Annotated in this window: 56 protein-coding genes (1 of these 56 only partly in view); 45 read left to right on the top strand and 11 right to left on the bottom strand. The window is 34.8% G+C overall.

Features of this window, described 5'->3' with window-relative positions; genetic code table 11:
• From NKG37_RS23585 to NKG37_RS23475, 23 genes are all read left to right on the top strand, one after another.
• Positions 1-753 carry the 3' portion of an NfeD family protein gene (locus NKG37_RS23585; protein WP_254416435.1) on the top strand. It extends 609 nt beyond the left edge of the window, so the window shows 753 of its 1,362 coding nt (coding positions 610-1,362); its start codon lies off the left edge, out of view; its stop codon occupies positions 751-753.
• The gene (gene floA, locus NKG37_RS23580) at positions 753-1,754 is read left to right on the top strand and encodes a flotillin-like protein FloA (RefSeq protein ID WP_016202971.1); all 1,002 of its coding nucleotides are present in this window, start codon (positions 753-755) and stop codon (positions 1,752-1,754) included. The genes NKG37_RS23585 and floA overlap by 1 nt, the downstream gene beginning before the upstream one ends.
• Positions 1,755-1,779: 25 nt before the next feature.
• The gene (locus tag NKG37_RS23575; RefSeq protein ID WP_254415424.1) at positions 1,780-2,220 is read left to right on the top strand and encodes a hypothetical protein; all 441 of its coding nucleotides are present in this window, start codon (positions 1,780-1,782) and stop codon (positions 2,218-2,220) included.
• 244 nt (positions 2,221-2,464) lie between these two features.
• Positions 2,465-2,749, top strand: a complete 285-nt coding sequence (gene yqfC / locus NKG37_RS23570) for a sporulation protein YqfC (protein WP_016202973.1) — start codon at positions 2,465-2,467, stop codon at positions 2,747-2,749.
• 14 nt (positions 2,750-2,763) lie between these two features.
• Positions 2,764-3,957 carry a sporulation protein YqfD gene (gene yqfD, locus NKG37_RS23565; RefSeq protein WP_016202974.1) on the top strand — a complete coding sequence of 398 codons (1,194 nt, stop codon included), beginning with the start codon at positions 2,764-2,766 and terminating at the stop codon, positions 3,955-3,957.
• Positions 3,954-4,919, top strand: a complete 966-nt coding sequence (locus NKG37_RS23560; RefSeq protein ID WP_016202975.1) for a PhoH family protein — start codon at positions 3,954-3,956, stop codon at positions 4,917-4,919. The genes yqfD and NKG37_RS23560 overlap by 4 nt, the downstream gene beginning before the upstream one ends.
• A gap of 315 nt (positions 4,920-5,234) precedes the next feature.
• Complete coding sequence (locus tag NKG37_RS23555; protein ID WP_101730812.1) at positions 5,235-7,406, top strand: HD family phosphohydrolase; 2,172 nt, start codon at positions 5,235-5,237, stop codon at positions 7,404-7,406.
• Positions 7,407-7,418: 12 nt separating this feature from the next.
• Positions 7,419-7,889, top strand: coding sequence for an rRNA maturation RNase YbeY (ybeY, locus tag NKG37_RS23550; protein WP_016202978.1), 471 nt, complete (start codon positions 7,419-7,421; stop codon positions 7,887-7,889).
• Entirely contained in the window at positions 7,867-8,262 is a 396-nt protein-coding gene (locus NKG37_RS23545) for a diacylglycerol kinase family protein (protein ID WP_016202979.1), read from the top strand. Before ybeY ends, NKG37_RS23545 begins: the two co-directional genes overlap by 23 nt.
• Positions 8,263-8,835: 573 nt before the next feature.
• Positions 8,836-9,240 carry a cytidine deaminase gene (gene cdd / locus NKG37_RS23540; protein WP_016202980.1) on the top strand — a complete coding sequence of 135 codons (405 nt, stop codon included), beginning with the start codon at positions 8,836-8,838 and terminating at the stop codon, positions 9,238-9,240.
• Positions 9,233-10,141 carry a GTPase Era gene (gene era, locus NKG37_RS23535; protein WP_040343265.1) on the top strand — a complete coding sequence of 303 codons (909 nt, stop codon included), beginning with the start codon at positions 9,233-9,235 and terminating at the stop codon, positions 10,139-10,141. Before cdd ends, era begins: the two co-directional genes overlap by 8 nt.
• Before the next feature lie 240 nt (positions 10,142-10,381).
• Complete coding sequence (locus NKG37_RS23530) at positions 10,382-10,525, top strand: YqzL family protein (protein ID WP_016202982.1); 144 nt, start codon at positions 10,382-10,384, stop codon at positions 10,523-10,525.
• Between the two features lie 33 nt (positions 10,526-10,558).
• On the top strand, positions 10,559-11,314 hold the full coding sequence (gene recO, locus NKG37_RS23525; RefSeq protein ID WP_040343267.1) for a DNA repair protein RecO: 756 nt from the start codon (positions 10,559-10,561) through the stop codon (positions 11,312-11,314).
• A gap of 377 nt (positions 11,315-11,691) precedes the next feature.
• A complete protein-coding gene (glyQ, locus tag NKG37_RS23520; RefSeq protein ID WP_254415423.1) occupies positions 11,692-12,582 on the top strand; it encodes a glycine--tRNA ligase subunit alpha in 891 nt (296 codons plus the stop codon).
• The gene (glyS, locus tag NKG37_RS23515; protein WP_169188854.1) at positions 12,575-14,641 is read left to right on the top strand and encodes a glycine--tRNA ligase subunit beta; all 2,067 of its coding nucleotides are present in this window, start codon (positions 12,575-12,577) and stop codon (positions 14,639-14,641) included. Before glyQ ends, glyS begins: the two co-directional genes overlap by 8 nt.
• Before the next feature lie 213 nt (positions 14,642-14,854).
• A complete protein-coding gene (locus NKG37_RS23510) occupies positions 14,855-15,505 on the top strand; it encodes a transcriptional regulator CcpN (protein ID WP_169189702.1) in 651 nt (216 codons plus the stop codon).
• Positions 15,498-16,328, top strand: coding sequence for a pyruvate, water dikinase regulatory protein (locus NKG37_RS23505; RefSeq protein ID WP_016202987.1), 831 nt, complete (start codon positions 15,498-15,500; stop codon positions 16,326-16,328). Before NKG37_RS23510 ends, NKG37_RS23505 begins: the two co-directional genes overlap by 8 nt.
• Before the next feature lie 404 nt (positions 16,329-16,732).
• Positions 16,733-17,194 (top strand): YaiI/YqxD family protein, encoded by a 462-nt coding sequence (locus NKG37_RS23500; protein WP_254415422.1) that lies wholly within the window; start codon positions 16,733-16,735, stop codon positions 17,192-17,194.
• Positions 17,195-17,231: 37 nt separating this feature from the next.
• Positions 17,232-19,046: a DNA primase gene (dnaG, locus tag NKG37_RS23495; protein WP_254415421.1), complete on the top strand. Its 1,815-nt coding sequence runs from the start codon at positions 17,232-17,234 to the stop codon at positions 19,044-19,046.
• A 39-nt stretch (positions 19,047-19,085) separates the two neighbouring features.
• Positions 19,086-20,210 (top strand): RNA polymerase sigma factor RpoD, encoded by a 1,125-nt coding sequence (rpoD, locus tag NKG37_RS23490; RefSeq protein ID WP_016202990.1) that lies wholly within the window; start codon positions 19,086-19,088, stop codon positions 20,208-20,210.
• A gap of 150 nt (positions 20,211-20,360) precedes the next feature.
• Positions 20,361-20,900, top strand: coding sequence for a hypothetical protein (locus tag NKG37_RS23485; protein WP_016202991.1), 540 nt, complete (start codon positions 20,361-20,363; stop codon positions 20,898-20,900).
• A gap of 26 nt (positions 20,901-20,926) precedes the next feature.
• Positions 20,927-21,637 (top strand): tRNA (adenine(22)-N(1))-methyltransferase, encoded by a 711-nt coding sequence (locus NKG37_RS23480; protein WP_016202992.1) that lies wholly within the window; start codon positions 20,927-20,929, stop codon positions 21,635-21,637.
• Positions 21,634-22,749, top strand: a complete 1,116-nt coding sequence (locus NKG37_RS23475) for a Nif3-like dinuclear metal center hexameric protein (protein ID WP_254415420.1) — start codon at positions 21,634-21,636, stop codon at positions 22,747-22,749. Before NKG37_RS23480 ends, NKG37_RS23475 begins: the two co-directional genes overlap by 4 nt.
• A 178-nt stretch (positions 22,750-22,927) precedes the next feature.
• Here NKG37_RS23475 and NKG37_RS23470 read toward each other — a convergent pair whose 3' ends face one another.
• The 3 genes from NKG37_RS23470 to vrrA all read right to left on the bottom strand — a co-directional run bounded on the left by NKG37_RS23470 (position 22,928) and on the right by vrrA (position 26,365).
• Positions 22,928-23,869 (bottom strand): 4-hydroxy-3-methylbut-2-enyl diphosphate reductase, encoded by a 942-nt coding sequence (locus tag NKG37_RS23470; protein ID WP_016202994.1) that lies wholly within the window; start codon positions 23,867-23,869, stop codon positions 22,928-22,930.
• A 247-nt stretch (positions 23,870-24,116) separates the two neighbouring features.
• Positions 24,117-25,433, bottom strand: a complete 1,317-nt coding sequence (locus tag NKG37_RS23465; protein ID WP_254414845.1) for an ISLre2 family transposase — start codon at positions 25,431-25,433, stop codon at positions 24,117-24,119.
• Positions 25,434-25,786: 353 nt separating this feature from the next.
• Positions 25,787-26,365: a VrrA/YqfQ family protein gene (gene vrrA, locus NKG37_RS23460; RefSeq protein WP_169188848.1), complete on the bottom strand. Its 579-nt coding sequence runs from the start codon at positions 26,363-26,365 to the stop codon at positions 25,787-25,789.
• A gap of 286 nt (positions 26,366-26,651) precedes the next feature.
• Between vrrA and NKG37_RS23455 the strand changes: the two genes are divergently transcribed.
• Together NKG37_RS23455 and NKG37_RS23450 are read left to right on the top strand one after the other, a co-directional pair.
• Entirely contained in the window at positions 26,652-27,962 is a 1,311-nt protein-coding gene (locus tag NKG37_RS23455) for a DEAD/DEAH box helicase (protein ID WP_254415419.1), read from the top strand.
• A gap of 20 nt (positions 27,963-27,982) precedes the next feature.
• Positions 27,983-28,876 (top strand): deoxyribonuclease IV, encoded by an 894-nt coding sequence (locus NKG37_RS23450; RefSeq protein ID WP_254415418.1) that lies wholly within the window; start codon positions 27,983-27,985, stop codon positions 28,874-28,876.
• Between the two features lie 53 nt (positions 28,877-28,929).
• Here NKG37_RS23450 and NKG37_RS23445 read toward each other — a convergent pair whose 3' ends face one another.
• Positions 28,930-29,202, bottom strand: coding sequence for a DUF2624 family protein (locus NKG37_RS23445; RefSeq protein ID WP_254415417.1), 273 nt, complete (start codon positions 29,200-29,202; stop codon positions 28,930-28,932).
• A 277-nt stretch (positions 29,203-29,479) separates the two neighbouring features.
• On the opposite strand from NKG37_RS23445, the gene NKG37_RS23440 reads away from it, so the two are divergent.
• Positions 29,480-29,893, top strand: a complete 414-nt coding sequence (locus tag NKG37_RS23440; RefSeq protein WP_016202999.1) for a zinc uptake transcriptional repressor Zur — start codon at positions 29,480-29,482, stop codon at positions 29,891-29,893.
• A 62-nt stretch (positions 29,894-29,955) separates the two neighbouring features.
• On the opposite strand, the gene NKG37_RS23435 is transcribed toward NKG37_RS23440, so the two are convergent.
• On the bottom strand, positions 29,956-30,534 hold the full coding sequence (locus tag NKG37_RS23435; RefSeq protein ID WP_212117051.1) for a 5' nucleotidase, NT5C type: 579 nt from the start codon (positions 30,532-30,534) through the stop codon (positions 29,956-29,958).
• Positions 30,535-30,702: 168 nt separating this feature from the next.
• On the opposite strand from NKG37_RS23435, the gene NKG37_RS23430 reads away from it, so the two are divergent.
• Positions 30,703-31,074 carry a DUF4190 domain-containing protein gene (locus NKG37_RS23430; protein ID WP_254415416.1) on the top strand — a complete coding sequence of 124 codons (372 nt, stop codon included), beginning with the start codon at positions 30,703-30,705 and terminating at the stop codon, positions 31,072-31,074.
• An 89-nt stretch (positions 31,075-31,163) separates the two neighbouring features.
• Here the strand turns inward: NKG37_RS23430 and ispG are convergent, their stop codons facing one another.
• Together ispG and NKG37_RS23420 are read right to left on the bottom strand one after the other, a co-directional pair.
• On the bottom strand, positions 31,164-32,279 hold the full coding sequence (ispG, locus tag NKG37_RS23425; protein ID WP_198013196.1) for a flavodoxin-dependent (E)-4-hydroxy-3-methylbut-2-enyl-diphosphate synthase: 1,116 nt from the start codon (positions 32,277-32,279) through the stop codon (positions 31,164-31,166).
• A gap of 240 nt (positions 32,280-32,519) precedes the next feature.
• A complete protein-coding gene (locus NKG37_RS23420; protein ID WP_016203002.1) occupies positions 32,520-32,840 on the bottom strand; it encodes a LysM peptidoglycan-binding domain-containing protein in 321 nt (106 codons plus the stop codon).
• 180 nt (positions 32,841-33,020) lie between these two features.
• Here NKG37_RS23420 and NKG37_RS23415 point away from each other — a divergent pair, with 180 nt between their 5' ends.
• Positions 33,021-34,700: a methyl-accepting chemotaxis protein gene (locus NKG37_RS23415; RefSeq protein WP_254415415.1), complete on the top strand. Its 1,680-nt coding sequence runs from the start codon at positions 33,021-33,023 to the stop codon at positions 34,698-34,700.
• Positions 34,701-34,885: 185 nt separating this feature from the next.
• Here the strand turns inward: NKG37_RS23415 and NKG37_RS23410 are convergent, their stop codons facing one another.
• Complete coding sequence (locus NKG37_RS23410) at positions 34,886-35,665, bottom strand: DUF1189 domain-containing protein (protein WP_254415414.1); 780 nt, start codon at positions 35,663-35,665, stop codon at positions 34,886-34,888.
• Between the two features lie 144 nt (positions 35,666-35,809).
• On the opposite strand from NKG37_RS23410, the gene NKG37_RS23405 reads away from it, so the two are divergent.
• Complete coding sequence (locus NKG37_RS23405) at positions 35,810-36,289, top strand: DUF456 domain-containing protein (protein ID WP_016203005.1); 480 nt, start codon at positions 35,810-35,812, stop codon at positions 36,287-36,289.
• 404 nt (positions 36,290-36,693) lie between these two features.
• Here the strand turns inward: NKG37_RS23405 and NKG37_RS23400 are convergent, their stop codons facing one another.
• Positions 36,694-37,389, bottom strand: a complete 696-nt coding sequence (locus NKG37_RS23400; RefSeq protein ID WP_254415413.1) for a Crp/Fnr family transcriptional regulator — start codon at positions 37,387-37,389, stop codon at positions 36,694-36,696.
• A gap of 594 nt (positions 37,390-37,983) precedes the next feature.
• Between NKG37_RS23400 and NKG37_RS23395 the strand changes: the two genes are divergently transcribed.
• The 9 genes from NKG37_RS23395 to phoU all read left to right on the top strand — a co-directional run bounded on the left by NKG37_RS23395 (position 37,984) and on the right by phoU (position 49,843).
• Positions 37,984-38,592, top strand: a complete 609-nt coding sequence (locus NKG37_RS23395; protein WP_016203007.1) for a superoxide dismutase — start codon at positions 37,984-37,986, stop codon at positions 38,590-38,592.
• Between the two features lie 708 nt (positions 38,593-39,300).
• Entirely contained in the window at positions 39,301-40,518 is a 1,218-nt protein-coding gene (locus NKG37_RS23390; RefSeq protein ID WP_254415412.1) for an MFS transporter, read from the top strand.
• Positions 40,519-40,737: 219 nt separating this feature from the next.
• The gene (locus tag NKG37_RS23385; RefSeq protein ID WP_254415411.1) at positions 40,738-42,858 is read left to right on the top strand and encodes a peptidoglycan D,D-transpeptidase FtsI family protein; all 2,121 of its coding nucleotides are present in this window, start codon (positions 40,738-40,740) and stop codon (positions 42,856-42,858) included.
• Positions 42,859-43,121: 263 nt separating this feature from the next.
• On the top strand, positions 43,122-45,227 hold the full coding sequence (locus NKG37_RS23380; RefSeq protein WP_254415410.1) for a peptidoglycan D,D-transpeptidase FtsI family protein: 2,106 nt from the start codon (positions 43,122-43,124) through the stop codon (positions 45,225-45,227).
• Positions 45,228-45,446: 219 nt separating this feature from the next.
• Positions 45,447-46,415 (top strand): PstS family phosphate ABC transporter substrate-binding protein, encoded by a 969-nt coding sequence (locus NKG37_RS23375; RefSeq protein WP_016203011.1) that lies wholly within the window; start codon positions 45,447-45,449, stop codon positions 46,413-46,415.
• A gap of 68 nt (positions 46,416-46,483) precedes the next feature.
• The gene (gene pstC, locus NKG37_RS23370) at positions 46,484-47,434 is read left to right on the top strand and encodes a phosphate ABC transporter permease subunit PstC (protein ID WP_169188839.1); all 951 of its coding nucleotides are present in this window, start codon (positions 46,484-46,486) and stop codon (positions 47,432-47,434) included.
• Between the two features lies 1 nt (position 47,435).
• The gene (gene pstA / locus NKG37_RS23365; protein ID WP_254415409.1) at positions 47,436-48,314 is read left to right on the top strand and encodes a phosphate ABC transporter permease PstA; all 879 of its coding nucleotides are present in this window, start codon (positions 47,436-47,438) and stop codon (positions 48,312-48,314) included.
• A gap of 20 nt (positions 48,315-48,334) precedes the next feature.
• The gene (pstB, locus tag NKG37_RS23360; protein WP_016203014.1) at positions 48,335-49,153 is read left to right on the top strand and encodes a phosphate ABC transporter ATP-binding protein PstB; all 819 of its coding nucleotides are present in this window, start codon (positions 48,335-48,337) and stop codon (positions 49,151-49,153) included.
• Positions 49,154-49,189: 36 nt separating this feature from the next.
• Complete coding sequence (gene phoU, locus NKG37_RS23355; RefSeq protein ID WP_016203015.1) at positions 49,190-49,843, top strand: phosphate signaling complex protein PhoU; 654 nt, start codon at positions 49,190-49,192, stop codon at positions 49,841-49,843.
• A gap of 621 nt (positions 49,844-50,464) precedes the next feature.
• On the opposite strand, the gene NKG37_RS23350 is transcribed toward phoU, so the two are convergent.
• Both NKG37_RS23350 and NKG37_RS23345 read right to left on the bottom strand, forming a co-directional pair.
• A complete protein-coding gene (locus tag NKG37_RS23350; RefSeq protein ID WP_016203016.1) occupies positions 50,465-50,638 on the bottom strand; it encodes a YceG-like family protein in 174 nt (57 codons plus the stop codon).
• 315 nt (positions 50,639-50,953) lie between these two features.
• Positions 50,954-51,349 carry a hypothetical protein gene (locus NKG37_RS23345; RefSeq protein WP_254415408.1) on the bottom strand — a complete coding sequence of 132 codons (396 nt, stop codon included), beginning with the start codon at positions 51,347-51,349 and terminating at the stop codon, positions 50,954-50,956.
• 502 nt (positions 51,350-51,851) lie between these two features.
• Between NKG37_RS23345 and NKG37_RS23340 the strand changes: the two genes are divergently transcribed.
• From NKG37_RS23340 to NKG37_RS23310, 7 genes are all read left to right on the top strand, one after another.
• A complete protein-coding gene (locus NKG37_RS23340) occupies positions 51,852-52,550 on the top strand; it encodes a DUF4912 domain-containing protein (RefSeq protein WP_254415407.1) in 699 nt (232 codons plus the stop codon).
• Positions 52,547-55,000 (top strand): glycosyltransferase, encoded by a 2,454-nt coding sequence (locus tag NKG37_RS23335; protein WP_254415406.1) that lies wholly within the window; start codon positions 52,547-52,549, stop codon positions 54,998-55,000. Before NKG37_RS23340 ends, NKG37_RS23335 begins: the two co-directional genes overlap by 4 nt.
• Positions 55,001-55,025: 25 nt before the next feature.
• Positions 55,026-55,652 (top strand): hypothetical protein, encoded by a 627-nt coding sequence (locus NKG37_RS23330; protein ID WP_254415405.1) that lies wholly within the window; start codon positions 55,026-55,028, stop codon positions 55,650-55,652.
• A 67-nt stretch (positions 55,653-55,719) separates the two neighbouring features.
• A complete protein-coding gene (rpmG, locus tag NKG37_RS23325) occupies positions 55,720-55,869 on the top strand; it encodes a 50S ribosomal protein L33 (RefSeq protein WP_016204868.1) in 150 nt (49 codons plus the stop codon).
• Between the two features lie 69 nt (positions 55,870-55,938).
• On the top strand, positions 55,939-56,508 hold the full coding sequence (locus NKG37_RS23320; RefSeq protein WP_254415404.1) for a 5-formyltetrahydrofolate cyclo-ligase: 570 nt from the start codon (positions 55,939-55,941) through the stop codon (positions 56,506-56,508).
• Positions 56,501-57,277, top strand: a complete 777-nt coding sequence (locus NKG37_RS23315; protein ID WP_254415403.1) for a DUF92 domain-containing protein — start codon at positions 56,501-56,503, stop codon at positions 57,275-57,277. Before NKG37_RS23320 ends, NKG37_RS23315 begins: the two co-directional genes overlap by 8 nt.
• A 110-nt stretch (positions 57,278-57,387) precedes the next feature.
• Entirely contained in the window at positions 57,388-57,588 is a 201-nt protein-coding gene (locus NKG37_RS23310; protein ID WP_254415402.1) for a hypothetical protein, read from the top strand.
• Positions 57,589-57,671: the final 83 nt, after the last annotated feature.

The raw sequence follows: 57,671 nt of genomic DNA, 5'->3' as shown, positions 1-57,671 counted from the left end.
GGTACTGTTAAAAGTTTAGATGATGTATTGAATCAGTTAGACTTGCAGGATGCAAAATTAGAAAGGCTAGATGAAAGTTTCGCAGAGAAAATAGCAAGGTTCGTGACAAATCCTATTATCGTTCCTATTTTATTGTCGATTGGAAGTCTAGGATTGATTATTGAGTTATATTCACCTGGATTTGGACTCCCGGGAATTGCGGGAATATCTGCACTGCTGCTCTTTTTCTATGGTCACCTAGTCGCAGGACTTGCAGGATATGAAAGTCTAATTCTCTTTGTGATAGGTATCCTTTTAATTATATTGGAATTCTTTGTCGTCGGAGGAATAGCGGGAGCAATAGGGATTGTTTCAGTCATAGCAAGTATGTTTCTTGCAAGTGGAGATATTGCGGTCATAGGGATAAGCCTTGTAATCGCAATAGGGGTTTCGATTATCGCATCTATCTTATTAGTAAAGGTGTTTGGTAGAAAAATGAAATTCTTTAGAAAAATAATATTAACAGACTCAACTAGTACAGAAAATGGGTATGTCTCTAATCAAAATCGCGAGGATTTGATTGGAAAAACAGGAATTGCCTTGACTGCATTACGTCCTGCTGGCGTAGTTCTCGTGAACGAGGAAAGAGTTGATGTAGTGAGTGAAGGTAGTTTTATTGATAAAGAGAAAAATGTAAAAGTGGTAAAAGTTGAAGGTTCTAGAATTGTGGTAAGGGAAATACTAACGAAAGATATACTAAAGGAGGATGAGTAATGTTAGTTGGAGGATTTGAAATTTTTTGGATTATCGTAGTAGTACTGGCAGTTATTTTATTAGGGGTACTATTAACTTTTGTGCCAGTCATGCTATGGATATCTGCTTTAGCAGCTGGAGTGAAAATTAGTATTTTTACATTGGTGGGGATGCGTTTAAGAAGGGTAATTCCAAGTCGTGTCGTAAATCCGCTAATTAAAGCACATAAAGCTGGGATAAATGCAACGATTAACCAATTAGAAAGTCATTATCTTGCCGGAGGTAATGTAGATAGAGTTGTAAATGCTTTAATTGCTGCCCATCGTGCAAATATTGAGTTATCATTTGAAAGATGTGCTGCTATTGACTTAGCAGGACGGGATGTATTAGAAGCGGTTCAAATGAGTGTCAATCCGAAAGTAATTGAGACACCTTTTATCGCTGGTGTAGCGATGGATGGTATTGAAGTTAAAGCGAAAGCAAGAATTACAGTGCGTGCAAATATTGAGAGACTAGTAGGGGGAGCTGGAGAAGAAACAGTTGTAGCCAGAGTTGGGGAAGGAATTGTTTCGACAATCGGTTCGTCTGATAACCATAAAAAGGTATTAGAAAATCCAGATATGATTTCTCAAACTGTTTTATCTAAAGGCTTAGATGCTGGTACTGCCTTTGAAATTCTATCGATTGATATTGCGGATGTTGATATCGGCAAAAACATCGGAGCGGAATTACAAACAGAGCAAGCAGAAGCAGATAAAAAAATCGCTCAAGCGAAAGCAGAAGAACGTAGAGCAATGGCTGTAGCCCAAGAACAAGAGATGAAGGCAAAAGTACAAGAAATGCGTGCTAAAGTTGTGGAAGCAGAAGCAGAGGTTCCTATGGCTATGTCTGATGCATTGCGTTCTGGCAATATGGGTGTAATGGATTATATGAACTTACAAAATATAACTGCTGATACAGAAATGCGAGGCTCCATTGGCAAATTGACAGATGATCAGAAAAATAAAGATGATAATGAGTAAACTTTAAGAAAGGGAGGGAAAAGATTTGGAAATCCTTCCAATAATAATTGCTGTTGTAGCTTTTCTCTTCTCTTCTATATTTGACAATAGCAAAAAACAACAGGCTCCTAAACAAACAAGACCACAGGTGCCAAAGCCTGTTAACCGAGAAGTGGAAAGAAAACAACCAGTCATGGCAGTTCCTGAAAAAACAAAAAAAGTGGTGGAAAAGAAAAAACCACTTTCTGAGTTGGAAAGGCTTCAAAGAGAAAATGCAAGTTTACAAAAGAAAATTAAAATGATGGAACAGCAACGAAATCGAGGAGCTCAAGTGCCAGTTTTAAATAAGGTGGTTAAAGGAGCAGATTCGGAAGGCTTCTTTACAAAGGAAAATATTGTTCAGGCAGTCGTATTTTCTGAAGTTTTAGCTTCCCCTCGATCAAGAAATCCGCATAGAGCATCTATGCAAAGTAAAACTAAAAAATAAGAAATACAAGTATAGAGAGTTATTATTAAGCGTTATTTCTCCCTTCGAGAAACTATTTGCTTGATAATGGCTCTTTTTTTATGCGTGTAAGATTAAACAGAAGAAAATTTCGATAGAAAGCATGCTGCCAATGTTTTTCTTAGCATAATGTAAAACTCCTTGAATATGATGATAGTAAGTGTAAGAAAGCGTACTGTCTATCTAGAGAATCTCATAAAAGAGAGGAAAGGGGGGTTCTTTTTTTATGGCTAAAAAGTGGGGACATAACTTGCGGAACTGGATGATTAAAAACTTAGAACTTCCTCAAGATGTCATGATGGACTTACCTAGAATCACAATGATCGGACAAATACATATTTATGTAGAGAACCACCGAGGGTTAATAACCTTTTCAGATAAAGAATTGCGATTGCTTTTAAAACAAGGGCAACTGTTAATCAAAGGAAAAGGGTTCGTTATTAAAACGATATTGCCGGAAGAAATATTATTAGAAGGGAAAATAGATCAAGTTTTATACATAAATGAGTGATTTGGGAGGAAATTATGAAAAATCATTGGATTGAATATTTAACAGGGATTATTACAGTGAAAGCAACGGGCAAAGGTTTAGAACGCTTTTTAAATAAGTTATTAAAAAATGATATTGCTATCTGGCGTGTAAAAAAACATGGACCTCAAGCTGTAACTTTTCAAATTAGTTTAAAGAAAATTCACCATTTTCGTCGTTTAGTTAGAGGTAGCGGTATAAAAATAGAGTTTCAGCGCAGAGCTGGAGCTCCATTTCTATATAAGAGATTGTGGAAGAATAGTGGTTTTGTGATGGGGTTATTCCTTTTTTTAGGACTAGTTCTGACTTTATCCAATATGGTATGGGGAATAGAGGTTAAGGGAGCAAATCCGGCAACAGAATATCAGATACGTAAGCAGCTTGACAAGATGGATATTAAAATTGGTAAATTTCAATTTTTTGCGAAAGAGTTAGATGAAATCCAAGCGGAACTAACGAATAATATTGATGCGATTACATGGATTGGTGTGGAGTTAAAAGGGACAACTTATCATTTCCAGGTTGTTGAGAAAAATGAACCGAAGAAGAAGGAAGAAGTGGGACCACAAAATTTAGTAGCGACGAAAAAAGCGACAATAGTATCTGATTTTGTGGAATCTGGTACGAAACAATATACAATCAATGAAGTTGTAAAAAAAGGACAATTGTTAGTTTCTGGAACAATAGGAAAGGAAGATAATACGAAAAGTGTATCTGCTAAAGGAAAAGTATGGGGGGAAGTCTGGTATACAACCGAAGTGACAGTTCCTTTAGAAACAACTTTCCAAGTATTTAATGGAGAAGAGAAACAAAAATTTTATATAAGGCTAGGTAAGTGGGATATACCTGTATGGGGATTCGGCAAAGTAGAATATAAGCAGTTTGAGAAAGAAGAGAACGAGACGAATGTTAAGTTTTTCAAATGGGAGTTACCGGTGAAGGTTGTAAATGAGACTTATCGGGAAAAGGAAATTGTGAAAAGGGGATATAGTGGCAAGGAAGCTGTGAAGAAAGGGAAGGAAGATGCAAGAAAGGATATTATGAAACGAATTGGAGAAGATGGAAAAATTAAGGAAGAAAAAATTTTGCAACAAGATATAAAGAATGGTAAAGTAAAACTAAATATAGCTTTTACAACAGTAGAAAACATTGCGAAAGCACATCCTCTAACTCAAGGAGATACAGAATGACAGAAGATTTAAAAACGATGAATGTAAAATTGAAAGATCCAAACGAAGCGATTGCTTTACTTGGTAATGGAGATAGCAATCTGCAAGTGCTTGAGAAAGAATTAGATTGTAACATCGTAACGAGAGGAGAAACATTGCTTGTTTCTTCTGAAAGTCCTGATTCAATAGAGCTCGTGGGGGATATTGTTGAGAAACTTTTACAAGTTATCCGTAAAGGTGTTTCTATCAGTCAACGAGATGTGATTTATGCTATTTCTTTGGCAAAGAAAGGAACACTTGAATATTTCGGGTCACTATATGATGAAGAAATAGCGAAAACGATTAAAGGTAAATCAATTAGAGTAAAAACAATTGGACAAAGTGAGTATATACGCTCTATAAGAAGACATGATTTAGTGTTTGGAATAGGGCCAGCAGGTACCGGTAAGACTTATTTAGCCGTTGTGATGGCCGTAAATGCTTTAAAGAATGGTAAAGTAAATCGAATTATTTTAACAAGACCAGCAGTAGAAGCTGGTGAAAGTTTAGGATTTTTGCCAGGAGATTTGAAAGAAAAAGTGGATCCATATTTACGCCCATTATACGATGCGTTGCATGATGTTCTCGGTATGGAGCATACAACACGTTTGATTGAAAGAAATACGATTGAGGTTGCTCCACTTGCGTATATGCGTGGAAGAACATTGGATGATGCATTTGTAATTTTGGATGAAGCACAAAACACAACTCATGCTCAAATGAAAATGTTTCTAACGAGGCTTGGAGTTGGTTCCAAGATGGTGATTACAGGTGACAAAACACAAATAGATCTACCAAAAGGTGTTAAATCTGGTTTGGTGGTTGCTGAACAAATACTGCAAAGTGTTAACGGAATTGGCTTTGTTCATTTAGAAGAAAGTGATGTAGTAAGACATCCATTAGTTGGAAAAATCATTAACGCATATGGAAAACAAGATGTGTAAGAAAAAAGGGACAATATCTTAAGTGTTTTAGAGGACTTAAGGTATACTGTCTCTTTTTTATGTTTGAATCCTTTTGGAAAGATGAAATATTTCGAAAAAGGGTGAAAACAATCGAAAAAACTGTTATCATTTTACATATGATAAGGTTTTTGCTTCTATGTTAATGATGACTTTACTTAGCAAAAAGGAAAGTAAAGAGGAGCCTCTAGACCAGCTGCAAAGGGAGAAATTTCATCTAGATAGGTTAAGGGTTAAGAAATAGGTTTAAGATGATAAATAAGCTAATCAACCTATTTTTAATGATAGGAGGTAAATATGAGCGTTTGGCAGAGAATGAGTAATAACGTAATAAAACTAATGAATATTACCCTTTTTAAAATAATTCTATTTGTTTTAATTGGTGTTATTCTATTCTTTACACTGTATGGAAATGTAAAGCCGGAAAAATTAAACGTACAGCTATTTTCTGTTGCAGATCAAACGATTCGTTCACCAATCACGGTGGAAGATAAAGAAAGTACAGAAAAAAAGAAAGAAGAAGCAAAAAATCAAGTACAGGACGTATATGTTGTTAATAAAGAAATAGCGCAAAATCGTGTGGATTTAATATCATCCATATTTGATTCAGTGACGGAAGTAAATAATGAAGTAGAAAAAGAATTGGAAGAAAAAAAGAAAAAAGCAGAAGAAGAGGATAAGGACAAAGATTCGATAAAAGAGCCATCTGTTGATGAGAAGGTCGAATTGCTAAAGGGAAAACTAACCAATGAAGTGACGAACGAAATAATGGATCGATCTTTAAAATCACTTATTCCTTATTCAGAAGATCAATTAGAAATAGCAAAAGATATTACAGTTACAGCGATACATACAGTCATGAATGGAAAGATTCCTTCTGACGAGGTTGAGAATGCGAAAAAAAGAGTGGAGGATATTTTAAAGGTTAATGATGGTTTAACATCTGATTTAAAAAGTGCAAGTATCGACTTAGGAAGATTTGCCATTATTCAAAATGAGTTTTATGATCCGACTGCGACTGAAGAGATGCGTCAGCAAGCTGTGGATAGCGTTGAGCCGATAAGAGTCCTTCAAGGTCAAGTTCTTGTAGAAGAAGGTCAATTAATTAGCAGGGAAATACATAGGCAGCTTGAGCTTGTTGGATTGTTGGATAGTGATAATTCGATTCAGCCCTTTATTGGTTTAGGTTTAATTATATTATCCATACTAGCTGCTTTATATTTTTATACATTCAAAAGAATATCAAAGGAAAAAGAGAAAAATATTCAATTTTATTTAATGTTCTTTCTAGTATTAAGTGTAACGATTGTCCTCATGAAAACGATAAGTATGTTTCAACAGTTTGAATATACAGAGATTGGTTATATATTTCCGGCTGCAATGGCTGTGATGCTAATTAAAATATTAATGGAAGAGAAATCAGCCATGTTGGTAACCATTATTCTTGCCATTTGTGGAATGATTATGTTTAATGAAGGCGTTGCTGGAACTTTTAACGTTGGAATGGGAATATATATTATTGCGAGTGGTTTGGCAGGAACGTTATTTTTAAATAAAAGGAATCAGCGAAACAATATTCTTTATGCAGGATTCTTTATTTCTTTCATTAACATTGTTACGATATTAGCGATTTTATATTTGCAAAATGGCCATTATGGTGCAAAAGAATATGGCGTGTTCATTTTATTGGCTATTATATCAGGAATTAGCTCTGCTGTTTTAACAATTGGTTTCCTTCCATTTCTTGAAACAGGCTTTGGAGTTCTTTCAACAATCAAGTTAATTGAGCTCTCCAATCCAAATCATCCGTTATTGCGAAAAATTTTAACAGAGGCACCTGGTACCTATCATCATAGTGTTATGGTTGCTAATTTAGCAGAATCAGCATGCGAGGCGATTGGAGCCAATGGCTTACTAGCAAGAGTAGGTTGCTATTATCATGATATTGGCAAAACAAAAAGGCCGCATTTCTTTATTGAAAATCAAATGAATATGGGGAATCCCCATGACCGCATCCCGCCTCAAGCAAGTAAAAATATTATAATTGCCCATGCAACGGATGGCGCGGAATTATTAAGAAAATATAAAATGCCAAAAGAAATAGTCGATATTGCTGAGCAGCACCATGGAACCTCTTTATTAAAATATTTTTATTATAAGGCAAGAGAAAAGGGTGGAGAGGTAAAAGCACATGATTACCGTTATCCTGGACCGAAGGCGCAGACACGAGAAGTAGCAATTATCGGGATTGCAGATAGTGTGGAAGCAGCCGTAAGAAGTTTAAATGCGCCAACTACGGATCAAATTGATTCATTAATTAAAAATATTATTTCTGATCGTTTACAAGATGGACAATTGGACGAATGTGATTTAACATTAAAGGAATTAGAAATTGTTCGAAATACATTAAGTGAAACATTAAAAGGGATTTTTCATTCACGAATCGAATATCCTGAAATGAAAAAGTAAAGGAAGTATAGTATGAATTTAGAAATTGATTTTATTGATGAAACGGAAAAAGTAAAGGAAAGTGAAAGAACAAAGATTAATGATCTTCTTCAATTTGCAGCTAAAAAACAAAACCTGCAAGGAGAAATTGAGCTTTCCATCACTTTTGTTCATAATGAGCAAATTCAAGAAATAAATAGGGAATACAGAGAAAAGGATCAACCAACAGATGTCATTTCTTTTGCACTTGAGGAATTAGGAGAAGGCGAGATTCAGTTGGTTGGGGAAGGTCTTCCTAGAATGTTAGGCGATATTGTCATTTCTATCGATAAAGCGGAGGAACAGGCAAAGGAATATGGTCATTCATATATGCGAGAACTTGGATTTTTATCTGTTCATGGCTTTTTGCACTTGCTAGGATATGACCATATGACAGAAGAAGAAGAAAAAGTGATGTTTACTCTACAAAAGGATATATTAGATGAGTTCGGATTACAAAGATAAAAGGATTCGAAAGAACAGTCAATTATCCTCCTTCCGCCTAGCTGTTTTAGGAATACTAACTGCTATTAAACAAGAAAGAAATGTAAAGATTCATTTGGTAATATCTATTCTTGTTATTATATTAGGTATTTTAAATGATTTATCGAAACATGAGTGGATGTTCATTGCGTTTTGCATTGGGTTAGTCATTAGTTTGGAGCTGATAAATACTGCTATTGAACGAGTAGTAGATCTGGTTACAAGTGAATATCATCCATTGGCAAAAGAGGCAAAGGATATAGCGGCAGGTGCCGTATTTGTAGCAGCAATTCTTTCTGTGGTGATTGGTGGAGTTATTTTTATCCCGAAAATACTACAAGCTATAATGAGCTAGAAATAAGAAAAAGCTATCTAGATAAAAATTAGATCGATGAGGCAATGATTATCATTCATTGCGATTGGATCTTATTTTTAAAAGATAGCTTTTTTCTGTTATTTTACATGACTTTTTTTAACCCACTCTTAAGGCTAGTTAAATCCCAACCGAAAGCAACGGAAAATCGAGGAAGTGAGGTTGAACTCTCCTGTATAGGTCCGATAAGTTGCAACAATCCATTAGTCAAAGATAGAATCGTTACGACAATTTTTTAAGAAATAGTAAACAATTAAAACTCCTGACTTCTGCCTCTTTATTGTATGTATAAATTAGTATATAATTTTAAGACAGTATATATTACATAGGGTCAATGATAATGAGATTTGAAAACGCTAATTTTTTTCTTTAAAATAATTTATAAGCAAAAATTTTGCTGACAAAAAGGGATAACCATCCACTGTAAAATATTATTTTAAAATAAAGTTTGTTGAAAGAGGGATTGGCAACTCAAATACCTATCAACATTCAGTTAATACTCTTAATGTAAACTGCAAACGAATGAAAAAACAGCTAAAAGAAAAGAGGGATTTTATGAAAGTGGAACTTCTAATGGATGAAGCTAAGCTTGCTCGTGAGAAAGCATATGTACCATATTCAAAATTTAAGGTAGGCGCTGCTCTTCTTTCAGAAAATGGAACCGTTTATCATGGGTGTAATATTGAAAACGCAGCCTATAGCATGGCAAATTGCGCTGAAAGAACAGCGTTGTTTAAAGCTGTTTCAGAAGGTGATACTACTTTTAAGAAGTTAGTTGTCGTTGCTGATACAGACGGTCCAGTTTCTCCGTGTGGAGCATGCAGACAAGTAATTTCTGAATTATGTCCAAAAGATATGGAAGTAGTATTAACCAATTTAAAAGGCGATGTAAAAACATTGACAGTCGCAGAATTATTACCAGGAGCATTTTCACCGGAGGATTTAAATGAACATAAATAATCAAACAGAACATAAATCAGGATTTATATCTATTATTGGAAGACCGAATGTAGGGAAATCCACTTTTTTGAATCGTGTTATCGGTCAAAAAATTGCTATTATGAGCGACAAGCCACAAACAACTAGAAACAAAGTGCAAGGTGTATTAACAACAGATGATGCGCAGCTTATTTTCATCGATACACCGGGAATTCACAAGCCTAAACATAGACTCGGCGATTTTATGATGAAGGTTGCTCAGAATACGCTTAAAGAAGTGGATTTAATTCTCTTTATGGTGAATGCCGAAGAAGGGTTTGGTAAAGGAGAAGAATTTATTCTTGAAAAATTCCAAACAGTAAAGACACCGATATTCCTAGTTATTAATAAAATTGATACCATTCACCCAGATCAATTATTTACAATCATAGAATCTTATAAAGAAAAGTATCCGTTTAAAGAAATTATTCCTATCTCTGCTTTAGAAGGAAATAATGTGGAAACATTGTTGACGCAAATTAAGAAATATTTGCCAGAAGGACCGCAATATTATCCAGCAGATCAAGTAACAGATCATCCGGAACGCTTTATCGTTTCTGAATTAATAAGAGAAAAAGCACTCCATTTAACGAGAGAAGAAATCCCTCATTCCCTTGCCGTAGTCATGGAGAAAATGGAGAGAAAATCAAATGATGTTATCAATGTGATGGCAACAATTATCGTGGAACGTGATTCTCAAAAGGGGATTATTATCGGCAAACAAGGTAGTATGCTGAAAGAAATCGGAAAAAGGGCAAGAATCGATATCGAAAATCTTCTTGGAAATAAAGTATATTTAGAGTTATGGGTGAAAGTCCAAAAAGACTGGCGTAATAAAATGACTCAGCTTCGTGATTTTGGATTTAGAGAAGACGAATATTAATAACCTATTTTTTAAAAGGCTGTTTTTAAAAGGATTGTTGTTTTCAATAGGAGGAATTTAGAAATATGTGTAGACTCCTGTGGGAAAGCGAACAGCTTTGTTTAAAAAAGCGGAACTGGTAATTAAAAATTATACATGCGATCAATTAACAATATTTTCGTCTCATGATTTTATAAAGACAGGCTATGATAAGATTAAGGTTGTAAACAGCTAGTTAAAAATCGAAAGGTGGGGTTTTACATGTTAGACTTTACCTGGAAAGTTTTTTCCCAAACAGGTAACATTGATACTTATCTACTTTTTAAAGAATTAGAAAAGGCTAATCATGAAATACCAGGAATGAAAGAAGAGGAACTAGCAGAACTTGATTATCCCATCTCATAGCACTGTCCTTATAGTAAGGGATGGTGAATGGTGATGCTGGAAAAGTGTGAAGGGATCGTAATTAGATCAATTGACTATAGTGAATCCAATAAAATAGTAACTCTTTATACGAGAGAATGGGGAAAGGTTGGGGTAATGGCTAGAGGTGCCAAAAAGCCAAACAGCAGACTTTCAGCTGTAACCCAACCTTTTGTCTATGGTTATTTTCTTGTCCAGCGTAGTAGTGGATTAGGACTTTTGCAGCAAGGCGATATTATTTCTAGCATGCGTGGATTAAAAGAAGATATTTTTCTTACTGCATATGCTAGTTATATAGTCGAGCTTACGGATAAGTGTACAGAGGAAAAAAAGCCAAATCCGTTTCATTTTGAATTATTGTTTCAAACTTTAAACTATATGAATGAAGAATATGATCCGGAAATATTAGTGAATATTTATGAGCTGAAAATGTTAAACAGTTTAGGGTTATATCCAACATTAGATCGTTGCGTTTTTTGTGGGGCAACCGAAGGCCATTTTTCTTTCTCGATTCGGGAAGGTGGGCTGATTTGTCATCAATGCTTGGAAAAAGATCCATATCATTATAAGGTTTCCCAGGCTACGGTAAAGCTTCTCCGCGTTTTTTATTATATGGATATTTCACGTCTAGGAAGTATCTCAGTGAAAGAGTCAACTAAGAAAGAGCTTAGTATGATTATTGATGCTTATTATGAAGAGTATTCTGGTTTGTATTTGAAATCCAAAAAATTTATTCAATCAATGAAAAATTTAGGGGATGCTTTTACATAAGGTTTAAATATAAATGACAAGTGGTTTAAGAAGATATAGACTTTAGCAAGGTTGACAATTTAAAAAAATTTCGATATTATTCATGTAAATAAGAGTGTTGTGGTGAATAGAAAGTAGTACTTAATTCTCCTCATGAAAAGCGAGCTTGGGACAGTGAAAGCCAGGTACATGAGCATTAAGGAAGGCGTTCTTGGAGCAACTGCGTATGAAAGTGGCTGTATTTATACAGCAAATAGGGTGGAACCGCGGGTTTACTCTCGTCCCTATGTCAAATATTTGGCATAGGGATGGGAGTTTTTTGCGTTCCTAAAAGAACAAACTCTACCTAAATCTATGCTGAATATACGTTTTATTAACTCGGAGGTGTATTAAAAGCAATGAATATTCAAAACATGATTTTAACATTGCAAAAACATTGGTCTGATTATGGCTGTATTCTTATGCAGGCTTACGATGTAGAAAAAGGGGCAGGAACAATGAGCCCATATACTTTTTTAAGAGCGATTGGTCCTGAGCCATGGAATGTGGCATATGTGGAGCCATCTAGAAGACCAGCAGATGGAAGATATGGAGAAAATCCAAACCGTTTATATCAACATCATCAATTTCAAGTAATTATGAAGCCGTCTCCAGATAATATTCAAGAATTATACTTAGATTCTTTAAGAGCATTAGGAATTAATCCACTTGAGCATGATATCCGTTTTGTAGAGGATAACTGGGAGAATCCCTCTTTAGGCTGTGCTGGGCTGGGCTGGGAAGTATGGCTTGATGGCATGGAGATCACTCAATTTACTTATTTCCAACAAGTTGGTGGTATGGAATGTAAGCCAGTGTCTGTTGAAATAACATATGGGATTGAGCGATTAGCGTCCTACATTCAAGATAAAGAAAATGTTTTTGATTTAGAATGGACAGATGGGTTTACGGTTAAAGATATATTTTATCAACCAGAATTCGAACATAGTAAATATACATTTGAAACATCTGATACAGAAATGCTCTTTAACTTATTTTCTATTTATGAAAAAGAAGCACATAGTCAAATGGACGAGGGGCTAGTACATCCTGCATATGACTATGTTTTAAAATGCTCTCATGTTTTCAACCTATTGGATGCTAAAGGAGCAATTTCTGTTACGGAAAGAACTGGTTACATTGGAAGATGTAGAAATTTAGCGCGTAAAGTTGCAAAAACATTCTACGAAGAAAGAGAAAAGTTAGGATTCCCAATTTTAAAAAGCAAGGAGGGAGAAAGTCATGAATAAGAGAGACTTATTATTGGAGATTGGTTTAGAAGAAATGCCAGCACGCTTTATCTCTGCAAGTATTCTGTCCCTAAAGGAGAAGATGGAGGCTTGGCTTGCTGAGAAGCAATTAGGATATACTTCTGTTCAGGCTTTTTCTTCTCCTCGTAGATTAGCACTTCTTGTTGCTGGTTTAGATGAATCACAACAAGATATGGAAGAAGAAGCAAAAGGTCCTGCTAAACGTATTGCTCAGAACGAAGCTGGCGAATGGTCTAAGGCAGCTGAAGGTTTTACAAGAGGGCAAGGGTTAACCGTAGAAAATATTTATTTTAAAGAGATAAATGGTGTTGAATACGCTCATGTTAAAAAGTTTATTAAAGGGAAACAAACAAGTGAATTGTTACTAGAATTAAAAGATTTGATTCTAAGTTTAACATTCCCGAAAAATATGCGCTGGGCAAATAATGATTTACGCTATATACGTCCAATTAAATGGATTATCGCATTATTTGGAGAAGAAATTATTCCATTCTCAATTACTAATGTGGAGACCTCTAACGAATCACGTGGTCATCGTTTCTTAGGTGGAGAAATAGTATTTACTAATCCATCTGATTATGAGAAGAAAATGTTGGCTCAGTATGTGATGGTTAATGCAATAGAACGGAAAGAGGCAATTGTTTCGCAAATAAAAAAATTAGAAGAAGAAAACAATTGGATTATTCCAATCGACGAAGACTTATTAGAGGAAGTTACCAATTTAGTTGAGTATCCAACTGCGTTATACGGTACTTTTGAAGCGTCCTTTTTAGACTTGCCTACAGAAGTATTAATTACTAGTATGAAAGAACATCAACGCTATTTTCCTGTTAAATCGAAGGAAGGAGAGTTATTGCCTTACTTTGTAACCGTTCGTAATGGAGACCATCAACACCTAGACAAAGTTGCAAAAGGAAATGAAAAAGTATTAAGAGCGAGACTTGCGGATGCTGCATTCTTCTATAAAGAAGATCAAAAATTAATGATAGACGAACTTCTTAAAAAATTAGAAGCAATTGTTTATCATGAAGAGATTGGTACTTTAGCAGAAAAAGTAGCTCGTGTACGATTGATTGCTTCCAAGTTATCGGAAGAACTACATTTAACTACAGAAGAAAAACAAGATGTTGATAGAGCAGCACAAATTGCTAAGTTTGATCTCGTAACAAATATGGTCTATGAATTCCCAGAATTACAAGGATTGATGGGAGAGCGTTATGCCCTGCAAAAGGGAGAAAAAGAGTCAGTAGCTAAGGCTATTAACGAACATTATATGCCACGCCATGCTGATGATGAAACAGCTCCAAGCAATGTCGGGGCAGTGCTTGCATTAGCAGAAAAATTAGATACAATTGTTTCATTCTTTAGTATTGGATTAGTACCAACAGGTTCACAAGACCCTTATGCACTAAGAAGACAGGCAACAGGGATTGTGCAGACTCTTATGGATAAAAATTGGAGTATTTCTATTGAGCAATTAGTTGAACTTGCGATAAAAGCAATGCCTAATACTTCAAAAGTTACTGGTAAGGACTTAGTAGAATCAGTTCTTTCATTCTTTAAATTACGCGTGAAGCATATTTTACAAGAACATGGTATCCGATATGATATGATAGATGCAATATTAGCAGATAAAATCGGTGGAGCTGCACAGGTCTTAAAAAAAGCAAAAGTTTTGGAGCTTCATAAAGAAGATGCTAATTTTAAAGAAGGAATAGAAGCACTAAGCCGAATTATCAATATCTCTAATAAAGCAACAACGATTTCAACGGTCGATCCAAGTTTATTTGAAAACGAATATGAAAGTGAACTATATAATCGTTTTACAGCTGTTAAGGAAAAAATCAAGACAGATGTAAGCGAAGAAGAGTACTTCCAATTATTATTCTCGTTACAAGACGCAATCTCCGCATACTTTGACCATACTATGGTTATGGCTGATGATGAGAAGATTAAAGAAAATCGATTAAATCTGATGGTGGAGATAGCAAATTCTATTAAAGGATTTGCTGGCGTAAACGAAATAATTGTAAAGTAGAAAATAGGTCGTTTAATGAAAGCTAGGCAGGGAAAATCCCTACCTAGTTTCATTTTTGTAACAACATTCGGCATAATGAAAAGGATATACAGGAACTTTTAAAATTTATTGATTCAAAAGAGATAACCTTGGATTCTTTTTCTTTTGATTCTGCTTATTTCGTATATAATAGTTAGTAGATATCGTTACCTAAATGAAGGTGGTGAATAGGAAATCGAACTGAATAAACGTCAAGAAAAAATAATTGAAATAGTAAAAGAAAATGGTCCGATTACAGGTGAGCATATTGCAGATAAATTAAATTTAACAAGAGCTACCCTTCGACCAGATTTAGCGATATTAACAATGGCTGGCTTTTTAGATGCAAGACCTCGTGTAGGATATTTCTATACTGGCAAAAACTCAGAAAAGTTAGTGATAGATAATATCCGAAATATATTAGTGAAAGATTATTTTTCACACCCAGTAGTGGTTCATGAAAATTCCTCTGTCTATGATGCGATTGTAATTATGTTTACAGAAGATGTTGGAACCATTTTTGTCGTTGATGAAAACTCCACCTTAACTGGGGTGGTTTCCCGCAAAGATCTGTTGCGTGCAAGCATAGGTAAACAAGAGTTAAATTCTTTACCTGTGGCGATTATTATGACTAGAATGCCCAATGTCACGTATTGTTTTAAAGAAGATATATTAGTGGAAGTTGGCTGCAAGTTAATGGATCGAGAAATTGATGCACTGCCAGTCGTAGAAAAAACAGAAAGTGGTCTTCTTGTGATAGGAAGAGTTTCGAAGACAAATATTACTAGAGCGTTTGTAGACTTATCTAACAATCATAAAGGAACTGTGGAGGAACATAATGACTGAAAGACAAATTATTTATGTTGTATCTGATTCAGTTGGAGAAACAGCTGAACTTGTAACAAAAGCGGCGATCAGCCAATTTTCAGGACATAATGTAAATGTGTTAATTAAAAGGTTCCCATTTGTGGAAGATAAATCAAATATTCATGAGGTAGTTATGCAAGCAAAATTAGAACATGGAATGATTGCTTATACACTTGTCAAACCAGAAATTCGCAATTACATGAGTGAGTTAGCTCGTCAAGAGGGCGTGTATGCATGCGATATCATTGGTCCGATTATTGATCAATTTCAAGTGTTATGGGGAAAGACTCCTTTATATGAACCAGGACTAGTTCGAAAATTGGATGAAGACTATTTTAAAAAAGTCGAAGCGATTGAATTTGCTGTGAAATATGATGATGGCAGGGATCCAAGAGGGCTAGAAAAGGCAGATATTATATTAATTGGTGTTTCTCGAACTTCCAAAACACCTCTTTCTCAATTTTTAGCACATAAAAGAGTCAAAGTAGCAAATGTTCCAATTGTACCGGAGGTTGATCCACCAAAAGAATTATTTGAAGTTCCAGCAAGTAAATGTTTTGCATTAAAAATAAGTCCGACAAAATTAAACAATATTAGAAAAGAACGTCTTATCTCCCTTGGGTTAAGTGACCAAGCAAGCTATGCGCAAATTGAAAGAATAAAAGAAGAGTTAACCTATTTTGAGGATATTGTTAATCGTATCGGCTGTCCAGTTATTGATGTAACAAATAAAGCTGTGGAGGAAACAGCGAATATTATTCATAATTTGTACTATCGCTCCAAGTATAATGCAAATAATTAAGTATTTTTATAGAAGCTTAGAGTGGTAAAGACTTGGTTCTCCATGGGTAGAATCAAGTTTTTAATTGTTAAAAATGAGCAGATATACGCTCGTAATCAAATAGACTATCTTCCATGGATTTATTTTCATTACATATCTTTTTTTGGTTCTAGTATCGCATAAAAGGAATAATTATAGATAAAAAAAGATGGAATTTCAAGCGGATTTGTACTATAATAAAAAATTGTGATAAAAAAGTATCATATTTTAGGTTTAGACTTGGCTTTTTACGAATAAACTATTTATTGTGAGAAGTCAAGGAAAAGGATAAAAAAATTTTCGACATTACTTCTTTCGTGAAAAAATTATCTAGGAAGAAGGAATATGTGGAGTGATGTAGAATTAATAGTACATTAGGAAAACATATGATATATGTTGATGCAGATTCCTGTCCAGTAAAAGAAGATATTGTCGAAATAGCTTCTTCTTATCATTACAGGCTGCTATTTGTTGCATCGTATGCGCATATGAAGAGAGAGAATGATAAGCAGAACTGGAAGTATGTGGATAGCGATAAAGAAGCTGTAGATTTATTTATTATGAATGCTACCAAGAAAAAGGATATTGTCGTAACTCAGGATATTGGTTTGGCCTCCACGTTATTGCTAAAACAAGTTACTGTTCTTTCACCAAGAGGAGTAATGTATGAGGAAGAAACAATAAATGCTGCACTTGATATGCGCTATTTATCTGCTAAAGCTAGACGAAAAGGGGTATATGGTAAGGGGCCAAAACCATTTACAGAAGAGGACCGACAAAAATTCAGAAGAAATTTTATAAGGATTTTGTCGAAAAATGAAGGAGAATCGATTGGACACGTCGAATAATTTATTAGTAGGCTATAAGTAGGGAGATGTGTAGATAATGGTGGCACGCATTCCTGAAGAAAAACTCAATGAAATTAAACAAGCTACTGATATTGTTGAAATCATTGGAGAACATCTATCCCTTACAAGACAAGGGCGTAATTTCATCGGTCTTTGTCCTTTTCACGGCGAAAAAACACCTTCTTTTACCGTATCGCCAGATAAACAAATATTTCATTGCTTTGGCTGTCATGCAGGTGGTAATGTATTTACCTTTCTTATGGACTTAGAAGGTTCTTCTTTTGTAGAAGTGGCAACAAGTCTTGCGGACAGAGCGAATATTGACTTAGGAATAGAAGTAGCTGAACTGGAAAAGAAACCAGCTATTCCTAATGATTTACAGCAAATGATTGATGCACATGAACTATTATCTAAATTCTACCATCATTTGCTCGTAAATACAAAGGATGGTCAGCATGGATTAGAATATTTGACTAATAGGGGCTTTACTCTACCTATGATTGAAAAGTTCCAAATAGGCTATACACTTAATTCTTGGGATTTAGCTGTGAAATTTTTAGGGAAACGTAAATTTGATGTTTCACTATTAGAAAAAGCTGGTTTGATTGTAAAAAGTGAAAGGGATGAAAAATATTTTGATCGTTTTCGCGATCGAATAATATTCCCAATTAATGATCGAAATGGTAACACAATTGCGTTTTCTGGACGTGCATTAGGGGATAATAATCCCAAATATCTTAACAGTCCAGAAACACCAATTTTTAATAAAAGCAATACACTTTACAATTTTCATAAAGCAAGGCCTATAATACGAAAGCTTCAACATGTTGTTTTGTTTGAAGGGTTTGCAGATGTTATTGCTGCTAATAGAGCAGGTGTTGAAAATAGTGTTGCAACAATGGGAACCTCTTTAACAGAGGAACATATCGCAATACTAAAAAGAAACGCACGAAATATAACAATTTGTTATGATTCTGATTCAGCAGGAATAGAAGCAGCCTTTCGTGCAGGACAGCTTCTAACAAAGGCTAATTGTGTTGTAAAAGTAGTAATGTTACCAGATGGAATGGACCCAGATGATTATGTGAACAAATTTGGGGAAGATAAATTACAGCAAGAAATTCTTCATGGAAGCATCCCTTTTATGGGATTCAAAATGCTGTACTATCGAAGAGGGAAAAACCTTCAAAATGAAGGAGATAAACTTGCCTATATCGAAGAAGTAATAGGAGAAATTGCTAAACTGGATAAGGCAGTAGAAAAAGATCTCTACTTAAGGCAACTAGCGGATGAGTTTTCACTTTCCCTAGAGGCGTTAAAACAGCAAGAGATGCAAATGGAACGATCGATTCCAAAGGAACAGGCTGTTGAGCAAAGTGTCGTTCCTGTGAAGCAATATACGGTGAAAAAAAGAGCGACTGGTTTGTTGCCTGCATATCATACCGCCGAAAAAAGACTGCTTGCACATATGTTTAAAAGTGAGGATATTGCCTACAAAGTGCAAAACTCATTACAGGGAAGAGCATTTAATATTGATGAACATCAAGCTATTTTCACTTATCTTCTTGCTTACTATGAAAAAGGTCTTGGCAATGATACAAGTTCTTTTATGAATTTTATTGATGATCCAGATTTACAACGGATTGTAGCTGAAATCGAAATGATGGAAGTGAATGAAGAGGTAAGTGAGCTAGAAATTAGTGATTATATGAAACAAGTCATTAATTATGAAAAAATGCTTGAAATAAAGGAAAAGAAACAATTGCTTAAAGAGGCAGAACGTCAAAATGACTATATAAAAGCTGCTCAAATAGGTATGGAAGTCCTTTTATTAGAAAAAACGTTAAAATAGGTATATCATTGTCTTGATTTTTTGGAAGGAGGGGGACATATGGCTGAAAAGTCTGCCCGTTCAAAAGAGATTGAAACGGAACTAACCCTTGATCAGGTAAAGGAACAATTAACAGAAGTAGGAAAAAAAACTGGTGTGCTCGCATATGATGATATCGCTGAGAAATTATCTAGTTTTGAATTAGATTCTCACCAAATGGATGAGTTTTACGAATTTTTAGGTGATCAGGGAGTCGAATTAATTGGTGACGGAGAAGAAGAAGCTCCGAATGTCCAAGAACTCGCTAAAGGGGAAGAAGAATTCGATTTAAATGACCTAAGTGTTCCCCCAGGTGTAAAAATAAATGATCCAGTTCGTATGTATTTGAAAGAAATCGGAAGAGTTGATTTGCTTTCAGCAGAAGAAGAAATTAACTTAGCAAAGCGTATATTGCAGGGTGACGAAGAAGCGAAACGTCGTTTAGCAGAAGCTAACTTGCGCTTAGTTGTAAGTATTGCAAAACGCTATGTTGGACGTGGAATGCAATTCTTGGATTTAATTCAAGAAGGTAATATGGGCTTAATCAAAGCTGTTGAAAAATTTGATTACGAAAAAGGATTTAAATTTAGTACGTATGCAACATGGTGGATTCGTCAAGCAATCACACGTGCGATTGCGGATCAGGCAAGAACAATCCGTATTCCTGTTCATATGGTTGAAACCATTAATAAATTAATACGTGTTCAACGTCAATTACTACAGGATCTTGGCCGCGAACCAACTCCTGAAGAAATTGGAGAAGACATGGATTTATCTCCAGATAAAGTAAGAGAAATATTAAAAATTGCGCAAGAGCCTGTATCTTTAGAAACACCAATTGGTGAAGAAGATGATTCTCATTTAGGCGATTTTATTGAGGATCAAGATGCTACTTCTCCTTCAGAACATGCTGCTTATGAGTTGTTAAAAGAGCAATTAGAAGATGTTTTAGATACATTAACAGATCGAGAAGAAAATGTTTTAAGATTACGTTTTGGACTTGACGATGGTCGTACACGTACACTTGAAGAAGTTGGGAAAGTATTTGGTGTAACCCGTGAGCGTATTCGTCAAATTGAAGCGAAAGCATTAAGAAAGTTAAGACATCCAAGCAGAAGCAAACGATTGAAGGATTTCTTAGAATAAGCTAATTTAGCTTAAGTGGTCTTCAATATGATTCTATAAAGAAATAGTTTACTTCCTGTGAAGTAGCTATTTCTTTTTTTTAAGGTGAGACCAGTGTTTCTTTTTTAACTTTTATTTGATCATAAATACTTAAGGAAGTGATGCTTTAAAATGGATGATCAGAGAAAATTAATTATTGTTAAGGAAATTACTTATTGGAAAGAGAATAAAATGCTTCCAGAACATTATTGTGATTATTTACTCACATTATATACAGAAGGAAATGGTGTAGAAGAAAATAAGATAAGGAAAAAAAGAAATAGTGTATTCTTTCTGCCATTATTATTTTTTTCTTTCATTCCATTAACTATATTTTTATTATATTTTACTGAATTGTCTTTCATTTTGCAAATGGCTATTTCACTAATTTTTCTGATTTTTTGTTTTGTAGGAATTTTTTTGTATAATAAGAAACAGTTAAATGTTGATATACCAGCTGCTGTTGCTGCAATTATTTTTCTTTTATTTAGTGTAGCGTTTGTTTTGAAGTTTTTTTCCAATGCAATCATATTTTTATATATCATTTTATTCCTTAACTGTTTATTTTGGTATTTATGTGGAAAGAAATATAAGCTACTCTATTTTACGATTGCTGCTATAATTGGTGCTACTTTATTAATTATACTTGTCGTATCAAAGTATTTGCTTTAACTAGAATTTGAAATGTGGTGTAAATAATGAATACAGATAAATTATCGAAACGATTAGAAACCGTCGCCAAATACATACCTAGAGATTCAACATTTGCTGATATAGGGTCCGATCATGCATATTTGCCGTGCTATATGGTAAAAAGGAACGCTGTTCGTTTCGCCATCGCTGGAGAGGTGGTTGACGGTCCCTACCAATCAGCTATTAAACAGGTGAAACAAGAAGGATTAACGTCAAAAATATCTGTGCGAAAAGGTAATGGTCTTGAAGTAGTTGAAATAAATGAAGTAGATTGCATTACGATAGCAGGAATGGGTGGGGCACTAATCGCATCCATTTTAGAAAATGGAAGAGACAAATTAAAGAATGTTCAAAGATTGGTCTTGCAGCCAAATATTAGTGCAGTCTCTATTCGTGAGTGGCTGTTAAGAAATAATTGGACTCTAGTAGCAGAAGAAATATTAGAAGAAGATGGTAAAATTTATGAGATACTAGTGGCCGAAAAAGGGGATTCTTCTGCTTTATACGAAACAAGAGAAGAGAGCGCAATATTATTTGGACCATTTTTAATGAAAGAAAGAAATGATGCATTTGTGAAAAAATGGAACCTAGAGAAAAAGAATTGGCAAAGGATACTTTCCCAGTTAGAAGCTGCACCTGAATCAGAAGAAAATATACAGAAACGCAAAGAACTGCAACAAAAGATAACATTAGTGGATGAGGTGAATAAATCATGAAGAATATTAATGGTTATGAAATAATATCTTTGTTTGAGCAATTCTCTCCTAAAGCATATGCAATAGAAGGAGATAAAATAGGGTTGCAGGTCGGCGATTTAAGCAGACCTATAAAACGTGTCATGATTGCACTCGACGTACTTGACGAGGTAGTTGAAGAGGCAATTTCACAAAAAGTAGATTTAATTATCGCTCATCATCCACCGATTTTTCGCTCACTCTCCAAAATAACAATGGATAATCCATCAGGAAAAATAATGCATAAATTAATTAAGCACGATATTTCGGTTTATGCTGCACATACAAATCTTGATGTCGCAAAAGGTGGCGTCAATGATCTTTTAAGTGATGCATTAGGATTACAGGAAACGCAAGTATTAGTGCCGACTTATGAGGATAAATTAAAAAAATTAGTTGTCTATGTACCTAAAGACATGGCAGAACAGGTAAAGAAAGCGATCGGCGATGCTGGAGCCGGGGCAATAGGCAATTATAGTCATTGCGTTTTTTCAACAGAAGGAATCGGTGAATTTCAACCTCGAGAAGGAGCTGAACCTTACATTGGAGCTGTCAATAAATTAGAACATGTAGAGGAAGTGAAAATCGAATCGGTTTATGCAGCTTCTAAAGAAAAGAAAATAATAAGAGCAATGCTTAAAGCTCATCCATACGAAGAAGTTGCTTATGACATCTATGATTTGCAAATAAAAGGGGAACAATTAGGTTTAGGCCGTATTGGTAAAGTAGAAGAGACGACCTTAAGAGAGTTCGCTAATCATGTCAAAAAAGTCTTTGAAGTAGACGGGGTCCGTGTGGTCGGAAATTTAGATGCAAAGGTCAAAAAAGTTGCTGTCTTAGGTGGAGACGGTAATAAATATTATTCCCATGCTTTAATGAAAGGCGCGGACGTCTATATTACAGGAGATATGTATTATCATGTTGCCCATGATGCACAAGCTGTAGGGTTAAATATCATTGACCCTGGACACAATGTTGAAAAAGTGATGAAGATGGGGGTAACAAAGGTTTTAACAAAAATGTGTAAAGACAATGGCTATGAAGTGGAGATTTTCCCTTCTGTAATTCATACTGATCCGTTTACTTTTATGTAATGAGGATTATTGTAAATGAAAAGCAGACAAACTTTTTTTGGGTAGATTAAAGGCTTTGCCTGCTTTTTTATCTTGAAAAACAGAGCAGCCTGAATACAGCTTGCGCTCCATGGAGCGTTAAGTGTATTCAGGCTACGGGTGATTGCAACAAACTTTATAGAAACATCCTCTTCAAAGATTATTTTACCTTAACTTTTGGTAAAATCTTATTTAAAGGAACTTTCTTTTCGAACTGCCATGTACTTTCGTCTGTTGGATCATATTGATCCAGAAAATTTATAACCTCTTTTGTAATAGGGGTTGGAGTCGATGCACCAGCTGTTACTGCAACACTGCTTGCGTCTTTTAACCATTCTAGTTTGAGTTCTGAAATGTCTGCAATACGATATGCAGCCGTATGGGCAATTTCTTCAGAAACTTGTGCTAAACGATTGGAGTTATTGCTCTTTGGATCGCCAACAACAATTAATACGTCAGCTTCTCCTGCCTGTTTTGCAACCGCTTCTTGTCTTACTTGTGTTGCTAAGCAGATTTCTTTATGGAATTCAGCCTGCGGGAAATTTTTCTTAATATTCTCCATTAAATCAGCAACATCCCATTGACTCATCGTTGTTTGGTTTGTCACAAGAATTTTATCTTGATTAATTTCTAAGCTGCTAACATCTTCAAGTGTTTCTACCAATGATACTGCATGTGGAGCAACACCAACGGCCCCCTCTGGTTCAGGATGTCCTTTTTTCCCTATATAAATAATATAGTAACCCTCTTTGACCTTTTCTTTAATCAAATCATGTGTTTTTGTTACATCTGGGCAAGTAGCATCCAACGTTACTAACCCTTTTTCTGCTGCTATTTTGCGAACCTCTGGAGATACACCATGCGCAGTGAAGATGACTGTTCCAGAATCTACTTTTTCTAAAATTTCTTTTCTATTTTGACCATCTAAAGTGATAATACCTTCTTCTTCAAATGCATCTGTTACATGTTTATTGTGAACAATCATCCCTAGAATGTAGATAGGACGAGGCAATGTTTTATCTAAAGCAGCATTTCGCGCAATTACCATAGCATCGACAACTCCATAGCAATACCCTCTTGGTGCAATTTTTATGACTTTCATTCTCCGATTCCTCCTGCACGATACTTCTATAAACAAATATATTAAGTAAATGTACTAATATTTCTTAAATAATGTAACATGTCTATTATATATAACATACGAGAGGTTTACAAAGTATATGTGTCTGGAGATTGAGTCAAGTTTTTGTGGGAGTTTTTTTAGCTCCCTTTTTTATAAAGTAAAACCTCTAAGTTTGTATCCGCTTTCCAATTGGTTTTGTTCTTCCAACTGTTGATTCTCTCATTTTTTAAAAACCTTTTAATCCCTGTAAGGCAAAGTGAACGGGTTTTCCAATCGCTTGATTTAAGTATGGCATGTTCTGACGCACGGTTTCTGTTACTAATTTTGTGGGTATTTTTCTTTTCGCTCGATGCTCTTTCTTTGATTTTTCCGTGGCTTTTTCCCATTTCCCATATATCGTTTGGATGGATAGGTCATCCTTCAATCCAATCCACAAGCGCGCCATGCTCATGACTCCTTTTTTGCTCCATGCTCTTCCATTCTTTAATCGTTTGGCTAATTGATTCATCATCGCCTCTGCACTTCCCATTGGACGATACGCTGTCGTGTCCACACCTTTTTCCTGTAACCAACTACGGTAATCTTTTATGGTTTCCTGATGATGCGTTAAAAAGGCAAGGAAATGCTCTAGTTTTTCTTCTTTTTCTGGTGTATCCATTGTTCCTACTGCGCTATTCAACTCTAGAAGTAATGTTTCTACCTGGTAGTTTCTTAACGCTCTTTTCATGTAGCGGTATCGAGGATGGCTCTTCATTAGTTGCTTCATCGAACGAGCGACATGAAAACGATCCATGGTGAAAAAGGCGCGTTCCCGAAAATACTCCCGACATGCCGTTATCCAGCCTGCTCCATCACCATTAATAATAAGCAAGGTTTGGGTAGGATCATACGCATAATGATTCTGTAAGAACGTTTCAAAGGCTTCCCAAAAGGGTTCTTTTCCTTCATAAAGAAAATGCCTTTTATTTCGGAGCCTGATTCGCTTTCCGTTTTCTTTCCATCCCTCGTGTACAGCGGCGAATTTCAACTCCCATCCACGCTTTTTCTTTTCTTGACTCTTCACATATAATCCATCTACTTCGACAAACAATACCTTTTGAAAAGGGCGTTTTTCCTTAGCGGGAAGTACGCTTGTTTGAAGAAGATGTTGCCGTAATGCTTCGTGGCTCATCGCCGAATAGCCTAAAAATTGTTCGAACGTTTCCACCGCCTTTCGATAGGAGGAGCCATTCGTCGCTAGTTCTAACCCCCATTCTTCTAGTAGCGGACTAAATCCCTTATTCCCCTGAAACTGTAAATAGTGATCTAATAGACAAATATATTTTTTAGTCACACGATCAAAATAATAATTACGCTTCAGCTCCACAGCTCCAAACGCTGTATCTAATCGTATTTCTCGTTTATCACGTAAAGCAAATCTTCTTTTGTCTCGTTGCTTGGCAATCTCTTGATCCCAATTTTCTAACGTTTGAATAAGGATTTCTTGAAACGTCATTTGTAGTGTTCGAAATAAAGTTTTTTCCAATTCTTTTAATGATGGCATTTTTATGTTACATTGATTCATGAGAGCCTCTCCTTTTCGTAGTTTTCTAGTCAAACTCTACTTTACAAAAGGAAGCTCTCTTTTTTAATACTTAATTTTTTCCAGCTACCGCGCTTTCGCTTGGTGGCCTTTTTGTCTAGTTGGGGGACTCGTCCCCCAACTAGACAAAAAGGATATTTATTCTCCCACAAACATTTTACTCATACGTGTCTGGAAAAAAGACCACATAAAAATATTTAAAAAAATACTGACCAAACAAGGTGAAAGCCAATATAGATTCATTAAAAAAGGTATTGTAAGAAACCTTGAGTCTGAATCGATTTATTGGTTATTGCTTGTAAGGTCAGAAGTACTTACACATATAATTTTGGCTTAGGGGCACCTGTAGGCTTTTCCGGTGCTAAATCAATTTCAAAATCATCTAGTTGATCATCAATTGCATTTGTTTGCTTCTTTGGTTTTTTTGCTGGTTTTTCACTTTTTACTTTATCTGTTGTTTGTTCCGATACTTCTAATTCGTCTGTTTCTTTACTTGAGCTCGTTAATCCTCTGTACATTTTCCAAATAGCAGGGATGTTTTTTACCATTGGTCCATATTGATTAATCATTGGACCAAGTTGACTTGCGGTATTAAGAAACTTTTGAGAATTTGCTAAAAATCCATTTATGGATGAAGGGTTAGTTAAAGTCTTTAACAACCCTCCGCCTGCAGATGCTGCACTTCTAGTACTTGCGTTTGTAGCAGCTCCTGCAGCATTATTGCCTCCTCCAAGTAATTTGGATAATAATCCGCCGCCACTCCCACTCCCTCTGCTAGACGCTCCACTTCTGCCCATAGCGCCTCCAGGAAAGTTAGTTGGACCTCTCATTCCTTGCATTCTACCGCCCATTGGTGGTCCTTGGAACGGTCCCCGTTGCCTTGGTGGCATCATATAAAAACGCCTCCTTTCACTAATACTACTTTATAGAATATGCATTAGATATCAATATGTTTAGGTTTTACAAAGAAATAATGGATAGCTGCGTCGGTTAAGATAAAAGCTAGAATTAGGGATAATAAGCAATTTATTGATTCAATGGTATTGGAAAAAATAAAAAGGGCACTCGTTATAGCCTTTTAAGCAAATTTTTATTATAATTAAATGATGGACAAAAGAGCTATAGATAAATGTCAAATCTGTGCACACTCATTTATCTGGCTATTAAGGAGTTTTATATATGAGTAATAATCAATTTAAACAATACGAATTAAAACCATTTATTATAGATGCAATTTATGAATTAGGTTTTTATGAGCCTACTGAAATTCAGCAGAAAATAATTCCCCTTGTTTTAAAAGGCGAGAGTGCGATTGGTCAATCACAAACAGGAACTGGTAAAACTCATTCATATATTTTGCCAATCATTCAAAAAATTAATGTGGAGAAGCAAGCAGTACAAGCAGTTATTACGGCACCTACTAGAGAATTAGCTAATCAAATCAATCAAGAAATTTTGAAAATTATTAAGCATTCAGAACAGCCAATTACATCACGCCTATTTATCGGTGGAACAGATAAACAGCGTTCGATAGAAAAGTTAAAAACGCAGCCACAGATTGTTGTTGGTACACCAGGAAGAATTAATGATCTTGTCAAAGAACAAGCGTTATTTGTGCATACAGCAAAAATTCTAATTGTCGATGAGGCAGACCTAATGCTTGATATGGGCTTTATCGAAGATGTTGATCAAATTGCAGCAAAAATGCCAAAGGATTTAAGTATGTTTGTATTCTCAGCAACTATTCCTGAGAAATTAAAACCATTCTTAAAGAAATATTTAGAAAACCCAACGTATGTTCATATAGAGCCAAAGCAATTAACAGCAGCAAAAATTGAACATATTTTAATTCCTTCTAGACATCGAGATAAAATTACAACTGTATATGAAGCATTAATTAGTTTTAATCCTTATCTTGCAATTGTATTTACCAATACAAAGCAAATGTGTGATGAAGTTGCTAATGGTCTATCAAACAAAGGACTTAAAGTGGCTAGACTTCATGGTGGCTTAACACCGCGTGAACGCAAAAAAGTAATGAAGCAAATTCTTGATTTAGAATTCCAATACATTGTGGCAACAGATTTAGCAGCAAGAGGAATTGATATAAAAGGAATCAGTCATGTTATCAATTATGAGTTGCCGACAGACTTAGATTTTTATGTACACCGTGTAGGAAGAACAGCAAGAGCAGGTTATTCCGGAATTGCTTTAACTATTTATGAGACGTCTGATGAAGACAAGTTAAATCAATTAGAAAAACTCGGTGTAGAATTTAAGCATATGGATCTTAAGAAAGGTGAATGGGTTGAGTTAGAAGATCGTAACCGCCGTAAAAATCGCAAAAGGCAAGTAGATGAAATTGACTTAAAGGCTAAATCGCTTGTCAAAAAGCCGAAAAAGGTAAAGCCTGGTTATAAGAAGAAAATGCAGCAACAAGTAGAAACGATTAAAAAGAGAGAAAAAAGAATTAAGAGTAGAAAAAAATAAGGAAAAGAGGAGTGAGTAGGTTGTTGAAAATTGGTTCACATGTATCAATGAGCGGAAAAAAAATGTTGTTAGGAGCAAGTGAAGAAGCAGTCTCCTATGGGGCAAATACTTTCATGATCTATACAGGTGCACCCCAAAATACAAGAAGAAAGAAAATAGAAGACTTAAATATTGCTGCAGGACAACTGCATATGGAGCAAAACGGGATTGAAGATATCATCGTTCATGCACCATATATTATTAATATTGCTAATACTACGAACCCAGCTACTTTCGAATTGGGCGTAAACTTTCTACGCAGTGAGATAGAAAGAACAGAAGCATTAGGAGCAAGACAGATTGTGCTTCACCCAGGTGCCCATGTAGGAGCTGGAGCAGAAGTAGGCATTAAAAGGATTATTGAAGGCTTAAATGAAGTGCTGACAGGAAATGAAAACTTGCAAATCGCCCTTGAAACAATGGCTGGAAAAGGATCTGAATGTGGCTGTACTTTTGAAGAGTTAGCAATGATTATGGATGGCGTTACACATAATGATAAATTATCCGTATGCTTTGATACATGCCATACCCATGATGCTGGATACAATATTGTAGAAGATTTTGAAGGGGTATTACAAGAATTCGATCGAATCGTAGGAATCGATAAATTAAAAGTATTGCATATTAACGATAGCAAAAATATCCTTGGTGCCAGAAAAGATAGACATGAGAATATTGGTTACGGTAAAATCGGTTTTGAATCATTAGTGAAAATTGTTCATCATCCACAACTAGAAGATGTTCCTAAAATATTGGAAACTCCATATGTTGGTACTGATAAAACGAATAAAAAAGCACCTTATAAGCATGAAATCGCCATGATTAAAAATAAAGCATTTAATGAAAACTTATTGCAGGAAATCTTACAAAGTTAAAAAACGCTCATTCGAGCGTTTTTTATTTCAAATAGTAAGTTAAGTATCCTAGTTTACTGCTCTGCAAATAAATTAAATAAATCGTTTAGTTCCTTTGCTGTAGCAGGACTTGTTAGTTTAGCTACCTCTCTGATTAACTGTGCGCGTTCATTAGGTTTGAAAATATTTACTTTTCGACCATTAAGGTGATTAGCAAGCTTTACAGCTTCCTCATTTGTAATCTTAATTTTGAATTGTTTGCTGTATTTCAGTAATTCAGTAGAGGTTATGTTGTTTATTTTGTGATTGATTATGTTTTCAAAAATTTTCATGTCATCACTCCCCATTCTAACATATGAGGGGAGGGTTAAAAATGTGCTAATTTTTTTTGGTTTCTTTATTTTATCCTATAAAAATGAAGATGTCTTTACAATAATCAATCGTTCTTGTATACTGATTCTGAACCGTTAGAGCTAATAAATCGTAATGATTACTATAGATTTTTTATTTGCTTAATATTGTATGGCTGTTAATATTGGAGCGGAAAAAGACCCGGATTTTTTCTCCAAAAGATTAACGTATAATTACTATTATGAAAAATGAAGCAGAAATGAGGTGGAGAAAATGAATGTTCAAAGTGCACTCGATATCTTAAAGGAAAAAGGATATAAACATACAGACAAACGAGAAGATATATTAGCTTTATTTTCTAATGAAAATAAATATTTAACAGCAAAAGATGTATTAGAAGCATTAAAGGATGATTATCCAGGATTAAGCTTTGATACGATATACCGTAATTTATCCTTATTTGAAGAATTAGATATATTTGAAATGACAGAGTTAAATGGAGAAAAACATTTTCGTTTTACTTGTTCTCACCATCATCACCACCATCATTTCATTTGCTTAGACTGTGGAAAAACAAAAGAAATTATTACTTGCCCAATGGAAGAACTAGCAGAAAATTTAAAAGGCTACGATGTTTCTGGTCATAAATTTGAAATATACGGTAAATGTCCAGAGTGTCGAAATTAAAAAAACGAAGCATATCTTAAAGATATCGCTTCGTTTTTTGATGGTAATTTTCCCATAAATATTTACTTTACAGAAGACTTTGCCCATTCTTCCACCCACTCATACGCTTCATTCCATGTAGTTACCCGTTTAACTCCTTTAGGGATCGGCTTTCTATTATAAGGTGTGTCAAAGAGAATAACTGGAATGCCTAATTCTTCATGAAGCATTACAGCATTATCGTGTTTATCTTCAAAAAATATATCGACCTTCTGTTTTTTGGCGGCAGCTATTTTATGATGGGAACCAATTAATTCAATATAATCAAAACTAATTCCATGATTAATAAACCATTCTTTTGTTAGCTCCAGCATTCCTTCGCCTCTTGCGCTAATAAATATTAGCTCATGTTGTTTTGCCCATTTTTGAAGGACAATATTTGCTCCTTCAGCAAGCGGTGATGCTGTATAAATTCTTGCTTCATTTTCTACAAACCAATTGTCAAATTCTTCATTAGATACATTCACTAATGGATAAAATTCATATTGTACGATATCTTCTAATGTGATATTTAACTGAAAGCTTTCGTTTAAAAAGGGAACAAATGTAGCAGGGCTTGTTACTGTTCCATCAATATCGATTCCAAATCGCAATTTTTTCATTTTTTGCTCCTTTTCCAATGTTGTTCTTATCTAGCTTATCAAATAATAATGATTTGGAAAAGCAAAGCATTAAAAAAGGAGGATATCATGTAAAACATTAACAGACATAGTAGCAATGAATTTGGTGATGATAATAAATGCTCCTATTAAAGAAAGCGAGGGATCATCATGCCAGATCAAAATAGCAATAAAGGATACAGTCACGATTTTCAAGATAGAGAGCGAACTGGAACACCTGTTGATTACTTGGAAGAAACATCAGCAGAAATAACACCTCCAATGACATATAATGCTACAACTCGTCCAGTGACCTCTGATGTTGGGAGAGATAGGGAAGTAGTAGGTGGAAAAGGGATTGGTATTACGGCGTTGCTGATTTCTATCTTGTCTTTATTTGTAATGCCTATTATATTAGGGATTGTCGGGATAGTATTAGGATTCGTCGCTAGAAGCAGGGGAGCAAGTGCGCTTGGGACATGGGCTATTTCACTAGGGGCAATCTCCATTATTATAGGAATATTTATCGCCCCATTCTTTTAACGATAAGTGGGGAATCAAAAAAAATCTAACCTCTCATTGTGGAGGTTAGATTTTCTAATTAGAATAGAAAAGCTTTCTCTGTTGGCTAATTATGGTTGCACAACAGTGCCATCTTCCTTTTCCTCTGCTGCTTTTTTCGCAAAATATTCCTCAGCGATTGCATCAATTTCTTTTTTCAATTCTTCTACCATTGTTTCCTCTGGAACTTTACGGACTATTTTACCTTTGCGGAATAGTAATCCTTCTCCACGGGCACCAGCAATACCTATATCAGCTTCTCTTGCTTCCCCTGGACCATTTACGGCACAGCCAAGAACAGCAACTTTAATCGGTGCTTTTATGGTAGAGATGTATTCTTCTACTTCGTTTGCAATACTAATTAGGTCGATTTCAATTCGTCCGCAAGTAGGACAAGAAATTAACGTTGCTGCATTGGAAGAGAGTCCGAATGATTTCAACAGTTCTCTGGCAACTTTTACTTCTTCAACAGGATCAGCACTTAAGGAAATACGTAATGTATTACCAATTCCTTTACTTAAAATAGCGCCTAAGCCAGCAGCACTCTTAACAGTACCAGCAAATAATGTTCCAGATTCCGTTATACCTAAATGTAAAGGATAGTCAAATGCTTTTGCAGCTTTTTCATATGCTTCAATCGCTAAGTTAACATCAGAAGCTTTCATGGAAACGATAATATCATGAAAATCAAGGTCTTCTAATATTTTTATGTGGTGAAGAGCACTCTCGACCATTCCATCAGCAGTTGGATAACCATATTTCTCCAAAATTTTCTTCTCTAAAGAACCAGCATTAACACCAATTCGAATAGGAATTCCTTTTGCCTTCGCAGCTTTCACAACCGCTTCCACTTTTTCTCTTTTCCCAATATTACCTGGGTTGATTCGTATCTTATCTGCTCCGCCTTCAATTGCTTTTAAGGCTAAACGATAATCGAAATGGATATCCACTACTAGTGGTATATTGATTTGTTTTTTAATGTCACTAATGGCTTCTGCAGCACGTTCATCTGGACATGCTACTCGGACGACCTGACAGCCAGCTTCTTCTAAACGTTTAATTTCGGCAACTGTTGCCTCAACATCATGGGTTTTTGTAGTTGTCATACTTTGAATAAATAGTTCATTACTTCCCCCAATTGTTAAGTTACCAACTTTAATTGGACGGGTTTTTGTACGATGTATAATTTCACTCAAGGGTGATTCTCTCCTTTTATATTGGACAAGCCAAAATAATTAGCTTTTTATTTAATCTTGATATCCTTACCTATTGTAACAATGAATCATTGATATTGACAAGAAACTTGCTGAAAAAGTGAATTGGCTTTTTACTGGGAAACCTACTACTAAAGGGAAAAGCTTTTATGTACAAGAGAATATAAAAAAACTTCCTCAAAATAGATTATTTTCGGAAGATTGTTTTTATGTTTATTTATATATTGGGAATAAATATGTTTTTCCAATTTGTATGTCCTCAGGTTTGAGCCCATCATTTAATTTTTGAAAATCAGTTACAACTGTCTCAAGACTAACAGATAGACCGCCAGTGGAATATTGTTCGATAATCGAAAGGACGGTATCGCCAGATTGAACTGTTTGTTCAAAATATAAGGATGAATCCTGAGGGGTGCCCTGTACTTCTATTGTAGGTTCTTGTTCTTGGTTGGAGGAAAGTGTCCCTTCGTTTAGATCAATATAGATGACATAAATTGTAATTAAAATAGCAAAGGTAATAAAAAACCTTTTCATCCTAAATCCCCCTAAACTAGTTATAACAAAATATATGCTTGTCCAATAAGGTTTAGAACAAATTAAGAGTATAGGAAAGTAGGGGTGGGTAAATAGTCATGAAAATTAATATTAAATTACCTAATCTTTACATGTCCTTAATAAATATTTGTGACAATGTTGACTAGGGGGGACAGCTGGATGAAAAAAATTAAGGACAAGCTTTCTATACAAAATCGGTTATTTCTTTTTATTTTGCCTTTATTTATTATTACCATTTTGATTTTAACTTTTATCTCCATTAACAGTTCTGAAAAGATGACAATTAAGATGATGCATGAAAGATTAGAGAAGGAAACCAGTACTATTTATGTAATGGCCCAAAATACAATGCTAATGTATGTTGGACAGGAAGAGAAATTTCAATCAAAAATGGAACAAATAATTAGAGACCAAGATGCTAGTTTTGCTAAAGAAGGGTTAAATGCTTCCTTCTTTTTGCTCTCAGAAGCTGAAGTTAAGCCATTTAAAGTAAGTCAGACTTCCCAGTTCAAGTGGGAGGATTCCTTTATTCAAAAAGTAAAAAAATTAGAAGCAGGCGTATTAGAGACAAAGTGGAATGGTCAAACATATACAGTAGCCTTTCAACACATTCAAGAGTTAAAAGGGATTTATTTATTAGTAATTCCACAAGAAGAATACTTACATAATGTTAATCAGTTAAAAAATAGTTTATTGCTCTTTTCGGTATTGAGTATTGTCATTATAGCAATTGTTATTCTTCTTTTTGTTAAAACAATGGTTAGCCCACTATTAAAATTGCGAGAAATTATGAGAGTAGCAAGAGATGGTCAATTAGCAGAAGTTACGTCAATAAAAACGTCTATTCCAGAAATCAACTCGTTAATTAATAGTTATAATTTATTAATAAAGAGATTAAAACTTCTTTTATCAGATATGCATGCTACTAGTACTCATTTAGCTAAAACGAATAATATTTTACAAATGGAAGCACAGCAGATGATTGAAAGTGGTGTAACACTTTCTGAGATGATTAGTGCCGTAAAAAATGGAGCGGAGCAAACCGCTGTTAGTTCAGAACATAATATAACTGTTTTTCAAGAGATGAAAGCATTAAGTGAGCAAATTGAAGAGAGCAGCCAAAAAATAAATGAGCATACAGAAAAAATGAATCGTGCTGCAATACTAGGTGAAGAAAATATGAATAATTTATTTGCTAGTCAACATTTGCTGCAAGACAAAGTGACGGTTATATATAGTAATAATGATTTATTGAATAAACACGCTTTATCAATAAAAAATGTAGTAGAAGATATAAAGGGACTTGCTGAACAAACAAAACTTTTAGCTTTAAATGCAACTTTAGAAGCAGCAAGGGCTGGCATCCAGGGGAAAGGATTTGCGGTGGTTGCCAATGAAGTGAAAAAACTTGCTGTTTTATCATCAAAATCAGCGGAAGATATTAAAGCTTTCACACTTGATATGGATCATATCATACAAAAATCATCAACCGATTTAGAAGATATCCAACTTAATTTTGCGAAAAGTGATGAATTAGCTAATAAGGCTACCGTTTCTTTTAATCAGTTATTACAGGGAATTTCTCTCGTCAATGAAGGATTAAAAGATAATCATTATTTACTATATGAGCTACAAGCATTTTTTCCAAAAATGGAGCATAGTACGTTACATGTTACATCGATAAGTCAACAAACCCTTGCAAGTTCAGATGAAATGAAGAAGATAGGCGAAATACAACAGGATAGTATTCAGGTAAATGCAGATATAAGTTCCAGACTTTCGAAGCTAGTGGCGAAACTTGAGGAAAACATAAAGATGGATGAACAAAAAGATAATTAATTTATCCCGCTCTTAACGGACAGTAAGACCCTAATCTAAGCTTATGAAAATTCGAAGAAGAAGGGTAGGAGATCAACTGTCCGTATAGGTCTGAATGGTTAGTTTACGTTATGAAAACAACCTTTTATATAAAAAGCAAAAACTACATGTAGATAGTTTTTGCTTTTTAATGTTGTATAGGACATTTAAGGTTGGAGAGGTTTTTCCGGTTGAACTTCTTTAATAGCTAAGCAAACAAGGAATAAGCTAATAAACCAATTTAATAAATAACCACTAGGAACAAGTGTTTGTAAACAGTCCATAATAGCAAAGAAAATAACGGGAATAGTTGTGCTATATACAGTTATTTTCCAGCACTGTGCAAACGTTAATGTTCTGCCAAAAATCTTGGAGAAAAAGCTGCCGAACATAGCAAGTACGAGTGTTTGCAAGACTTTGTAAATAAGCATGAACAAGATATAGATAACCACTAAAATAATAATAAACACATAGGCTAATGAATCCATCGTTTGAATAAATTCAATAAGCTCCTCATTTGTTAAGGAGATATTCCCAAAAGAAGAATAATCAAATGTTTGAGCCTGTCCAGACCTTACAATTACGAATTCATTTTTTAAAAGGGCTACGGTATTTCCATAAGAATTAATTTTCGCATGATCATAGGTTCCAGAAGAATCCACAATAATGGTTAAATCAGGTTTCTCAATAATAGTTGGTTCTTTATCATTATCTGTATGGAGTGTATTATCACTTATTGTAAAAGAAGGAACTTCTTCTTCCATCGTTACACTAAAGGTATGTATTGCTTCATTAATACCTTTATTTAAATAATATAAATTAGGTAGTGATGCAATAATGGTTAATAGCACCAAATAAATAATGGTCTTTCCGATACCTTGAAAACGGAAGCTTGCTATATCTTTTGGAGAATAGAGGCTTCGATAAAACTGCTTAAAAATATTCATTCTGACACATCCTTCAAAAGTTTCATCCTTATTGTATCTTTTTACAACCAATAGATACAAGTCCGAGCATTTGATTTGCATAAAAAAGTATGATAAACATGAGGCAGGGATATGTTATATTAGACAGAAGAAAAGGGGAACGTTATGGATATTATTTATTGGATTATTATTAGCGTTTTATTCATTATCGCGTTTATAGGACTGATTTATCCAATCATTCCAAGCGTGCTGTTCATTTTGGCAGGATACCTTTTGTATGGACTATTTTTTTCATTTGAAGAACTTACTATACTATTTTGGGTCATCCAAGGAATGTTTGTCATTCTATTATTTTTTGCAGATTCTATATCCAATTGGATAGGTGTTAAGAAATTTGGCGGTACCAAGGCTGGTATTTGGGGCAGTACGATAGGTTTACTCGTAGGACCTTTTGTAATCCCGGTAATTGGAATCCTTCTCGGTCCATTTATAGGAGCTGTTCTGGCTGAGCTTATTGTTAGTAAGACTAATTGGAAAAATGCACTTAAAATTGGAGTAGGCTCATTAATTGGATTTCTCAGTAGTGTAGTGACAAAGGGACTAATCCAGGCAATCATGATTGTTTATTTTTTCCTAAAAATATAAAAGGAACCAGAGGCTGGGACAAAATAAATTATATTATAGATAAAGACGAACGATTTCTCATTTAGTAGCGAAACCAACTCGTTCCATTACGCTGCAGACACTCTATGCGCTGGGGAGCAATCTAAAGCCTGTGGGGTCTATAGATTGCTCTACTTCCCGCAGGAGTTGAGTGTCCTTGCTTCTTTTCACTCCATTTTAAAAGATTGTTTCGATCCATCATTTTTATAAAAAAAATATAATTAGTAGGAAATACGAAGTGTATTCAGTCTGCGGGTGATCACCACAAACCTTCTTTCTTAAAATGAATAAAACCCCGGACGATTATACGAACATTTTTTTTGCATGTACGTATAATCGTCCGGGGTTATTTGGTTAAAAATACTTATGTCCCAGCCTTATTCTTTTTAATTTAATCCACAAATTTCGGCGGGACAGTTTTGGCAGTCTACTGCTCTTTTTAAATAGGCAAGGTTTTTCGCCGTAATTTTTTGATTGCTATAGTCAATTACTTCTCTTTCTCTTAAATCTTTTAATATTCGTTGAATGACTTCCCGTGTCCCAAAGGTTAAGTTTGCTAACTCTTGATGGGTGATGGGGATATCAATGAGAATTCCTTCCATATTTTTTACTCCAAATGAATGAGATAATCTTATCAATATGCTATAAAGACCACCTTTTTTTCCGTTCATAATAAGATCTTGGCATTTCATATGTGCTTTTAAATACCCGGTACTTAACCAGCTTGTAATGGAAGTCAGGAGCACAGGATCTTTTAATGCTAATTGTTCAAATTCTTTTCGATCAATGGCGAGCACATCACAATCAGTCAGGCTTTTAGCAAAGAAATAATATTTAGGAGAATGTTTGAATAGTTGGTATTCTATTAATAATTCCTCATCATGGAGAATTTTCATGATAAATTCTTTGCCTTTCTCGTGCACTCTTCCAAGAGAAATGGTTCCATTTAATAAAATATATACTTTTTGCACAGGATCTTTTTCCTGAAATAATAAAGTTCCCTTTTTTATATGTTCGATTTTTTCTATATCAAAAAAATGTTGTATTAATAAACTATATAGTGATAGTTGCACTTCATTCATAAGAAAGCACTCCTTAATAAGCCTCTTTTCTTGATTAAAAAACATTGTGAAATATTTGTCAATCTTCAAATGGGATAAAATGGAATTTGTATAGATAGCAATGATTCTATTGGTATTAGGAACGTTGATACAAAAGGATAAATTGAAAAAATGACAATTTATCGAACTTATTTCAATAGAGCTTCTAATGGACTGGGTAATATTGTAGATAGGAGAGATTTTAGAAGTGATGTTAATCACTAGAGGTAAAATGAAAAGTGAAAAATGATATGTGAATAAATATTTTTGCTTATAGTAAAAGGTTTTTATGAAGCGGAAAAAAGCATATATACGCATTTATTATTGCCAATTCTACTCTTAGATTACAGCAATTAATGATTTCACCTTTTTTAGCTCCAATAACCTAGTATGCCGGTGTTTAAAATTATATTAAATGGGTATTTTAAAGAGGGAATCTTTTCAAGCAAATAGATTGAAAGTAAGTTCTTTATTTGATAATGTATTATTAAAGGGCTTCTCATATATAAATTGTCGGAATAGGACAAACCTTATAGGGGAAGAAAATAATACATATAATATTAGGAGGAATTAGACATGGCTTATTCATTACCACAATTACCTTACGCTTATGACGCATTAGAACCACACATCGATAAAGAAACGATGAACATTCACCATACGAAACATCATAATACTTATGTTACAAATTTAAACAATGCATTAGAAGGAAATGAAGAATTACTTTCTAAAACAGTAGAAGAGCTTGTATCTAATCTTGATGCAGTTCCAGAAGCAGCACGCACTGCAGTTCGCAATAACGGTGGCGGTCATGCTAACCATTCTCTATTCTGGGAAGTTATTTCTCCAAATGGTGGCGATCAACCAACTGGTGATTTAGCAGCTGCAATTGACAGCAAGTTTGGAAGCTTTGAAAACTTTAAAGAAGAATTTTCAAAAGCTGCGACAACTCGCTTCGGTTCAGGTTGGGCTTGGCTAGTTGTAAATAACGGAGAATTAGAAGTAACAAGCACTCCAAACCAAGACAATCCTTTAATGGAAGGGAAAACTCCTGTATTAGGATTAGATGTTTGGGAGCATGCATACTACTTAAATTATCAAAACCGTCGTCCTGAATACATTAGTGCATTTTTCAATGTTATTAACTGGGATGAAGTAGCAAAACGTTTTGCAGCTGCAAAATAATGAATAATAAATAAAGAGGCTGGGACATAAGTATTCCAGCCATAGATAAACCCGAACAACTATCAAAGAATCCTAAATGGTTGTTCGGGTTTTATTAGTTTTATAAAAGGTTGTTTCAGTACAGTTAGTGTTAATATCCGCAGCCTGAATACACTTCGCTTTCCATGGGGCGAGCGCCGAGCCGCTTCGGCCTCTGGCCTGCAGGGTCTCGGACTTTCTCGCAGCTCCCATAGGAGTCTACGTGTATTCAGGCTGCTCCATATTTCCTACTAATTCATTTTTTCTAAAAAAACAATATTTTTTAGGGTATTGCCTTTAAAAACGGAGTGGAATGGAGCGGAAGACACTCGACTCCTGCGGGAAGTAGAGCAATCTTTAGACCCCACAGGCTTTAGCCGAGGAGGCTTAGGTTGCTCCCCGGCGAATCGTGTTTCTGTAGCGCAATGGAACGAATTAGTTTTTACACTTGACTATATTTAAAAACATAAATAACCATTGTATAAAAGGAACCTTTATTTAAGAGATAAATTAGAGATTGTTCGTCTTTACAGATTGGCTATCTAGTTTTGTCCCAGCCCCTTTTTTGTGCACCATTCCCTCAGAAGTCTTAGCATTGTTAATGTTATTTTCGAAATTGTTAGTTTTTATATATAATGCATAACGAAATTCATTTTGTTAGAAACTACTCTAGAACAAAGGGGAGTTTCTATGATGAAAATAGGAAAATTAATAGGTAATGTAGAGTTAACAAAAGACTTGAAAATATTGTTGCTCACAGGGGGCTTATATTCACTCAGTGTAGCACTTTCTAATACTTTCGTTAACGTGTTTTTATGGAAACAGTCAGGTGAATTCAGAGATTTAGGCTTGTATAACCTAGCTATTATCTTGCTGCAGCTACTTACCTTTACACTTGCAGGCAGATGGGCAAAGAAGATTGATCGGGTGATTGTACTCCGAATTGGAGTAGCCTTTCTTACCATTTTTTATTTAACCGTTTTATTAATTGGAGATAAAGCATCAACATTTCTTCTAGTCCTTGGAGCAATTTTGGGAATTGGCAATGGATTTTATTGGCTAGCCTATAATGTTTTAACATTTGAAGTGACAGAACCGGAAACCAGAGATTTCTTTAATGGCTTTTTGGGCTTGTTAAATTCGGTTGCGGGAATGATTGGACCAATGATTGCTGGATATATTATCTCCCAGTTAACAAAATCGACAGGTTATATGATTGTTTTTGGTATGTCTCTAGGTCTCTTTCTTCTAGCAGTTGTCTCTAGTTTTTTTCTAAAAAGAAGGCCAGCAGAAGGCAAATATTTTTTTAAAAGAATTGTTGAAGAGAGAAAACATAATAATAATTGGAAACTCATCACGAATGCTCATTTTTTCCAAGGCTTACGGGAAGGCGTCTTCGCGTTTATGATAACTGTCTTCGTTTATATTGCTACAGATAGTGAATTAGCTTTAGGTAAATTTGGGTTAATTAATTCAGGTATTTCCTTTATAGCCTATTATATTGTTTCGAGGACAATCAAAAATGACAATCGGAATAAGTCTATTTTAATTGGGGGAATTATGTTATTCCTTTCAATGTTTATTATCGTTTTTGATTTTTCTTATGCGAAATTGTTGATATATGCAGGAACAATTGCCATTGCTTATCCATTAATTCTTGTTCCCTATACTAGTCTGACCTTTGATGTAATCGGAAAAGGCTGGAAAGCAGGAGAAATGAGAATCGAATATATAGTAGTGAGAGAATTGTTTCTGAATCTAGGAAGGCTATTATCAGTGCTCGTTTTCATTATTGGTGTCAGCATATTTAACCCTAATAAAGTAATTCCTGTATTGTTGTTTATATTAGGAAGTGGACATTCTGTGATTTATTTCTTCGCTCGAAAAATTAAATGGAAGGCTGCTTAAACCGAGAGGATCTGTTGTAAAGTTACAGATCCTCTTCTCTTTTAAAAGACTGTTTTCTATAGATGGTTGTTTTTCAATAGGGGAAATGAAGATATAGGAATATTGAGCAGCCTGAACAAACGTGGGATTCACTTAAATATCCAATATCATATAGTAATCTTTGTAAATTTCCTTTAAAATAGAAATAGGAAAGTTTTGGAGGAAATGGTGGGATCTATCATGGGGGAAAAAAAGAAAAAAAAGAGAAATCCAATACCTTTAAGGGTTAACATTATATTCTTTACGGTATTTTTATTGTTTTCAGCACTCATTTTAAGATTAGGCTTTGTACAAATTGTGTATGGCGATGATTATAAAAAAGAAGTAGAGAAAAAAGAGGATGTCGTTATTAGTACCTCTGTGCCTAGGGGCGAAATGTATGACAGAACAGGTAAAAGTATTGTAAGCAATGTTGGTAAGAATGCCATTACATATACGAATTGGAAAAAGGATAAGCCAGAAAAAATGCGTGAGACAGCAGAAGAGTTAGCAAAAATTATTAAAATGGATAGTGAAAAAGATCTTAAAAAGATAACAGAAAGAGATAAAAAGGATTACTGGATTCTTATCAATCCAGATGAAGCCAAAAAGAAAATACCAGAAGAAGAAAATGACCAGCTTAAACTAAAATATAAAGATGATAATAAAGAATATCAAAAAGCATATGATGAGCTTTTGCGTGATCGTGTAACAGAAAAGGATTTAAACACACTTACCGACCTGGATCTGGAAACATTAGCGATTTATCGGGAATTTCAAAGTGGATATTACTATACCCCTCATATTGTTAAAAATGAAGGTGTAACCGATAAGGAAATTGCGATTATTAGTGAAAATTTAGAGAAACTACCTGGTGTCGATACAGTTCGTGACTGGGATAGAGAATATGAGTTTGGTGGGACATTAAAAACTGTGCTTGGGAATGTAAGTACATCACAAAGGGGAGTTCCAGCAGAAGAAAAAGATAGCTATTTAGCTAAAGGCTATAGCATGAACGATAGAGTCGGGTTAAGCTATCTGGAAAAGCAATATGAAGATGTTTTAAAAGGACAAAAGAAAAAAGTTAAATATATTAAAGATAAAAAAGATGAGATTGTCAATTCCGAAGTGCTGTCTAATGGTGCTGCAGGAAATGATTTAGTATTAACGATTGATATGAAATTACAATTAGAAGTAGAGAAAATTATTGAAGAAGAGCTTAAAAAGACGAAATATGGCTATGCTGGTACCCAATATTTAGATAGAGCATTTGTCGTATTGATGGATCCTCATACAGGGGAAGTATTAACAATGGCAGGAAAACAGTTAGGCAAAGATGATAAAACAGGAAAGCAAGTTGTTCAAGATTTCGCGTTAGGTAATATTACCACTTCTTATAATGTTGGGTCAGCAGTTAAAGGGGCTATGGTATTAACTGGTTATAAAGAAGGGGTTATTCGTCCCTATTCTGTTTTGCGTGATGAAGTAATTAAAATCAAGGATTCACCAGATTTTAAATCTCATTCAAGTTCATTGTGGGGTAATATGAATGATTTAACTGCATTAAAAAGATCGTCGAACGTATATATGGCTAAGATTGCATTGGCAATAGGTAAGGAAAGCTATACGAGACCAGGACAAACTTTAAACGTCGATCCAGCTGCATGGGATAAAGTTAGAAATTCCTTTAGCGAGTTTGGTCTAGGGGTAAGAACAGGAATCGATCTACCAAATGAAATGGCGGGCTTTAAAGGGCAAGATACAGCAGTTCCCGGTAATTTAATGTTCCTATCAATCGGGCAATATGATACATATACTAATATGCAATTAGTCCAATATGCCTCTACAATCGCTAATGGTGGTTATCGAATACAGCCGCGACTGTTGAAGGAAATAAGAGAATCAGCTCAAGGAGATGAGAAGTTAGGTCCAATCGTGCAGGAAATTCAACCGAAAGTTTTAAATAAATTAGATTTAGAACCAGGATGGATTGAACAAGTACAAACCGGATTTCGCATGGTTATGCAGCCAGGAGGAACAGGTGGGGTATTTATAGGAGCGCCATATAGCCCAGCTGGTAAGACTGGAACAGCACAGGCGTTCTACGATGGACCACTAAGAACGAATTATAATGTCCCGCCACCTGAGGTTATGAACTTAAGTTTAATCACATATGCTCCTTCTGATAATCCAGAAGTGGCCATGGCTGTATTGGTCCCGTGGGTTTACACAACAAATAATGGCCCTTCTCCTAATTTAACAATCGGAAAACGTGTTATGGATAAATATTTTGAATTAAAGAATGATAAAGAAAAAGAATAGATTAATAGACTCTTCCAATAAAACACTATCTATAGGGCTCATAATGTCCGCCTTTATAGATAGTGTTTTTGGTGTATTTTGGATAAAAGAAACGTGGATATATAGGGATTTTTTCTCCCATATTAATGAATAACATAGAAAGAAAAAACTGATTTCAAGTGCTAAACAATCCTAGAAGATTATTCCAATTAGTTATTAATAGAATAATCTACTGTTTTCTATTACAATAAAAAAAGAATATTTAAGGAAAGTGTGATTAAACGTTGGGAAAAAAGAAAAAGAAAAAAACGATACCTGTACGTCTTAATATTATTTTCTTTTTTGTTTTTTTACTGTTCTCAGCATTGATTCTGCGTCTAGGTTTTGTGCAGATTGTTTATGGAGAGGATTATAAAAGAGAATTAGAGAAAACAGAAGATGTTACAGTAAATACCTCTGTGCCACGTGGGAAAATGTATGATGCAACTGGAAAAGTAATAGTAGATAATGTTGCACAAAAAGCAATTACTTATACCAATTCTGGTGTTAAGCAAGAAGAAATGCTCGAAACTGCTGAATTGCTTTCAAAGTATATTATAAAAGATACGAAAAAGGTAACAGAGCGGGAGAAAAAGGATTATTGGATTATAAAAAATGAAGAAAAGGCTAATCAGAAAGTTTCGGAAAAGGAAAAAGAGGCTTTAGCTGAGAAGTACCCGGATCAGGATGAATACAATAAACAAGTATATCAATTACAGCTTGATCGTATTTCAGAAGAGGATCTTAAGACACTCACTAATCATGATCTGGAAGTATTAGCTATTTATCGTGAGTTCATTAGTGGATATAAACTAACTCCACAAATGGTCAAAAATAAAGAGGTAAGTGACGAAGAATTTGCAGTAGTAAGTGAGAATTTAGAATCATTGCCTGGTGTAGATACAACAACAGACTGGGAAAGATCCTATGCATTTGGGGATACCTTAAAATCTGTCTTAGGTAATGTGAGTTCCGCAGAAAAAGGTCTACCTGCAGAGAAGTTAGATTATTATGTTTCAAGAGGATACAGTCGTAATGATCGAGTTGGAACAAGTTACTTAGAGCTACAATACGAGGATGTTTTAAAAGGTCAAAAAGAGAAAGTCCGCAATAAAACAGATAAAAAAGGCAATATTGTTAGTAGAGAGGTCATCACAGAAGGAAAAAGAGGCAATGATTTAATCCTCTCCATTGATATGGAGCTTCAATTAGAAGTTGAAAAAATCATCGAGGAAGAATTGAAAAAAGCAAAAACGTTTGCTGGCACGAAATTGCTTGATCGAGCTTATGTCGTTCTTATGGATCCAAACACAGGAGATGTTCTCTCCATGGCTGGAAAGCGGCTAGTAAGAGATGACGAAACAGGAAAATTGGAAGTTCAAGATGATGCACTCGGTAATATTACTACCACTTATAACGTGGGTTCTGTTGTAAAAGGTGCTACTGTATTAACTGGGTATAAAACAGGAGCAATTTCACCAGGAACAGTGTGGAATGATACACCTGTAAAAATTGGAAATACTATTAAAAAGTCTTGGACAACAATGGGACCAATTAGCGATCTTACTGCTTTACAACGCTCATCCAATGTTTATATGTTCAGAACGGTGATGAAGATGGCTGGCGCTAACTATGTATACGGTAAACCATTATCTGTCTCACTTGATGACTTTTCCTTAGTGAGAAATGAATTTGCTCAGTATGGATTAGGAATTCGCACGGGAATTGATTTGCCTAATGAACAAGTTGGGTTTAAAGGACAAGATACACTGCCAGGTTTCTTACTGGATTTATCCATCGGACAATATGATACGTATTCCAATATGCAGCTTGCACAATATGTGTCAACCATCGCTAATGGCGGAAAACGGATGGAACCACATATTGTCAAAGAAATTCGCGAACCAGTTGCAGATGATAGTACGCTCGGTCCAATCATAGAGACAATTAAACCTAAAGTATTAAATAAGGTCGATGTGAAACCTGAATGGATTGAAAGAGTACAGCAAGGATTTAAAATGGTGGCACAAACTCCAAAAGGTACTGCTTATTCTAATTTAGGTGGAAAAGATTATTCTCCAGCGGCTAAAACAGGTACAGCAGAAGCATTTTATGATGGTCCATCTAGAAGTGATTATGGAAAAGAACCACCTCAAGTCATGAACTTAAGCTTAATTAGCTATGCTCCTTCAGATAACCCAGAAGTAGCAATGGCCGTAATGGTTCCATGGGCATATCAAGGAAGTGTCGATAATGGGGCTAATAAGAAAATCGGAGAACGTGTATTGGATGCGTATTTCGACTTGAAAAAAGAAAGAGAAAAAGAAGATAGTAAAGAAGAAAAAGAGTAAATAAAAAAGGACGAAACTAGCCAAAACTAGTTTCGTCCTTTTTTTATTATTATTACCTAAAGGTAGAAACATTCTAGTCATTAACAAAAATAGTTCGAAAAACCCCTACTTTTACATTCTGTTAACATTGATTTACAAACAGTTAAAACCAAGTTAATACTAAAGACTTATAGTTAACTTGTAAAACAAAACAACCATCCTTAGGGGGTAAAGAGAAAAATGAAGAGCTTTAAAACAGTAGGATTGACAGCAATGATTGGAACAATGTTAGCATTAGCAGCGTGTGGTGGAAATAACGATGCTAGTCCGTCAAATTCATCCGATTCATCAAAGGATAATGGAACTGAACAATTATCGGGCCAAATCAAATTAGACGGATCATCAACTGTATATCCAATTATGGAAGCAATCGTTGAAGAGTATCAAGCAGAGCAACCAAATGTAAAAGTTTCTGTTGCATCATCTGGTACAGGTGGAGGATTTAAAGCATTTATCGCAGGTGAAACAGATTTCAGTAATGCATCCCGTCCAATTAAGGATGAAGAAAAAACAGAGCTAGAGTCAAAAGGAATTGACTTTACTGAATTAAGATTAGCATATGACGGACTTTCCGTTGTCGTGAATAAAGATAATACTTGGGTTGACCATTTAACAATAGACGAGTTAAAGAAAATTTGGCTTGAAGATGGTACAGCAAAAAAATGGTCTGACATTCGTGAAGGATGGCCAGAAGAAGAAATTAAATACTATTCTCCAGGAACTGATTCTGGAACATTCGATTATTTTGATGAAGTGATTTTAGAAGATCAACCAATTGCAAAAGCGGCGACTTTATCAGAAGACGATAATATTTTAGTACAAGGTGTAACAGGTGATAAAAACGCTATTGGATACTTTGGATATGCTTATTATGCAGAAAATAAAGATAAGTTAAAAGTCGTGCCAATTGATGGTGGTAACGGCCCAGTTGAACCAACAAATGAAACAGTTGAAAGCGGAGAATATGCTCCATTATCAAGACCATTGTTCACATATGTAAAAAATGAATCGATGAAAAAAGCAGAAGTAGCTGATTTCGCTGAATTTATGATTGAAAATGCTGCAGATCTATCAGAAGAAGTAGGCTATGTAAAATTGCCAGAAGAAGAATATGAAAAAGATTTAGAATTAATTAAAGGACTTAAGTAATAAGTTTTGATGGAAAGCTTTGTACTTGGCTTTCCATCTTGCTGTTTGGATTAAGGGGGGCTAAAAGCATGATTAAGCAGGAAGTTAAAGCAAACACACCATCTGTGCAAGAGTTAATCGCAGAAAGAAAGCAAAAAAACAATATCAGTAGGGTGCTAGAAAAAATAATGCCCAAGGTATTATTGATTACAGCTATTTTATCTGTTTTAACAACACTAGGTATTCTATTTACATTAATCATTGAAACATTTACTTTTTTTGAAAGAGTAAATATAAAAGAATTTATAACGAGTAAATCGTGGTATCCATTTTCTGACCCAGGCTCATTTGGAATTATGCCACTTGTGTCTGGAACATTAAAAGTAACGATTATTGCAGGAATTGTTGCTGTGCCAATAGGGTTAGCATCTGCCATTTTTTTAAGTGAATACGCGAGTGATAAAACAAGAAGAATTATTAAACCAATTTTAGAAGTTCTTGCAGGTATCCCAACGATTGTCTACGGTTTTTTTGCTTTAACATTTGTAACACCGTTGCTTCGATCGATGATTCCTTCTTTAGAAATGTTTAACGCGTTAAGTCCAGGAATAGTAATCGGAATTATGATTACACCAATGATTGCTTCTTTATCAGAAGATGCAATGAGTGCCGTTCCAAGGGCAATGCGCGAAGGGGCTCTAGCGATGGGTTCTACTAAGTTTGAAGTTGCAATCAAGGTAGTCTTACCAGCAGCTGTTTCCGGGATTGTTTCTTCTATTGTTTTAGCTTTATCAAGAGCAATTGGAGAAACGATGATTGTGGCAGTCGCAGGGGGAAGTACACCTAAGCTCAGCTTTAACGTAACAGAATCTATTCAAACGATGACAGCTTATATTGTTCAAGTTAGTCAAGGAGATGCAGGATATGGTACAACTATTTACTACAGTATTTACGCAGTTGGATTTACGTTGTTCTTATTTACCTTCTTAATGAACTTGCTTGCCCAATACATTTCTCGTCGCTTTAGGGAGGAATATTAAGATGAAGTTAATAAATCATTCTGATGTCATAAAGAAAATGAAACAGAGATTATTGAAAAATGTCATAATGAGAGCTTTATTTTTTAGTGCAACTTTATTTGGTTTAGTTGTTCTCGGTGTTCTTTTTTATCGAGTATTGACTCAAGGAATTGGCTATTTAGATTTTCAGTTTTTAACAAGCTTACCTTCTCGAAAACCAGAAAATGCTGGAGTATATACTGCATTAATAGGAACAGTATGGCTAATGGGGGTAGTTGCACCAGTTGCTCTACTTGTTGGAGTTGGTACAGCTATTTATCTTGAAGAATATGCAAGTAAAAATAAGTTTACAAATTTCATCCAAATCAATATATCAAACCTTGCTGGAGTACCATCCATTGTCTTTGGTTTACTTGGATTAACTTTGTTTGTTCGTGCATTATCACTTGGAACAAGTGTCCTAGCAGCTGGATTAACAATGAGTTTGTTAGTTCTACCAATCATTATTGTAGCAGCACAAGAAGCAATTCGTGCGGTGCCAAATGAATTGAGAGAAGCATCATTGGGGATGGGAGCAACAAAATGGCAGACGATTGTAAGAGTAGTAATGCCTGCAGCTATTCCTGGTATTTTAACGGGAGGAATACTAGCACTATCTCGTGCAATCGGGGAAACGGCCCCTTTAGTAGTATTAGGGCTACCTTTATTCCTAGCATTCTTGCCTAGAACAGTCTTTGATATGTTCACTGTATTGCCGATGCAAATATATAACTGGACAGGAAGACCACAGGAAGAATTCCAGAATCTTGCAGCCGCAGGGATTATCGTTCTATTAGTGTTATTAATTTTAATGAATTCTATTGCAGTATTTATCAGAAATAAATTTCAAAAACGTTATTAAACGTACAGGGGGAACTTCAAATGAGCACAGTTTTTGTAGACAAAGTGAAAAAAGCAGTAGAAAGCACAACAGATGTTAACACAAAAAATTCTGTTTATAAAACAAATCAGCTTAATTTATGGTATGGGGATAATCATGCATTGAAAAATATTGATTTAGATATTATGGAAAATGAGGTAACATCCATAATTGGTCCGTCAGGCTGTGGGAAATCAACTTATATAAAAACATTAAATCGTATGATCGAATTAGTGCCTGGAGTGAAAACATCAGGCGAAATTAACTATCGCGGTCGTAATATTTTTGACAAAGATTACGGGGTGGAAGAATTAAGAACAAAAGTAGGAATGGTCTTTCAAAAACCAAACCCATTTCCAAAGTCAATTTATGAAAATGTTGCATATGGACCGAAAATTCATGGTATTCGCGATAAGAAAATTTTAAATGAAATAGTAGAGAAAAGTTTAAGAGGTGCGGCAATTTGGGATGAAGTAAAAGATAGATTAAACCAAAATGCATATGGACTTTCTGGTGGACAACAGCAGCGTCTTTGTATTGCTCGCTGCCTAGCTATTGAACCAGATGTGATCCTAATGGATGAGCCAACATCTGCTCTTGATCCGATTTCGACTTTAAAAGTAGAGGAGCTTGTTCAAGAATTAAAGGAAAATTACAGCATTATTATTGTTACACATAATATGCAGCAAGCGGCACGTATCTCTGATAAAACAGCTTTTTTCTTAAATGGAGAAGTAGTAGAGTTTGATGTAACAGATAAAATATTCTCTAACCCAAAAGATAAAAGAACAGAAGATTATATTACAGGTAGATTTGGATAATTATTATTCTGAAATCCCAAAAAGGAGACTTATACCATGCCAGTTAGAGAGAAATTTGAAGCAGGTCTTAAGGAACTACAAGGAAAATTAACAGAGCTTGGAGAATTTTCTATTCAAGCTTTACAAAGATCTTTAGAAGCACTTGAAACACAAAACATAGAAATGGCATTAGAAATTATTGATGATGATGCAGAGGCAGATAGATTGTATGAAGAAATAAATGATTTTGCTATACTTCTAATTGCGAAACAGGCCCCTGTAGCGATTGATCTGAGACGGATTATTGTTGGAATAAAGATTGCAACAGATATTGAAAGAATCGCTGATTTTGCTGTAAATATTGCAAAAGCTACTATAAGAATAGGCAATCAAGAATTAGTCAAACCGATGGTTCACGTAAAAAAGATGCTGGAAATTACAAATGAAATGCTGCGTTTATCGCTAGATGCATATAATAAGGAAGATACAAAGTTAGCACGGAAAATTGCTGAGATGGATGATGAAGTAGATGGTTTGAACAAACAAGCGTTTATTGAGTTATTCGAAATCAGTAAAAATAAACCTGAATATTTGCATCAAATCTCACAGCTGACGTTTGTATGTCGCTACTTAGAAAGAGCAGCAGACCACACTACTAATATTGCTGAAAATATCTTTTATTTAGTAAAAGGTAGACAATATGATTGGTAAATGGCAAAATTTAAAAAATGATTAAAACGCCAATATAAAAAACTGGAGACAAACCTTTAACTTAAGTTTGTTTCCAGTCTAAAGAGGATGGGACATAACTAAATAGATACTCTGTAAAGACGAACAATTTCTAATATAGCTAGTAAATAGCGGCTGCTTTCGCATACTTTTTACAAGAGGAAATATAATTAGTTGGAAAAACAGAGCAGCCGGAATACACGAAGACTCCTATGGGATTAGCGAGACAGTCTGAGACCCTGCAGGCCACAGGCCGAAGCGGCTCAGCGCGAGCCCCATGGAAAGCGAAGTGTATTCCGGCTGCGGGGAATCGCACCAAACTTCATGGAAACATCCTTTGAAAAACAAATAAAAGCCCGAACAATTATACGGAACATTCATTAGCATCTTCGTATAATTGTTCGGAATTATCCTTGGCTGGAATACTTATGTCCCAGCCTCTTTTTATTTCACTCTTAACGGACAGTAAGACTCCCCCTCAAGCTTATGAGAATAAGAGGAAGATAGGTGGAAGATCAATTGTCTGTAAAGGTCCGATTGGTTTAACAAACCATCAGAAGGAAAACCCCCACTGATGGAAGTTTCACTCTTATGATGCATTATTTATTCCGTAAGTGTCTCGGCAATTTTTTTGTAGCTCATGTCACTAGTTAAGCGGAAGCTGCCAACTTGAATTTTTGTATGGTAGTCATTATCAATTAAATAGGTTTCAAATTCTTCTTGGTCTTTTACAATGTTTTCGTTAAATAATAACTCGGCGATCGTAGAAATACTCATACCACTGGTAATTTTAAGCGTGTAGGAATATGTCTCCTTTTTTTCCTCTTTAGGTTCTTCTTGCTCCTCTTTATTAGCTCCCGCATTTGGTTTTGTTTGATTCTGGGTGCTTTCCTCTAATTTTGTTTGTAAATCTGTGTATTCAGCCTCTGTTAATACAGTAAAACCCTCTCTCTGTAAATAGGTAGTCGCATTTGAAACGTTTAGGGTGTTCTGTTCTTGCTTGTTGTTATCTTGATATAGATAAAAACTAGCAATTATACTGAAAGGAGCATTCCGATTGCCAACGAACGTAAATTTTGTTTCTTCATCTCGTTACTTTCCGAACCTTTCATTTATAATTTGCTGAACTTGAGTAATCGATAGGGAAGATTGATTTGCGATCTGATCAACGGGAACGCCACTTGCCGCAAGTGTCCAAACTTGATTTTTAATAATGGCATGAATTGGTTGGATATTTTCAACCTGGTCTGATTTTGATTCTTTTATCGCAGATGATGGTTTAAAAGCAAAATTCTCTTCACCAATCATTAATTCTTCTTCAAGCACTTTTAATTTCTTTTTTATTTTATACATTTCCTGTACTTGTTGAATGGAAAGTTGGTCTATTTCTTCGCGCAAATCTTTAATAGGGTCACGAAGGAAAAAGATAGAATTAGGAGCAATAAGGAAACCCCTATTAGTACTAGCATAACAGTTAACATAATTCACCTCAGGATAAATTCTTCATTTTCAATTATTTTTAATAAAGTAAGCTTTATAGAGAAGCTGTTCAGTCTAAAGATATTTTATCATTTTCCATAAATAATTCCTATTTAATCAAAAAGAAAAGCTAAGTACTTTTTACAGGACAGTCGGAAATTCCATTAATTTCTTTAAAAAATGGGAGACAATATTCGAATTCATTTGCGAAACATTTAAAAATATGTCGTAATTAAACTTAATTTTTTAAAAGCATATGTCGAATTTGGGTTACTAAAGCAGATGGATAAAAGGTTGAAAAAATTTTTTGAGCCATTTAGATAAACGTACGTAAGTTAAAGCATAATCCGACAAAATCTGTTCATTGTAGCATTACCAATTCAGTGGTAACATAATAGTATAAATAGGGAACTAAAAAGAATCTTGTAGACATATACTAGTAAGTTGCGATACATACAACAAAGATAAAACAGGAAAAGAAAACAAAATTTAGAAAGAGGTGCTAGTTCTATTGATTGAACAAATTGTAAATTTAAGACGTAAAGGACTTTCTTTCCGGAAAATTGCCATCGAACTAAATTCAACTGTAGGTAAAGTTCAATACCAATGGAAAAAGTACGTAAAAGAACAAGAGGTAACTGGACAAGTAGAAGAGAAAAAGAGTAATAAGGAATTACAAATGAAGAATCCTTATGTAACCGAAAGTTTTTGGACAAGCATTGATTTATTAGCAAAGAAAAATGGCATGGAAGCTTGGTTAACAAGCGAAGAAACGGCATTAGTATTTTGGAGAATACCTGAAGGGAAATGGCAGCTAATTTCAACTTATTATGATATTGACCCCAATAGCTGTTCTTTGGCAATAAAGATTAACGATATAACGAGCATTATATATAATGGAAGCAATGCGCATAATCATCGTTTGCTACCGGTTGAAAATAAACAGGAATCGGTTGTACTAAAAGACTTAGTGCCAAACAGAAGTTTTTGTTTTGAAATTGGCGTCCTCGATGTTTATCAATCCTTTTTGCCTATATTACAGTCTAATTCATTACATACGCCTAGAACTTCACAAGATCATACTGGAATAATGGAAAAAGAGTTGCTGAAATGGGAAAATGGGGATGTTTCCATTCCAAATTGGATTGAGCATGTAAGTACCTATAGCTATTATGAATTAGAAGAGCAAGAGGATGTGAAAAAGAAATGAATGGTTCTTATTTTCAATTGATTGTAATCAATAAGATCCCTTTTATGAACTATTTTTCGAAAGATAAGCACGCTAAAAAGGAGTTTTATGAACAGACAATAAATTTTATAAACTTTCTTTTCCATACTGAAAAGGATAGTCCGTCTTATACCATTCAACTTGTTATACCACCAATATATTTGGAGATGTTGGATTTACCGTCGTTTCGAGAAGAAATGACGGAATTTTTAGAAAAAGAAGGTCAGGACGTTGAATTACTTTCTTATTGGCTTCAAAAGGAGAAAAATTTATTAAAAGTACTTAAGAAACTCATCCAAGAAAATCGAATCGAACTGCTTGGAAGTCCTGCTTCTTTTTCCCTTTTATCAAATGTTTCAACCAGTACGGGTGTTCAATTGCAAATGGAAATAGGTTTATCGATTATCGATGATTATTTAGCTTATCGTCCAAAAGGATTTTGGTTTCCAGAAGGATATTTTTCACCTGGCTTGGACTTATATTTGAAAAAAGAGAAGTTAACATACAGTTATCTTAATAGTGCAACAATCTATCATAGCGATCCTTTACCAGGTGATGTTGGAATCGCAGTGGAATCCCCACATGATGTGGTTTTCTTCCCGATAGAAGAAAGTTTGTATCAGATTTTTCAAGTGGAGAATGCGACTAAACAAGCCTGGGATAAAGCAATTATGGAGTTGCTTGAGTCGTATAATCATTATACAAATGAGTCTATTTTGTCCCTACCAATTGATTTAGATAATTATGTAAAGGTGCGGGAAGATCTTAATAAAACGATCCGTTACTTAAGTGATGAAGGCTATATGGTTCATATCACGCCTAATACGTATTTAAAGCAATTCAGTCAAGGGATGGATCATGTACATTTATGTGCCTCTTTCTTAAACCGTGACAGAAAAAGAAATATGCATAAACTAAGCTCTTCATATGTCTCTTTAGCTTTTATGGAAAGAGAAGTTCATCAATGGAGACAAACTACTTTAAATACGGACAGTCAAAGGATTCAGAAACAGCTGGAAAAAGAATGGATAATGTTAAGCGCTTTACTTTACCAAGATAATTGGGAAAAAGAAGCAGCGGCTGATTACCTAGACGCGGCAAATAAGTTAAGTAGGTATTTGAAAGGATCTATTGATAAAGAGTGGTTATCTTTCAGAGAACAAGAGTACCCGATTTTAAATACAACAATCCAGATGACTAATCAGAAGTTAATCCAAAAAGAACCGGAAAATAGAAAAAAGGCACTCATTTTATCATGGGAATATCCACCAAATGTAATCGGTGGTCTCGGAACACATGTAGTGGGATTAACAAGTAGTCTAGTGAAAAATGGATATGAAGTTCATCTTATTACAGCACAAGATATGAACAAAGGAGCAGAAGATCTAGAAGAAAAGGACGGTTTATTTGTTTATCGAGTCAAACCAATGCATAGTAAGGAACATAATTTTATCCATTGGATTGGCGGATTAAATCTTGCAATGTGGGATAAAGCAGTAGAAATAGCTAAGCATACGACTTTCGATTTAGTTCAAGCACACGATTGGCTAGTAGGTGCTGCCGCGCTTTCATTAAAGGATCAATTCCAAATTCCTTTAATCGCCACAATACATGCGACAGAGCATGGCAGAAATGGCGGAATCTATACGGAAATGCAGAAGTTTATCCATGAAAAAGAAAGACAGCTTATACATGCAGCAAATTCTTTAATCGTCTGCAGTGAATATATGCAGAATGAAGTAATGACGGTTTTTGAAGTAGAACAAGCAAAAATTTCTGTTATCCCAAATGGAGTAGAATCTTTAAAAATGGAAGAGATTTCGCTTGCGCCAATTGAATCCTTTTATCTGAACAGTAACCAAACAATTATTTTTGCTATGGGAAGAATGGTAAAAGAAAAAGGTTTTGGGACGCTATTAGAAGCGGCAAGAAAATTGCTTAAGAAGAGATCGGATATTTCTTTTGTTATAGCGGGAGTCGGTCCAATGTATGATGAGTACCAAAAATTTATTGAGAGAAACCGACTATCGGAAAATGTCCGGTTGATAGGCTATTTACAGGAGGAACAGAAGAATGCATTTTATGCCCATGCAAATATCGTAGTGATACCGAGTTCATATGAGCCATTTGGGATTGTAGCCCTAGAGTCATTAGTATTTGCAATTCCAACGATTGTTTCCCAGACGGGTGGCTTAAAAGGAATTATTAAAGATAAAGAAACAGGACTATATATGGAACCAAATAATGCAGAAAACTTAGTAGAGAATATAGAGTATTTATTGGAAAACCCATTAGTAGGTAAAGAGATTGGTGAAAATGGCAAAAAATTAGTGAGCCGCCTTTTTAGTTGGAATCGAATTGGGGAAGAAACAAGAAGAGTTTTTGATGAACTAATCGTTCATGCAAAGGTGAAAGAATCCATATCTAATTAAAAATATTAGAGTAGGTGAAGATAGAATGAAAATTGAGGCTAATTTACAAAAAGACTTTCAAAGTGTTCAAAGAAAGCTATTAATGAAAAAATTAACGACAACACCTGGAATTTGGATTGATGGCAAAACATACTGGATTCAGAACGGTTATGAAAAATTAATACCTGAGCATTCCATTTCCGTGCATGTAAAGCAAATACACAAACATTCTAAAATACAATATAATGAAATTTATGTGCGTAATCATTCTACTGAAACGAAGAAAATGAAAATTCTAGTCTTAAATTATTTTACTAAAGCTTATCAAGAACATCTTTCATTTGTATCACCTACGGAAAACGTCATCTATCATTCCATCGATGACCAGCTCTATTTAGTAAATGGGAAACATGAAACAACGAGTATCGAACAGAGAACGGTACAACCTATTTGGAATGTACACACAGAGCTTATCTGGAACAATAATCATAAAGGCATTCTTAAATATCAACCAATGGCTAAAGGTTCAAGTGTAAGTATCTTTTCCTTAAACATGGAAGTTAAACCCCAATCAACTGGCATTAGCCATGCTTGGTCGATAACGGGCACAGAAAAAAAAGATATTTTAGATTTGAATCATATTCTAATGAAAACAAGTACTAGCATTTCCTAACAAAAGATGTTATCATATAAAAGTCGTATGCACGAACTAGCAACCTATAGTTTGGAGGGAAATAAACATGCGTGTAAACATTACGTTAGCTTGCACTGAATGTGGTGATCGTAACTACATTTCTAAAAAAAATAAACGAAATAATCCAGATCGTCTTGAGCTAAAAAAATATTGCTCAAGAGAAAAACGTACTACAGTTCACCGTGAAACAAAATAAGCAGAAGGGGATATCCCTTCTGTTTTTTTCATATTTTAAAACAGAAGGTAAGGATGGTGTGTACATAAGATGCAGGAAAAAAAACAGTTTCGAACAAATATGATCAAACAAGTACATAATATTAGTAAGCCTCAATATGAGCATATGTCTTATCAGATTGCTCTCCAATTATATAAGGACGTTTCCTTTACTTCTGCTAATCATATCGGGATTACCATTTCCAAATTTCCTGAAGTTGATACTTATCAAATTATTCGTACAGCTTGGCAATTAGGAAAAAAGGTAAGTATTCCAAAGTGCGACCCCGCAACTAGACAAATGACTTTTCGCCAATTAGAGCATTTTAATCAGCTTGAATCTGTTTATAGTAATTTGTTCGAACCTATTGTAGAAGAAACAGAACAAACAGATCCAGCACAAATTGATTTACTCCTTGTTCCAGGGCTAGCCTATTCGCCAAAAGGATATAGACTAGGTTTCGGAGGAGGATATTATGACCGCTTTCTGCAAAATTATAAAGGAAAGACAATATCGTTAGCTTTTTCTCTGCAGCTACAGACAGAAATCCCAAAAGAGAACCATGACCTAGCAGTCCAAAAAATAATTACCAATGAAGGGGTATTATGTACAGATGAGTAGTATTATATATCCTATTTTCATTTTATTTGTTTCTTATTATGCTTTCAAACGTCGATCTTTAACTAAGAGTGGTGCAATTGCAGCTTTTTTCGTCGGTACAGGAATTGCGATCGGGTTTGGCTATAAAGGATTAATTGTTCTAGGAGTATTTTTTGTGTCTTCTAGTATGTTTTCAAAATACAAAGGTAAGACAAAACAATCGATGGCAGAAAAAACACAAAAAGGATCTACTCGCGATGCATTACAAGTTATGGCAAATGGAGGGTTTGCTGCCATTGCTGGTATCGTTTATTATTTTACTAAAGACTCCATTTGGATTACTGTTTTCTCCATTTTGCTTGCAGTTGCCAATTCGGATACATGGGCTTCTGAAATTGGTTCATTAAGTAAGAAAAATCCAATCTCTGTTCGAATATGGAAACCAACAGCAACAGGCACTTCAGGGGCAATCAGTGTTTTAGGGACATGGGCTGCATTGGCAGGGGCGTTTGTTATTGCATTAACAGCAATCGTATTATTTCCCATTCATTTAGGAGGATTTGTTAGCATCATTCTATTTGGATTTCTAGGGAATGTTATTGATACCATTTTAGGAGCATTTGTACAAGTGGAGTATAAGTGTCCAGTTTGTGGGAAAATTTTTGAAACAAAGTGGAAATGTCATGAAAGCCTAGTTAAGATAAAAGGGTTTGCTCTATTTAATAATGATATGGTGAATGTACTTTCTGGTTTGTTGGCAGCCTTGTTGTATTTTGTCTTCTTTCAGTAATGATTTACCATAGCCTATTTGCGGAATTAAGATACGGGAATATTTTCACATAATCAAAACGGATAAAATTAATTTTTATCACCAAACTAACTATTAGGAGGGATGGAAAAATGTCAAGAGTATTCTCCATTTTACTAATTGTGTTAGGTGGATATTATTTAATTCAAAAACGTTACCGTGTCATGAATACCATATTAAGGAATCCATTGGTCCGTAAATATGCTGTAAGAGTATTATTGAGTGTTCCTAGTATAAAAAGAATGATGATGAATTCTGTTTTTGGCCGTTCGCAAAAAACTATTTATCAATAACTTTCAAAAAGCATAGAATGGTTGATAGATCCTGTTTAAAACACCGAATTTATTTCAGTCATAATACCCTGTGAGATCACACA

It is taken from the genome of Niallia sp. RD1, from assembly GCF_024219955.1.
GTDB lineage: Bacteria > Bacillota > Bacilli > Bacillales > Cytobacillaceae > Niallia > Niallia alba.
This window is presented reverse-complemented; position numbering and strand designations above follow the sequence as displayed.

Coding starts and splice junctions, on each gene's coding strand:
- pstA (WP_254415409.1), top strand. CDS start 47,436: ATGAAGTTAATAAATCATTCTGATGTCATAAAGAAAATGAAACAGAGA.
- NKG37_RS23400 (WP_254415413.1), bottom strand. CDS start 37,389: ATGAATGAAGTGCAACTATCACTATATAGTTTATTAATACAACATTTT.
- NKG37_RS23430 (WP_254415416.1), top strand. CDS start 30,703: ATGCCAGATCAAAATAGCAATAAAGGATACAGTCACGATTTTCAAGAT.
- NKG37_RS23440 (WP_016202999.1), top strand. CDS start 29,480: ATGAATGTTCAAAGTGCACTCGATATCTTAAAGGAAAAAGGATATAAA.
- NKG37_RS23445 (WP_254415417.1), bottom strand. CDS start 29,202: ATGGGGAGTGATGACATGAAAATTTTTGAAAACATAATCAATCACAAA.
- NKG37_RS23385 (WP_254415411.1), top strand. CDS start 40,738: ATGGGGGAAAAAAAGAAAAAAAAGAGAAATCCAATACCTTTAAGGGTT.
- NKG37_RS23315 (WP_254415403.1), top strand. CDS start 56,501: ATGAGTAGTATTATATATCCTATTTTCATTTTATTTGTTTCTTATTAT.
- rpoD (WP_016202990.1), top strand. CDS start 19,086: ATGGCTGAAAAGTCTGCCCGTTCAAAAGAGATTGAAACGGAACTAACC.
- NKG37_RS23405 (WP_016203005.1), top strand. CDS start 35,810: ATGGATATTATTTATTGGATTATTATTAGCGTTTTATTCATTATCGCG.
- NKG37_RS23455 (WP_254415419.1), top strand. CDS start 26,652: ATGAGTAATAATCAATTTAAACAATACGAATTAAAACCATTTATTATA.
- NKG37_RS23415 (WP_254415415.1), top strand. CDS start 33,021: ATGAAAAAAATTAAGGACAAGCTTTCTATACAAAATCGGTTATTTCTT.
- glyS (WP_169188854.1), top strand. CDS start 12,575: ATGAATAAGAGAGACTTATTATTGGAGATTGGTTTAGAAGAAATGCCA.
- NKG37_RS23310 (WP_254415402.1), top strand. CDS start 57,388: ATGTCAAGAGTATTCTCCATTTTACTAATTGTGTTAGGTGGATATTAT.
- pstC (WP_169188839.1), top strand. CDS start 46,484: ATGATTAAGCAGGAAGTTAAAGCAAACACACCATCTGTGCAAGAGTTA.
- ybeY (WP_016202978.1), top strand. CDS start 7,419: ATGAATTTAGAAATTGATTTTATTGATGAAACGGAAAAAGTAAAGGAA.
- NKG37_RS23375 (WP_016203011.1), top strand. CDS start 45,447: ATGAAGAGCTTTAAAACAGTAGGATTGACAGCAATGATTGGAACAATG.
- NKG37_RS23320 (WP_254415404.1), top strand. CDS start 55,939: ATGCAGGAAAAAAAACAGTTTCGAACAAATATGATCAAACAAGTACAT.
- NKG37_RS23435 (WP_212117051.1), bottom strand. CDS start 30,534: ATGAAAAAATTGCGATTTGGAATCGATATTGATGGAACAGTAACAAGC.
- rpmG (WP_016204868.1), top strand. CDS start 55,720: ATGCGTGTAAACATTACGTTAGCTTGCACTGAATGTGGTGATCGTAAC.
- phoU (WP_016203015.1), top strand. CDS start 49,190: ATGCCAGTTAGAGAGAAATTTGAAGCAGGTCTTAAGGAACTACAAGGA.
- NKG37_RS23395 (WP_016203007.1), top strand. CDS start 37,984: ATGGCTTATTCATTACCACAATTACCTTACGCTTATGACGCATTAGAA.
- NKG37_RS23500 (WP_254415422.1), top strand. CDS start 16,733: ATGATATATGTTGATGCAGATTCCTGTCCAGTAAAAGAAGATATTGTC.
- NKG37_RS23410 (WP_254415414.1), bottom strand. CDS start 35,665: ATGAATATTTTTAAGCAGTTTTATCGAAGCCTCTATTCTCCAAAAGAT.
- NKG37_RS23545 (WP_016202979.1), top strand. CDS start 7,867: ATGAGTTCGGATTACAAAGATAAAAGGATTCGAAAGAACAGTCAATTA.
- NKG37_RS23555 (WP_101730812.1), top strand. CDS start 5,235: ATGAGCGTTTGGCAGAGAATGAGTAATAACGTAATAAAACTAATGAAT.
- NKG37_RS23420 (WP_016203002.1), bottom strand. CDS start 32,840: ATGAAAAGGTTTTTTATTACCTTTGCTATTTTAATTACAATTTATGTC.
- NKG37_RS23390 (WP_254415412.1), top strand. CDS start 39,301: ATGATGAAAATAGGAAAATTAATAGGTAATGTAGAGTTAACAAAAGAC.
- yqfD (WP_016202974.1), top strand. CDS start 2,764: ATGAAAAATCATTGGATTGAATATTTAACAGGGATTATTACAGTGAAA.
- NKG37_RS23470 (WP_016202994.1), bottom strand. CDS start 23,869: ATGAAAGTCATAAAAATTGCACCAAGAGGGTATTGCTATGGAGTTGTC.
- NKG37_RS23560 (WP_016202975.1), top strand. CDS start 3,954: ATGACAGAAGATTTAAAAACGATGAATGTAAAATTGAAAGATCCAAAC.
- NKG37_RS23330 (WP_254415405.1), top strand. CDS start 55,026: ATGAAAATTGAGGCTAATTTACAAAAAGACTTTCAAAGTGTTCAAAGA.
- NKG37_RS23505 (WP_016202987.1), top strand. CDS start 15,498: ATGACTGAAAGACAAATTATTTATGTTGTATCTGATTCAGTTGGAGAA.
- cdd (WP_016202980.1), top strand. CDS start 8,836: ATGAAAGTGGAACTTCTAATGGATGAAGCTAAGCTTGCTCGTGAGAAA.
- NKG37_RS23485 (WP_016202991.1), top strand. CDS start 20,361: ATGGATGATCAGAGAAAATTAATTATTGTTAAGGAAATTACTTATTGG.
- NKG37_RS23350 (WP_016203016.1), bottom strand. CDS start 50,638: ATGAGTATTTCTACGATCGCCGAGTTATTATTTAACGAAAACATTGTA.
- NKG37_RS23475 (WP_254415420.1), top strand. CDS start 21,634: ATGAAGAATATTAATGGTTATGAAATAATATCTTTGTTTGAGCAATTC.
- NKG37_RS23335 (WP_254415406.1), top strand. CDS start 52,547: ATGAATGGTTCTTATTTTCAATTGATTGTAATCAATAAGATCCCTTTT.
- floA (WP_016202971.1), top strand. CDS start 753: ATGTTAGTTGGAGGATTTGAAATTTTTTGGATTATCGTAGTAGTACTG.
- recO (WP_040343267.1), top strand. CDS start 10,559: ATGCTGGAAAAGTGTGAAGGGATCGTAATTAGATCAATTGACTATAGT.
- NKG37_RS23530 (WP_016202982.1), top strand. CDS start 10,382: ATGTTAGACTTTACCTGGAAAGTTTTTTCCCAAACAGGTAACATTGAT.
- glyQ (WP_254415423.1), top strand. CDS start 11,692: ATGAATATTCAAAACATGATTTTAACATTGCAAAAACATTGGTCTGAT.
- dnaG (WP_254415421.1), top strand. CDS start 17,232: ATGGTGGCACGCATTCCTGAAGAAAAACTCAATGAAATTAAACAAGCT.
- vrrA (WP_169188848.1), bottom strand. CDS start 26,365: ATGATGCCACCAAGGCAACGGGGACCGTTCCAAGGACCACCAATGGGC.
- NKG37_RS23465 (WP_254414845.1), bottom strand. CDS start 25,433: ATGCCATCATTAAAAGAATTGGAAAAAACTTTATTTCGAACACTACAA.
- pstB (WP_016203014.1), top strand. CDS start 48,335: ATGAGCACAGTTTTTGTAGACAAAGTGAAAAAAGCAGTAGAAAGCACA.
- yqfC (WP_016202973.1), top strand. CDS start 2,465: ATGGCTAAAAAGTGGGGACATAACTTGCGGAACTGGATGATTAAAAAC.
- NKG37_RS23480 (WP_016202992.1), top strand. CDS start 20,927: ATGAATACAGATAAATTATCGAAACGATTAGAAACCGTCGCCAAATAC.